Origin of the sequence: Marinobacter sp. F3R08, from assembly GCF_018860425.1 — a bacterium.
In the GTDB taxonomy this organism is placed as follows: domain Bacteria; phylum Pseudomonadota; class Gammaproteobacteria; order Pseudomonadales; family Oleiphilaceae; genus Marinobacter.
In genome coordinates this window covers 1-48664 of sequence record NZ_JAHKPI010000023.1, presented here as the reverse complement: position 1 = coordinate 48664, position 48664 = coordinate 1, and the positions used below count along the sequence as shown (strand labels likewise).

The 48664-nt window shown below is 54.9% G+C and carries 45 protein-coding genes and 1 tRNA gene; 29 read left to right on the top strand and 17 right to left on the bottom strand.

Translation table 11 applies throughout. The features are described from left to right. Positions 1 to 95 precede the first annotated feature (95 nt). The 4 genes from purT to KO499_RS14920 are packed head-to-tail and all read right to left on the bottom strand — an operon-like array spanning position 96 to position 2612. The gene (purT, locus tag KO499_RS14935; protein ID WP_215984566.1) at positions 96 to 1286 is read right to left on the bottom strand and encodes a formate-dependent phosphoribosylglycinamide formyltransferase; all 1191 of its coding nucleotides are present in this window, start codon (positions 1284 to 1286) and stop codon (positions 96 to 98) included. 18 nt (positions 1287 to 1304) lie between these two features. Then, positions 1305 to 1493: a DUF1289 domain-containing protein gene (locus KO499_RS14930; RefSeq protein ID WP_215984570.1), complete on the bottom strand. Its 189-nt coding sequence runs from the start codon at positions 1491 to 1493 to the stop codon at positions 1305 to 1307. After that, positions 1490 to 2023, bottom strand: a complete 534-nt coding sequence (locus tag KO499_RS14925) for a gamma carbonic anhydrase family protein (protein WP_215984565.1) — start codon at positions 2021 to 2023, stop codon at positions 1490 to 1492. The genes KO499_RS14930 and KO499_RS14925 overlap by 4 nt, the downstream gene beginning before the upstream one ends. Position 2024: 1 nt before the next feature. Beyond that, complete coding sequence (locus tag KO499_RS14920; protein WP_215984564.1) at positions 2025 to 2612, bottom strand: NUDIX hydrolase; 588 nt, start codon at positions 2610 to 2612, stop codon at positions 2025 to 2027. Positions 2613 to 2709: 97 nt separating this feature from the next. Between KO499_RS14920 and KO499_RS14915 the strand changes: the two genes are divergently transcribed. Beyond that, the gene (locus tag KO499_RS14915) at positions 2710 to 3261 is read left to right on the top strand and encodes an NUDIX hydrolase (protein ID WP_215984563.1); all 552 of its coding nucleotides are present in this window, start codon (positions 2710 to 2712) and stop codon (positions 3259 to 3261) included. 9 nt (positions 3262 to 3270) lie between these two features. Here the strand turns inward: KO499_RS14915 and KO499_RS14910 are convergent, their stop codons facing one another. Together KO499_RS14910 and purL are read right to left on the bottom strand one after the other, a co-directional pair. After that, complete coding sequence (locus KO499_RS14910; RefSeq protein WP_215984562.1) at positions 3271 to 3582, bottom strand: NGG1p interacting factor NIF3; 312 nt, start codon at positions 3580 to 3582, stop codon at positions 3271 to 3273. Positions 3583 to 3998: 416 nt separating this feature from the next. Then, complete coding sequence (gene purL / locus KO499_RS14905; RefSeq protein ID WP_215984561.1) at positions 3999 to 7904, bottom strand: phosphoribosylformylglycinamidine synthase; 3906 nt, start codon at positions 7902 to 7904, stop codon at positions 3999 to 4001. Positions 7905 to 8186: 282 nt separating this feature from the next. On the opposite strand from purL, the gene mltF reads away from it, so the two are divergent. Next, entirely contained in the window at positions 8187 to 9701 is a 1515-nt protein-coding gene (mltF, locus tag KO499_RS14900) for a membrane-bound lytic murein transglycosylase MltF (RefSeq protein ID WP_228340001.1), read from the top strand. Between the two features lie 20 nt (positions 9702 to 9721). On the opposite strand, the gene KO499_RS14895 is transcribed toward mltF, so the two are convergent. Then, positions 9722 to 10192 (bottom strand): regulatory protein RecX, encoded by a 471-nt coding sequence (locus tag KO499_RS14895; protein ID WP_215984560.1) that lies wholly within the window; start codon positions 10190 to 10192, stop codon positions 9722 to 9724. A gap of 179 nt (positions 10193 to 10371) precedes the next feature. Here KO499_RS14895 and KO499_RS14890 point away from each other — a divergent pair, with 179 nt between their 5' ends. Further along, positions 10372 to 12837 (top strand): DUF349 domain-containing protein, encoded by a 2466-nt coding sequence (locus tag KO499_RS14890; RefSeq protein ID WP_215984559.1) that lies wholly within the window; start codon positions 10372 to 10374, stop codon positions 12835 to 12837. A 13-nt stretch (positions 12838 to 12850) separates the two neighbouring features. Here KO499_RS14890 and KO499_RS14885 read toward each other — a convergent pair whose 3' ends face one another. Next, on the bottom strand, positions 12851 to 13114 hold the full coding sequence (locus tag KO499_RS14885) for a late competence development ComFB family protein (protein WP_215984558.1): 264 nt from the start codon (positions 13112 to 13114) through the stop codon (positions 12851 to 12853). A 188-nt stretch (positions 13115 to 13302) separates the two neighbouring features. Between KO499_RS14885 and KO499_RS14880 the strand changes: the two genes are divergently transcribed. The 4 genes from KO499_RS14880 to KO499_RS14865 all read left to right on the top strand — a co-directional run bounded on the left by KO499_RS14880 (position 13303) and on the right by KO499_RS14865 (position 19947). Beyond that, entirely contained in the window at positions 13303 to 14511 is a 1209-nt protein-coding gene (locus tag KO499_RS14880) for an acetyl-CoA C-acetyltransferase (protein WP_215984557.1), read from the top strand. Between the two features lie 29 nt (positions 14512 to 14540). Beyond that, a complete protein-coding gene (locus KO499_RS14875) occupies positions 14541 to 16691 on the top strand; it encodes a 3-hydroxyacyl-CoA dehydrogenase NAD-binding domain-containing protein (protein ID WP_215984556.1) in 2151 nt (716 codons plus the stop codon). A gap of 252 nt (positions 16692 to 16943) precedes the next feature. After that, positions 16944 to 19127 carry a carboxy terminal-processing peptidase gene (locus KO499_RS14870; protein ID WP_215984555.1) on the top strand — a complete coding sequence of 728 codons (2184 nt, stop codon included), beginning with the start codon at positions 16944 to 16946 and terminating at the stop codon, positions 19125 to 19127. Between the two features lie 19 nt (positions 19128 to 19146). Continuing rightward, on the top strand, positions 19147 to 19947 hold the full coding sequence (locus KO499_RS14865) for a helix-turn-helix domain-containing protein (protein WP_215984554.1): 801 nt from the start codon (positions 19147 to 19149) through the stop codon (positions 19945 to 19947). On the opposite strand, the gene mtnA is transcribed toward KO499_RS14865, so the two are convergent. Then, positions 19936 to 21000, bottom strand: coding sequence for an S-methyl-5-thioribose-1-phosphate isomerase (gene mtnA, locus KO499_RS14860; RefSeq protein WP_215984553.1), 1065 nt, complete (start codon positions 20998 to 21000; stop codon positions 19936 to 19938). The two genes, KO499_RS14865 and mtnA, sit on opposite strands and share 12 nt — an antisense overlap. Before the next feature lie 111 nt (positions 21001 to 21111). Between mtnA and KO499_RS14855 the strand changes: the two genes are divergently transcribed. The 8 genes from KO499_RS14855 to rdgC are packed head-to-tail and all read left to right on the top strand — an operon-like array spanning position 21112 to position 26879. Beyond that, positions 21112 to 22449, top strand: coding sequence for a TRZ/ATZ family hydrolase (locus tag KO499_RS14855; RefSeq protein ID WP_215984552.1), 1338 nt, complete (start codon positions 21112 to 21114; stop codon positions 22447 to 22449). Between the two features lie 35 nt (positions 22450 to 22484). Next, positions 22485 to 23201: a bifunctional 2-polyprenyl-6-hydroxyphenol methylase/3-demethylubiquinol 3-O-methyltransferase UbiG gene (ubiG, locus tag KO499_RS14850; RefSeq protein ID WP_215984551.1), complete on the top strand. Its 717-nt coding sequence runs from the start codon at positions 22485 to 22487 to the stop codon at positions 23199 to 23201. Further along, the gene (locus tag KO499_RS14845; protein WP_323133353.1) at positions 23191 to 23862 is read left to right on the top strand and encodes an HAD family hydrolase; all 672 of its coding nucleotides are present in this window, start codon (positions 23191 to 23193) and stop codon (positions 23860 to 23862) included. Before ubiG ends, KO499_RS14845 begins: the two co-directional genes overlap by 11 nt. A 57-nt stretch (positions 23863 to 23919) precedes the next feature. Next, positions 23920 to 24669: a YciK family oxidoreductase gene (locus tag KO499_RS14840; protein ID WP_215984549.1), complete on the top strand. Its 750-nt coding sequence runs from the start codon at positions 23920 to 23922 to the stop codon at positions 24667 to 24669. Then, the gene (locus tag KO499_RS14835) at positions 24669 to 24902 is read left to right on the top strand and encodes a glutaredoxin family protein (protein ID WP_215984548.1); all 234 of its coding nucleotides are present in this window, start codon (positions 24669 to 24671) and stop codon (positions 24900 to 24902) included. Before KO499_RS14840 ends, KO499_RS14835 begins: the two co-directional genes overlap by 1 nt. Positions 24903 to 24914: 12 nt before the next feature. Further along, complete coding sequence (gene yaaA / locus KO499_RS14830; protein WP_215984547.1) at positions 24915 to 25685, top strand: peroxide stress protein YaaA; 771 nt, start codon at positions 24915 to 24917, stop codon at positions 25683 to 25685. A gap of 47 nt (positions 25686 to 25732) precedes the next feature. Beyond that, positions 25733 to 25933, top strand: coding sequence for a DUF2788 domain-containing protein (locus KO499_RS14825; RefSeq protein ID WP_215984546.1), 201 nt, complete (start codon positions 25733 to 25735; stop codon positions 25931 to 25933). Positions 25934 to 25952: 19 nt separating this feature from the next. Beyond that, complete coding sequence (gene rdgC, locus KO499_RS14820) at positions 25953 to 26879, top strand: recombination-associated protein RdgC (protein WP_215984545.1); 927 nt, start codon at positions 25953 to 25955, stop codon at positions 26877 to 26879. Between the two features lie 51 nt (positions 26880 to 26930). Here rdgC and KO499_RS14815 read toward each other — a convergent pair whose 3' ends face one another. Next, positions 26931 to 29675 carry a GNAT family N-acetyltransferase gene (locus KO499_RS14815; RefSeq protein WP_215984544.1) on the bottom strand — a complete coding sequence of 915 codons (2745 nt, stop codon included), beginning with the start codon at positions 29673 to 29675 and terminating at the stop codon, positions 26931 to 26933. A gap of 209 nt (positions 29676 to 29884) precedes the next feature. Between KO499_RS14815 and KO499_RS14810 the strand changes: the two genes are divergently transcribed. Continuing rightward, entirely contained in the window at positions 29885 to 30811 is a 927-nt protein-coding gene (locus KO499_RS14810) for a histone deacetylase family protein (RefSeq protein WP_215984543.1), read from the top strand. Between the two features lie 5 nt (positions 30812 to 30816). On the opposite strand, the gene KO499_RS14805 is transcribed toward KO499_RS14810, so the two are convergent. Continuing rightward, on the bottom strand, positions 30817 to 31734 hold the full coding sequence (locus KO499_RS14805) for a flagellar protein MotY (RefSeq protein WP_215984568.1): 918 nt from the start codon (positions 31732 to 31734) through the stop codon (positions 30817 to 30819). A gap of 188 nt (positions 31735 to 31922) precedes the next feature. Between KO499_RS14805 and pyrC the strand changes: the two genes are divergently transcribed. Then, a complete protein-coding gene (gene pyrC, locus KO499_RS14800; protein ID WP_215984542.1) occupies positions 31923 to 32954 on the top strand; it encodes a dihydroorotase in 1032 nt (343 codons plus the stop codon). Between the two features lie 44 nt (positions 32955 to 32998). Further along, positions 32999 to 33655, top strand: a complete 657-nt coding sequence (gene rnt, locus KO499_RS14795) for a ribonuclease T (RefSeq protein WP_215984541.1) — start codon at positions 32999 to 33001, stop codon at positions 33653 to 33655. A 47-nt stretch (positions 33656 to 33702) separates the two neighbouring features. Here rnt and KO499_RS14790 read toward each other — a convergent pair whose 3' ends face one another. Then, positions 33703 to 35688, bottom strand: coding sequence for an SDR family oxidoreductase (locus KO499_RS14790; RefSeq protein ID WP_215984540.1), 1986 nt, complete (start codon positions 35686 to 35688; stop codon positions 33703 to 33705). A gap of 384 nt (positions 35689 to 36072) precedes the next feature. On the opposite strand from KO499_RS14790, the gene KO499_RS14785 reads away from it, so the two are divergent. Together KO499_RS14785 and KO499_RS14780 are read left to right on the top strand one after the other, a co-directional pair. Further along, positions 36073 to 36372 (top strand): hypothetical protein, encoded by a 300-nt coding sequence (locus KO499_RS14785; RefSeq protein WP_215984539.1) that lies wholly within the window; start codon positions 36073 to 36075, stop codon positions 36370 to 36372. A gap of 64 nt (positions 36373 to 36436) precedes the next feature. Then, the gene (locus KO499_RS14780; protein WP_215984567.1) at positions 36437 to 39259 is read left to right on the top strand and encodes an insulinase family protein; all 2823 of its coding nucleotides are present in this window, start codon (positions 36437 to 36439) and stop codon (positions 39257 to 39259) included. Between the two features lie 5 nt (positions 39260 to 39264). Here the strand turns inward: KO499_RS14780 and KO499_RS14775 are convergent, their stop codons facing one another. Together KO499_RS14775 and KO499_RS14770 are read right to left on the bottom strand one after the other, a co-directional pair. After that, positions 39265 to 39897 (bottom strand): TIGR04282 family arsenosugar biosynthesis glycosyltransferase, encoded by a 633-nt coding sequence (locus KO499_RS14775; protein WP_215984538.1) that lies wholly within the window; start codon positions 39895 to 39897, stop codon positions 39265 to 39267. Continuing rightward, positions 39884 to 40591, bottom strand: a complete 708-nt coding sequence (locus KO499_RS14770; RefSeq protein WP_215984537.1) for a TIGR04283 family arsenosugar biosynthesis glycosyltransferase — start codon at positions 40589 to 40591, stop codon at positions 39884 to 39886. The genes KO499_RS14775 and KO499_RS14770 overlap by 14 nt, the downstream gene beginning before the upstream one ends. An 87-nt stretch (positions 40592 to 40678) precedes the next feature. On the opposite strand from KO499_RS14770, the gene KO499_RS14765 reads away from it, so the two are divergent. The 9 genes from KO499_RS14765 to KO499_RS14725 all read left to right on the top strand — a co-directional run bounded on the left by KO499_RS14765 (position 40679) and on the right by KO499_RS14725 (position 46188). Further along, positions 40679 to 40755, top strand: a tRNA-Arg gene (locus KO499_RS14765). Positions 40756 to 40941: 186 nt separating this feature from the next. After that, the gene (locus tag KO499_RS14760; protein ID WP_215984536.1) at positions 40942 to 42201 is read left to right on the top strand and encodes a tyrosine-type recombinase/integrase; all 1260 of its coding nucleotides are present in this window, start codon (positions 40942 to 40944) and stop codon (positions 42199 to 42201) included. A 514-nt stretch (positions 42202 to 42715) separates the two neighbouring features. Next, entirely contained in the window at positions 42716 to 42925 is a 210-nt protein-coding gene (locus KO499_RS14755) for a helix-turn-helix transcriptional regulator (RefSeq protein WP_215984535.1), read from the top strand. A gap of 80 nt (positions 42926 to 43005) precedes the next feature. After that, positions 43006 to 43224, top strand: coding sequence for a hypothetical protein (locus KO499_RS14750; protein ID WP_215984534.1), 219 nt, complete (start codon positions 43006 to 43008; stop codon positions 43222 to 43224). Beyond that, positions 43221 to 43610, top strand: a complete 390-nt coding sequence (locus KO499_RS14745) for a hypothetical protein (RefSeq protein WP_215984533.1) — start codon at positions 43221 to 43223, stop codon at positions 43608 to 43610. The genes KO499_RS14750 and KO499_RS14745 overlap by 4 nt, the downstream gene beginning before the upstream one ends. Further along, a complete protein-coding gene (locus tag KO499_RS14740; protein ID WP_215984532.1) occupies positions 43610 to 43855 on the top strand; it encodes a hypothetical protein in 246 nt (81 codons plus the stop codon). Before KO499_RS14745 ends, KO499_RS14740 begins: the two co-directional genes overlap by 1 nt. Beyond that, positions 43842 to 44264: a hypothetical protein gene (locus KO499_RS14735; RefSeq protein ID WP_215984531.1), complete on the top strand. Its 423-nt coding sequence runs from the start codon at positions 43842 to 43844 to the stop codon at positions 44262 to 44264. Before KO499_RS14740 ends, KO499_RS14735 begins: the two co-directional genes overlap by 14 nt. A 1334-nt stretch (positions 44265 to 45598) precedes the next feature. After that, the gene (locus KO499_RS19980) at positions 45599 to 45931 is read left to right on the top strand and encodes a KTSC domain-containing protein (RefSeq protein WP_215984530.1); all 333 of its coding nucleotides are present in this window, start codon (positions 45599 to 45601) and stop codon (positions 45929 to 45931) included. A 68-nt stretch (positions 45932 to 45999) separates the two neighbouring features. Beyond that, a complete protein-coding gene (locus KO499_RS14725) occupies positions 46000 to 46188 on the top strand; it encodes a hypothetical protein (protein WP_215984529.1) in 189 nt (62 codons plus the stop codon). 330 nt (positions 46189 to 46518) lie between these two features. Here KO499_RS14725 and KO499_RS14720 read toward each other — a convergent pair whose 3' ends face one another. The 3 genes from KO499_RS14720 to rnk form a co-directional block, all read right to left on the bottom strand. Beyond that, positions 46519 to 46998 (bottom strand): hypothetical protein, encoded by a 480-nt coding sequence (locus tag KO499_RS14720; protein WP_215984528.1) that lies wholly within the window; start codon positions 46996 to 46998, stop codon positions 46519 to 46521. A gap of 281 nt (positions 46999 to 47279) precedes the next feature. Continuing rightward, positions 47280 to 48182: a DMT family transporter gene (locus tag KO499_RS14715; RefSeq protein ID WP_215984527.1), complete on the bottom strand. Its 903-nt coding sequence runs from the start codon at positions 48180 to 48182 to the stop codon at positions 47280 to 47282. Positions 48183 to 48208: 26 nt separating this feature from the next. Then, positions 48209 to 48586, bottom strand: a complete 378-nt coding sequence (gene rnk / locus KO499_RS14710) for a nucleoside diphosphate kinase regulator (RefSeq protein WP_215984526.1) — start codon at positions 48584 to 48586, stop codon at positions 48209 to 48211. Positions 48587 to 48664: the final 78 nt, after the last annotated feature.

Genomic DNA, 48664 nt, shown 5'->3' with positions numbered 1-48664 from the left:
CCTGCTCAGAGGTGTCAACGGTTGGCTTTAATTTTTTTCAAATACCATCATTCCCGAGCATATATTCTCTTGCAGCGGCAATCCCGGGAGGGTGTTTACATTTGAACCGTTATCGAGGCAGCTGCTCGACGGGCCTTTTCCCTGGCATCCTCTATGGAATTTCCTTTTGCCAATGCAACGCCCATTCGACGACGCCCTTTTAGTTCGGGCTTTCCGAACAGACGCAACTGGGTGTCTGGCTCCGAAAGCGCTACTTCAAGACCGGAATACGCAACTTCTTTCGATTCGCCTTCCGGGAGAACTACCGCTGAGGCAGATGGCCCATTCTGTCGAATAGTCGGGACCGGTAGCCCCAATACCGCCCTTGCATGGAGCGCAAATTCGGATAAGTCCTGCGAAACGAGAGTCACGAGCCCAGTGTCGTGGGGCCGTGGCGAAACTTCAGAGAACCAGACATTATCTCCCTTAACGAACAGTTCCACGCCATAAACGCCATAGCCACCAAGGTTTTCGACTACCGCCCGGGCCACCTGCGCAGAACGCTCGAAAGCAAGAGCAGCCATAGGTTGAGGCTGCCAGGACTCCCGGTAATCTCCATCTTCCTGCCTGTGGCCAATAGGCTCACAGAAAGATACACCCCCCCGGTGCCTAACGGTAAGCAGGGTAATCTCGTAATCGAAGTCAACGAACCCTTCAACAATCACTCTTCCTTTACCAGCTCTTCCTCCGGACTGAGCATATTCCCAAGCCGCCTCAATATCTTTTTCGCTGGTGACGGTACTCTGCCCCTTCCCCGAGGAACTCATAACGGGCTTTACTACGAGAGGCAGCCCTATTTCTTTCACAGCGTCGAGATAGTCTTCCCGTGTACCCGCGAACCTGTAGGGCGAAGTTGGCAGCCCCAACTCTTCAGCAGCAAGGCGACGAATCCCTTCACGGTTCATCGTAAGATTCACCGCTCTGGCGGTAGGGATAACTCGATACCCCTCGTCTTCCAGTCGAACGAGCTCGGGCGTTGCGATCGCCTCAATCTCAGGTACGATGAGGTCCGGCTTTTCCTGCTCAATGAGTTGCCGCAAACTGGGGCCATCGAGCATATCGACTACATGACTCCGATGCGCCACCTGCATGGCGGGCGCATCGGCATAGCGATCCACTGCAATCACCTCTACGCCATAGCGTTGCAACTCAATAACCACTTCTTTTCCGAGCTCACCGGATCCACAGAAGAGCACCTTGAAGGCATTACTTTTCAGGGGAGTACCAATTTTAACCGTGTCAGTCATGATCGGGCAGCACCTTTGTCAGCCGTGAATCAGGAATTTCTTTTCGCGCTCCGCAACTCTTCTGAGCACATCGCGCCGCTCTGCATTATCCATTCGGGTCCAACGGGTGATCTCATCGCCACTCCGATGGCAACCAGTACAGACATCATCCTCATTGAGTGCACAAATGCTCACGCAAGGTGAACGCACTTTGTCAGCCACACTCACTTCTTTGGTTCGCACGGCTTGAGTTCAGCGGTGTAACGACCCGCATTCTGTACATAATGCTGTGCGCTCATCTCCAACATTTTCTTTTGCCCGTCATTGAGTTCCCGCTTGATCTTGCCCGGCGAGCCCAAAACCATAGAGCCATCAGGAACCTCCATGCCTTCAGGAATGAGCGTGTTGGCGCCAATAAGGCAATGCTTGCCGATCTTTGCGCCATTCAGGACCACCGCGTTAATGCCGATCAGCGAATAGTCACCAATCTCACAACCATGCAACATTACCTTGTGGCCCACAGTCACTCCCGTTCCAAGAGTAAGAGGATGCCCCGGGTCGGTATGCAACACAGAACCATCCTGAATATTGCTGTCCGGGCCTATAGAGATCAGCTCATTGTCGCCACGGATAACCGCGTTGAACCAGACACTGGCATTTTCCATCAGGCGGACCCGGCCAATCACCGACGCATTGTCTGCAACAAAATGCCCTTCCCCCACCAGCTCAGGCCTTCGGTCATTCAATTCATAGTACATGTCAGCCTCCTTCAGGCGGTTCAAGCAGGTCAATTCCAGCACCGTACGCTGCGTTCAGGAAATCAACCAGAACCACTGCGGACAGCCCCCAAATCTGATAGCGCTCCCACCGGTAGCAGGGCACATAAAAGGTATGGTTGAGAAAATCCAAAGCGTCAGTCCGTTCACGTTTGTCTTCAAGTAAAAAAGACAGCGGTACCCTGAATACGCTTTCAATCTCATGGGGGTTGGGCGACAGTGGATAATCTCCAGGAACCACACCAACGTAAGGGGTAACCAGAATACCGTAACGGGACATCACCTGACTCAGAGGCGCAACAATTTGTACCTGATCGGGCGGCAGACCGACTTCTTCGTGGGTTTCCCGCAACGCAGTCTCAGCAAGGGACCGATCTCCGGGATCTCGTTTGCCACCGGGGTATGCCACCTGTCCACGATGAGTACTCAGGTTTTCCGACCTGAGCGTAAAGATCATTTCCGGGTTTCGATGATCATCGGTTATCGGAACCAGTATTCCCGCTTCGGGATAATCAAGGGCCAGCTGCCGGGGCGCATAGCCGGCCAAGCGCTCGGTGAGTAAATCACGCAAAGTTCATCTCCACTGTACATCCTTAGGTTGGATGAGACAGAGGCAGCCAGGATCGTTAAACTGGCTACCACACCAATTTCAGTATACGGGGAAAATCATGAAGTACTGCAGCACATGCGGCCATCAGGTTGAACAACGCATCCCCGAGGGCGATAACCGGCACCGCTATGTCTGTGTCAGCTGCAATACCATACATTACCAGAACCCGCGTATCGTCGCCGGCACAGTTCCTGTATGGGAAGACAGGATACTTCTGTGCAGGAGAGCGATCGAACCCCGCTACGGCTACTGGACACTACCTGCCGGGTTTATGGAGAACGCCGAAACTACCGTTGAGGCCGCTGAGCGGGAAACTCTTGAAGAAGCCCTGGCGGAAGTAATCATTGAGGGTCTCTATTCTATTATCGATGTCCCACACATAGATCAGGTTCACATGTTTTATCGGGCCACACTGAAAGACGGGCAATTTGGCGCCGGAGAAGAGTCTCTGGAATCCAGACTGTTCGGACTGGATGAGATTCCCTGGGATGAAATTTCCTTCCCAACCGTGAAACGCACTCTCGAACTATTCCTCACGGATTTCAAAAACGAATCTTTCGGTGTTCACGTGAGCGATATCCGCCACCCTATGGAAAAGAATCGGGAATAACGCTCTTCACTACAGATCCTCGATACGATAGACCTCATACGCCGGCTCCTCATAAGGGTGTGCTCGCTTGAGTGCTGCGAGAGCAGCCCTTATCAGTTCGTCCGCACAAACCAGCTCAACTTTGTACTCATCGACCGCTTCAACCTCACCGACCGTACCAAGAAATGGATCACTTCCATCCAAAGGGCGAAACTGCCCCTTTCCACGGCACTGCCAGGCGCAACTGTCATAATCACCAATGCGCCCGGCTCCGACCTCAAACAATGCCTGTTTAGTCTGCTCGACATGAGTTGCAGGAACGAAATAACACATCTTGTACATCGAAAACCCTCCCTTGGGCCGGATATTTTTTGTACAGATTAAGAGCTTAGGCACTTACCCACAGATTCTGTGGATAACTCTGGGGAAAGTTTTTGGGAACACGCCCCCAAACCCTATAATCACTGCACTTCCCTCAAATTGGCGACAAAATCACCTGATTGATTTATTGTATATTTTTCAGGTACTTATGATATCTGTGCAAAAGTTAAACCGATCCTCCTGTCTTTGTTCACAGAACAAACAACATGGCACCAGAAATGTGCATAAAAATACTGAGTCAAGGGAATTTTTGCTATTTCCTGAGGTTTTTTCCCTTGAAAAATGCTCAGAAACAGGGCGCCCAATAAAAAAGCCGGCTTTGGAATACGCCCTCGTGTCGAGAGTATCCAAAACCGGCTCTTTCCTGGCGCGGAAGTTTAACCGAACCAGCGTCTCGCGTTTCGGAACATCCGGATCCAGGAGCCGTCCTCCTGCCACTCATCTGGATACCAGGAGTGCTGCACAGCCCGGAACACACGTTCTGGATGCGGCATCATGATCGTTACCCTTCCGTCGCGACTGGTAACACCCGTGATTCCGGCTTCTGACCCGTTCGGATTATAAGGATAGCGGCTGGTCGCCTGGCCCCGGTTATCAACGTAGCGCAGAGCAACAAGCTCGTTCTCGGAGATTGCACTCGCCGAGGAACCACCGGCGAACTCAACCCTGCCTTCACCGTGCGCAACGGCAATCGGCATTCGGGAACCGGCCATGCCATCCATGAATGCGGACGGCGATGGCATCACCTCTACCATAACCAGGCGGGCTTCGAACTGCTCCGACTGGTTACGAACAAACCGTGGCCAACCTTCGCTACCGGGAATCAGTTCGTGCAAATTCGAAAGCATCTGACAACCGTTGCAAACACCCAGCGCCAAGGTGTCTTGGCGATTAAAGAATGCTGCAAACTGATCCCTGACACGATCACTAAACAGAATAGACTTAGCCCAACCCTCACCGGCACCCAATACATCGCCGTAAGAGAACCCACCACAGGCAACAAGGCTATTAAAGCCGTCCAGCGTAACCCGGCCCGAAAGCAGATCACTCATGTGCACGTCTACCGAATCGAATCCGGCGCGATCAAAGGCAGCTGCCATTTCGACCTGGCCATTTACGCCCTGCTCCCGCAAGACGGCAACTTTCGGACGTGCGCCTTTGTTCACGTAAGGAGCGGCCACATTCTCATTGAGATCGTAGGAGAGGGTCACGCTCAGGCCCGGATCCTCCGCATCAAGCAGATTATCAAATTCTTCACGAGCGCAATCGGCATTATCCCGGAGGGACTGGATACGGTAACTGGTTTCAGCCCAAAGCCTCTGAAGCTCCACACGAGACTCATCCACAACAGCGCTGCCCTCAAAAGTGAGGCGGAGGCTGTCACTATCATTCGGACTACCAATGACACTGATGTGATCACCAAGGCCTGCGGCCGAGAACTGCTGTAAAACAAAGCCAGTATCTTCCCGACGCACCTGAATGACGGCACCGAGTTCTTCGTTAAAGAGTTCCCGAGCAAACTGACTGCGATCTTCAGCCAATCCATCAAGCTTGATATCGATACCGCAGCGGCCGGCAAAGCACATTTCAGCCAGAGTGATGAACAGGCCTCCGTCTGAACGGTCATGGTACGCCAACAGTTTACTGTCAGAATTAAGCCCCTGAATGACAGCAAAGAATGCCTTAATGTCCTCGGGATCATCGAGATCTGGCGCCACAGCACCAACCTGACCGTATACCTGAGCCAGGGCAGAGCCACCGAGGCGGTTCTGGCCAGCGGCGAGATCCACCAGAATCAGGTCGGTCTCGCCAGCGTCCCGCACCAACTGTGGAGTCAAGGTTCTGGCAACATCAGTCACCGGCGCAAAGCCACTAACGATCAGTGAAAGCGGAGCGGTAACACTTTTCTGTTCACCGTTGTCCTCTTCCCACATGGTCTTCATAGACATGGAATCCTTGCCTACCGGGATAGTAATACCCAGCTCCGGGCACAGTTCCATCCCTACCGCGCGAACGGTTTCGTAAAGATTTTCATCTTCACCCGGGTGCCCGGCTGCTGCCATCCAGTTTGCGGATAACCGGATATCCGACAATTTATCAATTGGCGCGGCAGCGATGTTGGTAATAACTTCACCCACTGCCATGCGCCCGGACGCCGGGGCATCAATTGTTGCAACCGGAGTGCGCTCGCCCAGGGCCATTGCCTCACCGGCGCGGACATCGAAGGAGCTGGCTGTAACCGCCACATCGGCGACCGGAACCTGCCATGGCCCCACCATCTGATCCCGGGCAACCAGACCGGTAATGGTCCGGTCACCAATCGTAATCAAAAAGCTCTTGGAACCAACCGATGGCAAACGTAAAACACGGCGAATCGCATCGTCCAGGTCAATTTTCGTAGAGTCAAAAATAGGCTTGGTAAAGGAAGAACGACTGATACTCCGATGCATTCGCGGCGGTTTGCCGAACAGCACGTCCATCGGCAGGTCAACCGGCTTGTCATCAAAATAGGAATCAGCCAGCTCCAGGTGATGAGTCTCCGTCGCCTCGCCAATCACCGCATAAGGACAACGCTCCCGGCGGCAAAGGGCATCAAACCGCTCCAGATTTTCCGGAGCTACTGCCATCACATAGCGTTCCTGGGATTCATTGCACCAGATTTCCAGCGGTGACATACCCGGCTCATCACTCGGAATGTCTCGAAGTTCGAATTTGCCACCACGGCCACCGTCCTTCACCAGTTCCGGCATGGCATTGGACAGGCCACCGGCCCCCACGTCATGAATAAAGGCAATAGGATTCGTGTCACCCATCTGCCAGCAACGGTCGATCACTTCCTGGCACCGACGCTCCATCTCCGGGTTATCTCGCTGTACTGAGGCAAAATCGAGGTTTTCGTTGCTCGAGCCCGAGTCCATGGACGATGCAGCACCACCACCAAGACCGATCAGCATGGAAGGCCCGCCCAACACAATCAGTTTGGCGCCCACCGGGATATTGCCTTTCTCTACGTGATCTTCGCGAATATTGCCAAGACCACCGGCGATCATAATCGGCTTGTGGTAACCGCGGACTTCTTCACCTGCCGCACCCGGAACTTTCTCTTCAAAGGTACGGAAATAGCCGGCAAGATTGGGACGGCCAAACTCGTTGTTGAACGCTGCTCCGCCGATAGGGCCTTCAATCATAATGTCCAGGGCCGAAGCGATCCGCTCTGGTTTGCCGTAATTGATTTCCCATGCCTGTGGGTCGTCCGGCAAGTTCAGATTCGACACCGTGAACCCCGTCAGCCCGGCCTTGGGCTTGGATCCCCGACCGGTTGCACCCTCGTCACGGATTTCGCCCCCGGAGCCTGTTGCCGCACCGGCCGCAGGTGCAATCGCCGTCGGGTGGTTGTGTGTCTCCACCTTCATCAGGATGTGAATATCTTCTTCGTTGTAACCGTAGACTCCGGTTTCCGGATCCGGAAAGAAGCGGCCACCCCGACTGCCACGAATAACAGATGCGTTATCCTTGTAGGCTGAAAGCACCCCTTCACTGTTCATCTCGAATGTGTTGCGGATCATGGCAAACAGGGATTTCTCCTGGCCTTCACCGTCAATATCCCAGGATGCATTGAATATCTTGTGGCGGCAGTGCTCCGAGTTCGCCTGAGCAAACATCATGAGCTCCACGTCGGTTGGATCCCTCTCCAGGTCCGTGAAGGACTTCACCAGGTAATCGATCTCATCTTCAGCAAGCGCCAGACCCAGGCGCAAATTCGCATCCACCAGAGCATCGCGACCACCCGCAAGAACCGGAACCCTTCCGAGCAGGCGCGGCTCTTCATGACTGAACAGCAATTCCGCCCCACCCATTTCATGAAACACTTTCTGGGTCATGCGATCATGAAGCAGAGCTGCGATTTTCTCCCGCTGCTCCAGACCAAGCTTGCGGCCAGAGCGGATATAGTAGGCCGTGCCCCTCTCAATCCGTTGAATCTGACGAAGACCACAGTTGCGGGCGATGTCCGTTGCCTTGCTGGACCAGGGCGAGAGAGTCCCGGGCCGCGGCACAACCAGAAACAAGACACCATCCGGATCTTCCAGTGGTACCGTGGGGCCGTATGTCAGCAACCGGTCGAGGATAGCCTGCTCTGCGTCAGAGAGGTCCGCCTGCAGATCGACAAAGTGCATGAACTCTGCATATATGTGCTCGACTTCAGGTACGATATCCTGAATTCGGGAATGCAATTTACGTGAGCGGAATGGCGAGAGCGCGGGTGCGCCGCGAAGTTCAAGCATGATATCAACCTGTATCGCGCGAAACGGGGAAGTCTGGGTGCAATTTGAAAGGCCGACATGATACTCGAAAGCGGTGCCAGGATACAGCTCTTGAAGCGTTAATCCCGGGTTGTACAATTGACAATGTTTTGCCTGTTATTTAACCAGGTGCATTGACCAGACATCCGACACAAAGGATCATTGAGACTCTGGAACAGGGTTGCATCCTCAAGATATAACGGATTGCAGCGCCCAGCGACGCTAAAACCAGCAGATGTTCCAGTCGTGACGGAGATCAGGAATTTGCCCAGAGTATTTTCTGCATTAAAAGAAGCATCCGCTGGCAAGCTACTTTGCCTTGGCATCGCTTTTGTTTTGACTGGATGCTCTCAGCCCAGCACGCTGCAGGAAATCCGGGACGAAGGTGTGCTGCATGTTATCACCCGCACGGCCCCCTCTATTTACGTGGATAACGACGACACCCCCACCGGCTACGACTATGAACTGGCAAAGCTGTTTGCCGACTCGCTGGGCGTTAAACTCCGAATTCGCGTCGCAGATAACAATACCGAGATCCTGTCGGTCCTGAATCAAAACTATGCTCACCTCGGCATGCTGGGACTTTCTAGCCAGCCTGATACTTCAGACCAATACCATATCGTAGCCAATGGCATAACCGCACAATCGATCCTCGTTTATAATCGCAATGTGGAAAGCCCGGAGTCATTGAACGATCTGACCGGAAAAACCGTACACGTGGTCGCCGACAGCGACCACGTGAAACGCCTTGCTTCCGCTCGCAAGGATAACGATACGCTTCAATGGCAGGTCCATCCGGGGCTCGACGCTGCCGGCATCCTTGCCCGGGTTGAAAGCGGTGAATTTCCTTATGCAATCGTTTCCTCCAACGAGCTCGATCTGAACCACGTATTTTATCCGATGGTGAAAGAAGCTTTTAGCGTTGGAGAGCCAGGCAAACTGGCCTGGTTTTTCCCTTCAGCACAGGATGAGTCTCTGGCGGAAGCAGCCCGCCAGTTTCTGGAAACCCTGGAGAACAGCGGCACTCTGGCCCAGATTTCAGAGCGGTTCTATGGCCACCTGGATCAGCTCAATTACGTCGGTGCCCGCACCTTCATGCATCATGTCGAAAACCGCTTGCCCAAATACGAGCCTCTGTTTCGCGACTATGCCAGCAACTACAACATGGACTGGCGCCTACTCGCAGCTATCGGTTACCAGGAGTCCCATTGGCGCCCCAATGCGGTATCCCCAACCGGCGTGCGCGGCCTGATGATGCTGACCCGTAATACTGCCAGTCAAATTGGTATCAACAACCGACTCGATGCAGAAGAAAGCATTCAGGGCGGTGCCAAGTATTTCCAGATCGTGCACGAGAAAATCCCGGAACGAATTCCCGAGCCGGATCGCACCTGGTTTGCACTCGCCTCTTACAATGTCGGGTACGGACATCTTGAAGACGCCCGCCGACTGACCGAAGGTGCCGGAAAAGATCCCGACCGGTGGATGGATGTTAAGGAATTCTTACCATTACTGGCCCAAAAGGAATGGTATACCCAAACCCGCTTTGGCTACGCACGAGGGCATGAACCGGTGCTCTACGTTCAGAACATCCGGCGTTACTATGATGTTCTGGCCCGGCTCAACGAACCAGGCATCCCAGCGCCGGTGCAAGAAGCTCCTATCGTACAGATGGAGGAAAACCAGAATCCAGGGCTGGTGACAGATGATCTGCAGCCAGACGAATCACTCCGTGCAGGTCTGCCTGCCGAGCTCAGCACAATTCCACCAACCCTCTGACCTATCTGACGTGCACAGAGTTAACCTTCACAAGCTTCAAGGGCCCTTTCCACCTGCTGGGCAGAATATCCCCGACGATTAAGAAAACGGGCCTGACGAACCTTTTCGTCCCAGTCTTTACTGAGATCCACCAAACCAAACCGTTTATCCCGGATTCCGATCGCCTTCTGGCACCAATCTTCGTCGCTCATTTCCTCAACGCACTCTGGAACCTTGGATACCCCACGCTGCTGAAGCTCGCCCAGAATGCGGAGCGGTCCGTATCCGAGATCCATTCTCTGGCGAGCATAAACGTCTGCAAACCGTTCATCATCAAGCCAGCCCTCTGCTTCGTACTCATCGAGAACGGCGTCAATAATGTCACCCGACACCTTTCGCTGACGAAGTTTCAGGCTCAACTCAAGGCGGCTATGTTCCCTTCTGGCCAGCAATCTGAGCGCCGTTGCCCGGGCCCTGTGCTCCTGATCGTCCTGATTTTCCTGTTTTGCCATATAGACCCTTTCCGCATACGTACTCAAAACGCTAGACTAGCCGCGAATTCTTCCCGCTGGTCAGCCGATAACTCTGTCCAGTAAAACTACCCGGTCTCTTGAACCTGAGGCCGACGGCCGGTGGCGGCAAAAACTCTGCCCGATACCGTGAACTGGTTTCAACACCCAAGGATACTCTTATGGCTGCGTTCATTCAGAAACTGTTCAGATCCCGCAAAACACCCGAGGTAACTCAAAAACCCCAGAAAGCCGCTCTGGCCGAACCTGTTGAGCAGGAGGATACCCGGGCCAGCCTGAGAGAGGAACAACTCGGAACATTGGAGGGCTCGCCGTCACAGAGTGTCCTGGCCGAACTTGCCATCGCAGGCGTTACCGCGGAAATTCGACAGACCGCCGCCGGCAGGCTGACTGACGAAAGCACCTTGCTCGATGTACAGAAACTGGCCAAAAGCCGGGATAAAGGTGTTTATCAAACAGTCAAATCGGCGCTCCGCAAACGCCGTGAAGAACAGGCCCGACTGGACAGTATCAGTCAGACCATTGCGACCCTGATCCGTTCCGCTCAGGATCAGGCTAAAAGCGACGATACCAAGCTTTACGAGGCTCGACTCGAAACTCTGTTGCGACAATGGGCAGACGTTGAAGGTCACGCCACACCTGAGCAGACCCAGGCGTTCCTCGAATCAGTACACCGGTGCAAAGAGCGCCTCGCGGCCCTGCAGTCCGCTGCAGAAAATGAAAAGCGCGAACGTGAGCAACAACTGCAACGCCGAGAAACCCTGGATCTGCTGGCTCGCACACTGAGAGATCTCAAGGCACAACCCCCCGAGACAATGCCCTCACTCGCTTCTCTTGATGCGCTGCAGAAGACTCAGGAGAACCGCTGGCTGGAAGCGACGCGGGACACCTCGGTAGACAAACAGGAACAGAAATCCTACGAGACGGCGATGCTCGATTTGCGCAGCTATCTCAGTGCTGTGCGTCGAATTACCCAGAACCGGGATACCATCATCGAGCTCGGCACCCAGGCTGAAGGTGAAAACGACGTTCCGGTCGAACAGCTTGCGCAGGCCAAAGCCCTGCTGGCCGAGGTCAACTGGCCGGAAAGCTATCCCACTCCAGTCCTTCTGGAGCCACTGAGAAAGCTGATCGGCAGGCCCAAAACTACAACCGCGGCGCGAGGCGATGAGAATCGCCAAAAAGACCTGGTGGCTCGGCTTGAAGCCGATCTGAAACAGCTAGAGGAAGCTCTCGAGGCCAAACAACTTAAAGAGTCCAGGCAACTGTTCAAAACCGCCCAGCAGCATTTCCGCGACCTGGATCAACACCACGCCAAACCCTATCAGGCCCGGGTACAACTGCTGACCGGACAACTACGGGAGCTCTCAGACTGGCAGGGCTTCGCTACCGAACCCAAGCAGATCGCGCTTTGCGAACAAATGGAATACCTGGCAGACCAGCCAATGGACCCGGAAGCCAAGGCAGAACGGATCAAAGACCTGCAGAACGAGTGGCGGGAACTTGGCGGTTCTTCCGACCGCAGCCTCTGGTCTCGCTTCAAAGCCGCTTCCGACAAAGCCTATGAGCCATGCAAGGCCTATTTTTCGGCGAAGTCCGGCCTCAAGCAGGCCAACCTTGAGAAGCGATCCGCCATCTGTGAACAACTCCAAAGCTTCCTTGAGAATACCGACTGGTCATCAATCGACTGGAAGGCCGCCGAACGCATCCATCAGACTGCGCGTCAGGAGTGGAAGGAAGCCTGGCCAGTAGAATTCCGGGATAATCGTGCTGTTCAGAAACGCTTCGATGAGCTCCTCAAAAAGCTTGAGGCACCGCTGGATGAAGAGCGCAAAAAGAATGAAGGCTTCAAACAGGCAATCGTCGAAAAAGCCGAAGCCCTGATTGACCATGAATCACTTCAGGAAGCCATGAATCAGGCCAAGGCGCTACAAGGGGATTGGCGAGCCATCGGAATTACTCGTCATCGCGAAGACCGGAAACTCTGGCAGGCTTTCCGTAAAGCCTGTGACCAGATCTTTGCCCGCCGCGATGCTGAGCGCACAGAACAACAGCAGGCATCGCGAGCCGCCGACACGTTCGCACAAACGAGCCTTCAGAAGACTTCTGCAATATCTGCAGACAATGATGAACAGGACATATCGGCTGCGCTGTCGACGCTACAAACGATCGATTCATCTGCTTTGTCGAAGGGCGTGCGAGAGTCGGTTCAGCATGAAAAGCAAAGGCTGAACCAGATCCTGTCAAGCCTGGGGCTTCAGGCAAAATTAGCGTCGTGGCAGGCTCTCGTTACCACCGCAACGAGCGCCGAAATCGAAAATGACTCAGTGCCGCAACACTGGCCTGCTCTGGCGGAAACCTCGGCCCTCCGCGATCCATTGGAGCTGGTGATCCGGGCCGAAATACTGTGCGGTGTGCCGTCTCCCGAGACAGACCAGCAACGTCGCATGGAAATTCAGGTCCGGCGATTGGCAGATGGTATGGGTTCAACGGATAACAGCAACGATCTGATGCAGGATTTGGAAACGCTCGTCGCAAACTGGTGCCTTGGTGGGGTCGGTAAAGACGCAAACAGCGAACTCGCCGAACGCCTGAACAAGGCCCTTGCCAAACTGAATCCGGCCTGATGCCGGCAGCGGTTTACTCCCGCTGATGCTCCTTCACAAAATCCCTGGCTTCTTTCACAGCGGCCAGGGATTTTTGTTTCATGGCTTTGAGCTCTTCATCCGCCAGATAGAACATCATATCGATTGAGTGACGATAATACCGTGTGGGCAGGCGGTTGAGCGCCACGCACACAACGTCGGTGAGAAAGTCCGGTGTGTCGGATTCCACTCGCGTTGCTTCTACGGCATCCACCACCAGTCGCTCGTAGAAATTGTCGATCGCATCTCGCAGAGACATGGCTTGCGCCTCCTGAATTTGCCTGCAGTTTCTATCACCATAGAAGCCACGCCTCCGCTTGTCATGGTTGATGAGCAATTTCGCCAATGCGATTGGCAGCCCGCGTCATTACAACCCGCAGTCCCGACCGGCTATGGTTAAGGCATCGGTATATTCATCGTGAAAATAATACGAACAGAGGACAAGCAATGACCACCGAGGCCTATATCTTCGATGCAGTCCGCACCCCGAGGGGGCGTGGCAAAAAAGACGGATCCCTTCACAGCGTCAAACCCATCACTCTCTTAACCACGGTACTCCATGCACTGCAGGACAGAAACAGCCTGGATACGGCTCAGGTGGATGACATTGTGATGGGCTGCGTCACGCCGGTGGGCGATCAGGGTGCCGATATTGCCAAAACCGCAGCTCTGGCGGCCGACTGGGATGAAAAAGTAGCAGGCGTTACCCTGAACCGCTTCTGCGCATCCGGGCTTGAAGCAGTCAATCTGGCCGCCATGAAAATACGCTCAGGCTGGGAAGACATGGTAGTTGCCGGTGGTGTGGAGGCCATGTCCCGTGTACCAATGGGCTCCGATGGTGGGGCCTGGGCCACGGACCCCGGTACCAACCTGCACACCGGCTTCATGCCTCAGGGTATCGGAGCAGACCTGATTGCCACGCTTGAGGGCTTCAGTCGTGAAGACGTGGATGGTTTTGCCGTGAAATCCCAACAGAAAGCGGCCAATGCCTGGCAAAACGGCCACTTCCGCAAATCCATCATTCCGGTCACCGATCAGAACGGCGTGATTATTCTGGATCGTGATGAACATGTACGCGCTGATACTACTCTGGAAAGCCTTGCCGGACTGAAACCCTCCTTCCAGATGATGGGAGACATGGGCTTCGACGGTGTCGCCCGGGAAAAGTACCACTACGTCGAGAAGATCAACCACGTGCACCACGCCGGTAACTCCTCCGGCATTGTCGATGGTGCCACCGCCATGCTGATTGGCAGCAAAGCCAAGGGCAAAGCCATGGGATTGACACCGCGCGCGCGCGTCGTCGCTACAGCCGTTACCAGTACCGACCCGACCATCATGCTGACCGGCCCGGCACCGGCCGCACGCAAAGCGCTGGAGAAGGCAGGCATGAGCGCGAATCAGATCGACCTGTTCGAAGTAAACGAGGCCTTCGCCTCGGTCGTCATGCGCTTCCAGCGGGAACTCTCGATTCCTGACGAGAAAGTGAATGTGAACGGCGGCGCCATTGCCATGGGCCACCCGCTGGGGGCCACCGGAGCCATGATCCTTGGCACCCTGCTTGATGAACTGGAACGCCGCGAACTGCGCTACGGTCTGGCCACCCTCTGCGTGGGTGGCGGCATGGGTATTGCCACTATCATTGAGCGCGTCTGACCCCATCCACTTTCTCAGGAGAACCGATCATGAATGCTATCCAATATGAGCTCGGGGCAGACCAGATCCTGACCCTTACCATCGACATGCCCGGCCAGTCTGCCAACACAATGAATGCAGTCTTCCGGGAGGCTCTCTCGGATGCCATCGCGAAGGTCCAGAGCGACCTGGACAATATCCGGGGTGTCATCATTACGTCGGCCAAGAATACATTTTTTGCGGGCGGCGACCTGAAAGAGCTGCACAGGGTCACCCGGGAAGACGCCAAGACTTTTGAGGATATGGTCAACGGCCTCAAAGCCGACATGCGCTTTCTTGAGACCTGCGGTAAACCCGTCGTTGCTGCGATCAACGGCAGCGCACTCGGAGGAGGTCTCGAAATTGCCCTCGCCTGTCATCACCGGGTTGTCATGAACCAGGACAGCATCCAGCTGGGCCTTCCTGAGGTGACTCTCGGGTTGCTGCCCGGTGGCGGTGGCACCCAACGGCTTCCTCGAACGATTGGCCTTGAGGCAGCCTTTCTGTTCTTGATGGAAGGCAAAAAGGTGAACCCGAAGGCCGCTCTGAAAGCCGGCATTGTTGACGAACTGGCAGACTCTACAGAGGACATGATCAACAAGGCCCGGGCGTTCATTGACGCCAACCCGGAATACCGGCAACCCTGGGATCAGAGAGGATTCAAATTCCCCGGCGGAGCCCCGCACCATCCGGCGATGGCCCAGAAGCTGGCCATCGCCCCGGCCATGCTGAAGCAGAAAACCAAAGGCTGTTATCCGGCCCCGGAACGTATCCTCTCCGCCGCCGTAGAAGGCGCCCAGGTGGACTTCGACAACGGCAGTCTGATCGAAACCCGGTATTTTGCCGAACTGGTGATTGGGCAGATCGCCAAGAACATGACCGGCACCTTCTGGTTTCAGTTGAACGCAATCAAGGCTGGCGGCAGCCGTCCTGCCGGGGTTGAGAAAAACACCTTCCGCAAGGTGGGCGTGCTCGGTGCCGGCATGATGGGCGCAGGCATTGCCTATTCCACGGCCACCCGAGGTATCGAGGTTGTGCTGAAAGACGTCTCTGTGGAAAAGGCAGAAAAAGGCAAAAGCTACTCAGAAAAGCTTCTGGACAAGAAGGTCAGCCGTGGCCGGATGACCGAAGAACAGAAATCGGACATCCTCGGTCGAATCAAGGCCACGGCATCCGCGGACGATCTGGAAGACTGTGATCTGATTATCGAGGCTGTGTTCGAAGACAGCGGGCTGAAAGCTAGCGTCACTCAGGAGGCCGAACCCAAGCTCATCGAAAACGGGATTTTCGCCTCCAACACGTCCACTATTCCCATCACCCAGCTCGCCGGCGCTTCGGCAACGCCCGAGAACTTCATCGGCCTGCACTTCTTCTCTCCCGTGGACAAGATGCAACTGGTGGAAATCATTGTTGGCGAACAAACCTCCGACGAAACCCTGGCACGTTCGTTCGATTACGTGCAGCAGATCGGCAAAATCCCGGTGGTAGTGAATGACAGCCGCGGCTTTTTCACATCACGGGTCTTTGGAACCTTTGTTAACGAAGGCATTTGCATGCTGGGGGAAGGCATACACCCCGCCAGTATTGAAAACGCCGGCCTGCTCGCAGGCATGCCTGTCGGGCCTCTGGCCATTTCCGACGAAGTCAGCATGACCCTGATGCAACACATCCGTGACCAGAGCAAAAAGGATACCGAAGCCTCTGGCGGTTCCTGGAATGCCCACCCGGCCGAATCGGTGATCGATGCAATGGTTAACGAACATGGGCGCAAGGGCAAAGCCACCGGCGCCGGCTTCTATGATTACCCGGCCAACGGCAGGAAACGCCTGTGGCCGGAGCTGGAACACCTGTTCGTAGATGCAGACAATGCCAGAGCCGCCCGGCTGGAGGAACTGAAGGACCGGATCCTCTTCATCCAGGCCATCGAGACGGTCCGTTGCCTGGAGGAAGGTGTGCTGCGCACGGTGGCAGATGCCAATATCGGCAGCATCTTCGGCATTGGCTATGCGCCGTGGACAGGCGGCGCCATTCAGTTCATTAACCAGTATGGTGTGAGAGCTTTCACAGCGCGGGCAACCGAGCTCGCCAACGCCTATGGCGAGCGCTTTGCTCCACCCAAGTTGTTGCAGGAAAAGGCAGAGATGAACATCCCGTTTTCCTGATTCAACACCCCACTGGCAAACTCCCGGGAGGGACAACCTTTCCTCCCGGTGACGCTTCCCGCAGGTAACAGTGCCGCCCGCCCGAGCTCTATCCGGTTACCAACCTGGCGCCTTCATGGACAGATTGTCACGAACCGATACGCCCTGCCTATGGCATCGGGTGTAGTGCTTGCCTACAATAAATTTAATCGCTCACGGGTAGATCCACTCAGGTATCACTGGTTTCTCCCCCACACCGTCAGGTATGCATCTATGACCATCTCGGAAAGAATTATGGCTCGTCGTTCTCCGGCAGGATCTGGTCGGTTCGGGGTGTGCAAGGCAATAACCGTTGCACTACTGCTGTCGACACCACTGGGCTTGCAGGCCAAAGTTGATTCTCCAGCTGTCTACCAGCCGGTTGCACCGACGATAGACCAGGCTCGGGCCAATATCCTGATCGCCCGCCAGCTCCAGTTCACGCATTTCCGTGACCTGGGTATCAGCGATGAATTATCCGGAGACGTCTTCGACGCTTACCTGAACTACCTTGACGGTCAGCGCATATATCTGTCCCAGGAAGACATCGGCAAGTTCGACAAGATCCGGACCCAGCTGGGTTCAGCCCTGAAAACCGGCCAGCTACAGCCAGGTTTCGATATCTACAATCTCGTCCAGCAACGCATCATTGAACGCCTGCAGTTCGCCCTCGAAACCATCGACAAGGGCCTGGACACTCTGGATTTCTCGACAAACGAGAGCATTCTGGTTGACCGATCCGAGGTGGACTGGGAATCCGACGCCAATGCGCTGGATGCCCTCTGGCTCAAGCGCATCAAGAACGCGGTCCTGGCCCAGCGACTGAACGGTTCGGATGATGAAGCTATCGTTGAGGCTCTTCGCCGCCGTTATGAGGGTCAGCTCAAGCGTGCTTATCAGGCTCGCAGCGAAGACGCCTTCCAGGCCTACATGAACGCTTTCACTGGCATGTGGGACCCGCATACGTCCTACTTCTCGCCGCGCACCTCTGAAAACTTCAACATCAACATGAGCCTTTCCCTGGAAGGCATTGGTGCCGTCCTCCAGTCAGACAACGAATACACCAAGGTAGTTCGGCTGGTCCCCGGCGGCCCGGCCTCCAACCAGGGCCAGCTTCAACCCGCTGATCGGATTGTCTCTGTTGCCCAGGAAGACGAAAAACCTGTAAACGTCATTGGTTGGCGCCTTGACGAGGTTGTGGATCTGATTCGTGGACCGCGGAATTCAACGGTGACGCTCGAAGTCATCCCGGCCAATGCCTCCGATGAAACCATTACGGAAGCTATTGCCATCAAGCGGGATGAAGTGAAACTGGAAGAACAGAGTGCCAGCAAGGACATCATTCGTCTGGAGCGCAGTGGCAAGGAATACGCGATTGGTGTCATTACCATTCCAACCTTCTATGCCGATTTCCAGGCCATGCAGGCCGGTGATCCCAATTACAAGAGCACAACCAGGGACGTCCGCAAGCTCATCGAAGAACTGGAAGCCGAAGGTGTGGAAGGACTGGTTATAGACCTTCGTAATAATGGTGGTGGCGCACTGCACGAGGCCAACGACCTGGTTGGCCTGTTTATCGATAAAGGCCCCACCGTGCAAATCCGAAATGCGAGCAACGATGTGCAGGTACTGAACGATGGCGATCCTTCGGTAGCCTACGATGGTCCGCTGGTGGTCCTCACAAACCGCATGAGCGCTTCCGCATCCGAGATCTTCGCCGGCGCCATTCAGGACTACGGTCGTGGGCTTGTCGTGGGGTCACAGACCTTTGGCAAGGGCACTGTGCAGGCTGTACGTCCGCTGAATCATGGCCAGTTGAAGATTACCCAGTCAAAGTTTTACCGGGTGTCGGGCGGTTCCACCCAACACAAGGGCGTGATACCGGACATTGAGATTCCGTCCCGTATCGACAAAACCAGGATTGGCGAGGACGCTCTTGATCACGCCCTGCCCTGGGACCAGATCGAAGCGGTGCCCCATACCCGTTACTTCGACTTCAGCGGCATCATCGACGAGCTTCGCAGGCGTCATGAAGAACGCTTTTCAACTAACCCGGAGTTCAGCCTGCTGCAACAGGAGATCAACTTCCTGGCCGAACAGCGCGCGACAGACAGTGTCAGCCTCAACTTCGAAGAACGTCGCGCCCAGCACGAGCAAATTGAACGCACTCGCCTGGCGATCGCGAACGCCAGACGGGAGCTGAAAGGACAACCTTCGTTCGATTCTCTTGAGGACCTTGAAGACTGGCAGGACCAGCAGGCGGCAGATCTGAATTCCTCAGACGAAGAGCTGGATTTCGTCATCCGGGAAGGCGGCCATATTATGGCGGACATGCTGGACTTGGATAACCGCATGGCCTCCATCCTGAATCCGCAGCAGCTGGCGGCACAGGCGGCAACCGCGGCTACTAGTCGATAAACGGACGCCAGCGGGTCCAATGACCAGCAAAGACGCCAGCGGGCAGGATGGCCCGCAGAAAGCGAGAATACTTCAGGACATGCTTCTGGATGCGCTTCACGCCATGCGCTCACTGGAAGAGGTGGAGGGACTGGAGAAACCGGTCACTCAGGAACGAACGCCAGATGGATTCATCGACCGTCTGGCAAGCCTCACCGGATCGGCACTCAGGTTCGGGGTCAAAGCGACCGATACATCACTACGGGTTGGGCGGGCACTGATCAATTCTCAGGACCAGCTGCGCGCGATGCTTACTGCAGGCCAGTCTCTCAAAGACATCCGGGAAGTGGCCGGCCTGACCTTGTCAGAAATGAGCGAGGCTCTGAACCTTCGGGACAAATCGGTCCTGGAAGCCATCGAGAATGGTACCGCAACCCTGTCGTTCGAACTTATTCTCCGGCTGGCAGCTCTCATTGCCCGGAACGACCCCATTCCTTTCATCATGCGCACCACCCGCAATTACAATCCCGAAGTCTGGCAGATTCTGAACGACTGGGGTGTGGGTAGACTGCCCCTGCAGTTTGAGCGGGAGCGGGAATTCATCAACATCTTCCGCCGGCACGACGACGCGCGCACGCTCTCGGATGAAGGTTTCCAGAAAGTGCTGGAGTTCACCCGCCACAGTTTTGAGATGTCTCTGCACTTTATTGAGGAACAGGAACAGCAGGTGGCCGAACTACGGGGCGCCTACGAAGACAAAGATCCGGACGCAAACACCCCGCCAGTCAAACCAAAGGTCAGAAAAAAAGGGCCGGAGGGTACCCCACCGTCAACCAAATAGCGCCCGCATACCGGTAATATTCGGGTTATGCACCACACCTTTTTCGGTGACAATGGCGTCAATCAGACTGGCCGGCGTAACATCGAAGACCGGGTTGAATACGTTAACCCCTGCTGGCGCCAGCGGGATACCCCGGATCTCCCGAACTTCCATGCCGTCACGCTCCTCAATGGGCACATCTGCCCCTGACGCCATGGCCATATCCACGGTGCTTGAGGGCGCAACCACCATAAAACCCACGTTGTGGTGACGAGCCAGAACCGCAAGGCTGTATGTACCGATTTTGTTAACGACATCGCCATTGGCTGTGATTCGGTCCGCGCCGACAATCACCCAGCGCACGTCGTTGCGGGCCATAATTGAGGCGGCAGCACCATCGGCGTTCAGCGTGACGGGAATGCCATCCCGGGACAATTCCCAGGCCGTCAGGCGGCTGCCCTGAAGCCAGGGCCGAGTCTCATCGGCATAGACTTTTTTCAGGCGTTTGGTCTCATTCAGCCTGCGAACCACGCCCAGGGCTGTGCCATAGCCGCCGGTCGCAAGTGCACCTGTATTGCAGTGCGTCAGCACCGAGATCGGTTTCTCCGTTCCGATAAACTCCAGTGCGTGATCTGCCATGGCAAAATTGGCAGCAAGGTCTTCTTCGTGGATCGCTTCGGCCTCCCGGGCCAGTCGCTTCACGGCTTCATCCAGCGAGTGGCAGGCGTGAAACACCCGCTCCATGCGCTGCAGTGCCCAGAACAGATTCACCGCCGTAGGACGCGAAGCTGCCAGCTCGCGAATGGACTGCTTTATCTCTGCCTTCCAGTCGCCACCACCAGCGTGTCTCGATGCCAGAGCTACGCCGTAGGCGGCACTGATACCAATCGCCGGGGCACCCCGAACCACCATGTCCCGAATACTCTGAGCCACACCGGATGCTCCCTCGAGCGTAATCCAGTGCTCCTCTCCCGGCAGCAGGCGTTGATCCAGCAACTCGAGGCTGCTGCCATGCCAGCGCAATGCGACAGTGCCAATGCTGCGGTCAGAGGAAGATTTCGGGGTTGTTACCATAAAAGCTGCTCCGGTTTTCCATCGCTGAAAACTGCCAGTATAACGGTTATACTTCCGGCCTACATTTCCAAGGCGCGGCCGCTCCGCGTCAAGCGCTGTAAGGCAGGGTTAATGACCGCAGACACCATCACCGCAGCCGATATCCGCATCAACGCACGCTGGCTGATTCCAATCGAACCGGCAAATACGGTGCTCGAAAACCAGGCCATCATCATCCGGGGCAACCGTCTTGCCGCAATCATCCCGCAAACGGAGGCAGACCGGTCATTCCGAACCCGTGAAACCGTCGATCTGCTGCATCATGTGGTGATGCCGGGCCTGATCAATATGCATGGCCATGCAGCCATGGCGCTGTTTCGCGGCATGGCAGATGACCTCCCACTGATGACCTGGCTGAACGACCATATCTGGCCGGCTGAAGGTCGTTTTGTCAGTGAACAGTTCATTGCCGATGGTACCCAACTCGCCATGGCCGAAATGTTGCGTACGGGCACCACCACCTTTTCCGACATGTATTTCTTTCCAGAAATCGCCGCACAGATCGCCCACGATGCCGGCATGCGTGCCCAGATCTGCTTTCCCCTGCTCGATTTTCCCACGCCCTGGGGTTCAGGTCCGGACGAATACCTGAGCAAAGGCGCGGACTTCATTGATACCTGGAAAGCCGATGGATACATCATGCCTGCCATTGGCCCCCATGCGCCCTACACGGTTTCAGACGGCCCCATGGTCGAAGCCGCCCGGCTTTCAGAGTCATCGGGCGCGCCGATCCAGATTCACCTTCATGAAACCGCGTTCGAGGTTGCCGAGGCCAGCGAAAAGCTGGGCAAGCGGCCTACCACCCGGCTGGCGGACCTTGGCGTACTCCGTCCTGAAACTCAATGCGTGCATATGACGCAGATCGATGACGGGGACATAGGCCTTCTGAAGCAGTCCGGAGCCCAGGTTATCCACTGTCCGGAGTCGAATCTGAAACTGGCCAGTGGCTTTTGTCCAACCCAGAAACTTCTCGATCACGGAATAAATGTCGCCATTGGCACCGATGGTGCGGCCAGCAACAACGATCTGGATCTGTTCGGGGAACTGCGCACAGCCGCCATGATTGCCAAGGTGGTCGCCGCAGACGCCTCTGCGTTATCGGCACACAAAGCACTGGAGATGGCGACGATCAATGGTGCCCGGGCCCTGGGACGAGCGCATGAATTGGGTTCGCTGGTCGAGGGCAAGCTGGCGGACATTATTGCTATTGACCTGAGTGACCCTTTTTTACAACCGGTCTATGATCCCGCATCCCATCTGGTCTACAGCAATCACGGCCGCTCAGTAAGCCATAGCTGGATTAATGGCGTACCTCAACTACAGGACGGCCGCCTGACCCGCATTGATGTTGCCGACCTCATGCTTCGGGTTGAGGACTGGGCCGGGCGCATCCGGACACAGGCTGAATAACCGATTTTCTATTGATTCACCAGGCAGAACAGACGATGACAAACCAGAACGTAGACCGGAACGAGATCGCCAAATTTGAGGCACTGGCAAGCCGCTGGTGGGACCCCACGAGTGAATTCAAACCCCTGCACGACATCAACCCGCTGCGCCTGAACTTCATTGATGAGCGGGTGTCTCTGGCCGGCAAGCGGACTCTCGACGTAGGCTGCGGTGGCGGCCTTCTCTCCGAGGGGATGGCCCAGCGCGGCGCCCATGTCACCGGCATAGATATGGGAGAAGCGCCCCTGGCCGTTGCCAGGCTGCATGGTCTGGAAAGTGGCGTAGACGTCGATTATCGTCAGATTACGGTGGAGGAGCTGGCTCAGGATAGTGACCATGCTGGACAGTATGACGTCGTTACCTGCCTGGAAATGCTCGAACATGTGCCTGATCCGGCGTCAGTGATCAATGCCTGTGCCGCCATGCTGAAGCCCGGCGGTCACCTGTTCGTGTCAACGATCAACCGGAATCCAAAGTCGTTTCTGTTCGCAATCGTTGGTGCCGAATACGTACTCAGACTGCTTCCGAAGGGCACCCATGAGTGGAAGAAATTTATCCGACCTTCGGAAATGTCCGATCACCTGCGCCATGCAGGCCTGGATGTCACTGAACTCACCGGCATGACCTACAACCCTGTGACCAAAGTCTACAGACTGGGCCGGGATGTGGACGTAAACTATCTGATGCATGCCAGGGATATCCGTGAAGCCTGAAACCCATCATAAAATATCCGCTGTCCTGTTTGATCTCGATGGCACACTGATCGACACGGCACCGGATTTTATCCGCTGCCTGAACCAGTTACGGGCACAGCATGGTCTGGCCGCCCTTCCCCCGGAACACATTCGCCGATCCGTTTCCAACGGCGCAAAAGCGATGATCCGGATCGGTTTTGGCCTGGAACCTGAACACCCGGAATATCTGGAAAAGCACACCGCATTTCTCGATCTTTACGAAGCCGGTGTAGCGGTAGAAACCAGGCTGTTCGAGGGCATTGATGAACTCCTTAAAGCCCTGGAGGACCGGAACATTCCATGGGGCATTGTGACCAACAAACCAGCCCGTTTCGCGATTCCTCTGATCGCGGCACTGGATCTTGCCGACCGCTGTTCTGCGCTGGTCTGCCCCGACCATGTCAGTGAGCGCAAGCCTCATCCGGAGGCACTCCTGCTGGCCTGCCGGCAAATGGCGACAAAGCCGGATTCCGGAATCTATGTGGGCGACCACGAGCGGGACATTGAAGCCGGCCGGAATGCCGGGATGAAGACTATCGCTGTCCGCTACGGGTATATCGAGCAGCCGGAGACCATTGATCTCTGGCAAGCAGATGTCATTGCAGACACCGTCACAGACCTGGCAAAGCTGTTACAATGAGCCGCCATTTTTAGGATCCGGTTTCCAACCGGTGAGAGCCTGACACGGAGACAGGTTATGCATGATTATCAAGCACCCGCTGATCTTCTCAAAGACCGCATCGTTATGGTTACGGGTGCCGGAAGCGGCATTGGCCGGGTAGCGGCGAAAACCTATGCGGCTCACGGTGCAACCGTCGTACTGGTGGGTCGCACTGTCAGCAAGCTGGAAACGGTCTACGACGAGATTGAGGCCGCCGGCCATCCGAAGCCTGCCATCGTGCCCATGAACTTTGAAGGGGCTGCGGTGAAAGACTATGAGGAATTGGCCATGACTCTCGAAGAGAATTTCGGTCAACTGGACGGACTGCTGCACAATGCGGGCATCCTGGGCGACCGCAGTCCGGTGGAGCTGTACAACCCGGAAACCTGGAACAAGGTCATGCAGGTAAACGCGACGGCACCCTTCCTGCTCAGTCGCGCCATGATTCCGCTGCTTCGCAAATCGGACGACGCCTCGGTGATTTTCACCTCCTCCGGTGTCGGCCGGAAGGCGAAAGCCTACTGGGGCGCCTACGCCGTCTCCAAGTTCGCCGTCGAGGGCCTGAGCCAATTACTGTCTGAAGAGCTGGATGATGAACGCCACAACGTCCGGGTCAACAGCCTGAACCCCGGTGCTACCCGCACCAACATGAGGGCCCACGCCTACCCGGCGGAGAATCCGCAGCAGAATCCGGCACCGGAAGACCTGATGCCGATATACCTGTATCTGATGGGCAAGGACAGCCATGGCGTGAACGGTCAGAAACTGGACGCACAACCAAAATAATGGAACTGCTTTTCTATACAACGTCCCAGTGCCATTTGTGCGAACTTGCTGAATCCCTGCTTATAAATACGCCTCTGCCACAACCCATTCCGGTCGATGTGGTAGACATTGCCCAGTCCGAAGAACTGGTGGAACGTTACGGCACCCGGATACCGGTGCTGCGACGTAACGACACCAGTGCGGAACTGGACTGGCCTTTTACCAGGGATGAATTACTCACATTCCTGCAATGAGGATTGCCTGACATGCTGATGGTTATTTCCCCCGCCAAAACACTGGACTATGAAAGTCCGCTGGCCACCAAAAGCTATACCCAGCCGGAATTTCTTGACGCCGCATGCGAGCTGGTCGATCAGCTCAAGGAGCTGGAGCCCCATCAGATCAGCAATCTGATGAGCATCAGCGAAAAGCTGGGCCAACTGAACGCTGAACGCTTCGGCAACTGGCATACGCCGTTTACACTTGAGAACGCGCGCCAGGCGGTGCTTGCATTCAAGGGCGATGTGTACACCGGATTGGCTGCCGAAAGCTTCAGCGAGCAGGATTTCGAGTTTGCCCAACAGCACTTGCGTATGCTTTCTGGCCTGTACGGGGTTCTGAAGCCACTGGACCTGATGCAACCTTATCGATTGGAAATGGGGACCCGGTTCGAGAACAAGCGCGGCAAAGACCTCTACGCATTCTGGGGCCATAGCATCACCGATGAAATTAACCGACTCCTGGCCGACGGTGACGGGGTACTGGTGAACCTTGCCTCAAACGAGTATTTCAAAAGCGTAAAGAAGAAAGACCTTGAAGGACGGTTGGTCACCCCTCAATTCAAGGACTGGAAGAACGGTCAGTATAAAATGATCAGCTTCTACGCCAAGAAAGCCCGTGGCCTGATGTGTCGGTTTGCCATTCAGAACCGCATTACTCAGGCCGACGACCTCAAAGGATTCAACCTCGACGGCTATTACTTCAGTGAAGACCAATCCGATAAAAACAACTGGGTTTTCCTGCGGGATGCACAATAGGGGCTCATTCTGAGATCCCCTGATCCACGTTGATATCGGAGAAAGCAATGAACGAAGCAGTGTTTTCCCAGATCGCCATGCTGGTGTTTCTGACCGGCCTTATTGTCTGGATGGGGTTCATCGTCTGGGACCTGGCCAAAAAATCACAGGCCGGCAGGTTCGGCACCATCGCCCTGTTTACTGTCCTGGGGGCTGGCGTTGTGGGCTTTATTATTAAAACCGTACTCGTAGAGATCATGCAATTATGAACGACAAGGATCAGCCCTGATGTGGTTTCGTAACGCCCGCGTATTCCGTTTTACCAAACCGTTTGATATCTCCGCCGAAGATCTGGAAGAAAAACTTCAGGCCGACGCTTTCAAGCCCTGTGGGCCTCAGGAAACCAGCCGTCAGGGCTGGGTGCCGCCATTAGGGAAGCGGGGGGAGCAGCTTGTACACAGTGCAAACGGCTATCACCTGGTCGCGCTGCGCACTGAAGAGAAAATCCTTCCCGGCCCGGTTGTTAAGGAAGCGGTTGAAGAAAAAGCCGAAGCCATCGAATTCGAGCAGGGCCGCAAGGTACGGCGCAAGGAAAAAGACGAAATCAAAGAACAGGTGATGCTGGAGATGCTGCCGCAAGCCTTTTCCAAGAATCGTCGTTCTTTCGCTTACCTGGCGCTCCAGGACGGTGTTCTGGTAATGGATGCCGGCTCTGCCAAACAGGCCGAAGACCTGGCTTCAACCCTGCGCAAGAGCCTGGGCTCATTACCCGTGCGTCCCCCGGCCGTGGAACAGGCTCCGGCCTTTACCTTCACAGGGTGGCTGAATGAGTCCATCGATCTGCCCGGCAAGGTGGTTCTGGGCAATGAGTGTGAGCTGAAGGATCCGTCCGAGGATGGCGGTGTCGTGCGTTGTAAGGGGCTCGATCTGAAGGCAGACGAGATCCGCAACCATCTGGATGCGGGCATGCAGGTGACCAAGCTGTCCCTGACCTGGGATGACAATGTCTCGTTCGTGCTAGATGAGGAACTCGGTATTCGCCGCCTGAAATTCGGCGAAACACTGCAGGAACAGCTGGACGATGTTGACGTGGACGACGCTGTTGCCAAATTTGACGCCGCTTTCACACTGATGACCCTGGAGCTGTCCCGACTGATTCCCGGTCTTCTGGAAGCGCTCGGCGGTGAAGACCGCTCGGCCATTGTTGAAGAATAGAGCCACTCTCCCCTGAAGCCAGATGAACCTCTCATCTGGCTTCAGGGGTTCTCAATGAGCGCTTTTCCCCAATCGCTCTCTCTGCCAGTCTTTCTCCGGTTCATTAAGAACCAGTCGCAGATCCATCACCTCTTCTTCGGTGTTGAATTTGATTTCAAAGCCCATATGCTCCGCCAACTGCAGCATCGGGCGATTATCCGGCAGCACATTGCCGACCATTTCCATGGTGCCCCGGGCCCGGCAGTAATCGATCATTTTCTGCATCAGGGCAACACCAAGGCCTTCTCCCTTCATCTTATCGTGCACCATCACCGCAAACTCACACTGCAGATTGTCTGCGTCCGTCCAGGTACGCACGGTTCCCAGAGTTTCCTCGCCCTCGCCATCTTCCCTGGGGGCATTGGCGATAAAGACCATTTCCCGGTCATAATCAATCTGCACCATCTGGGCCACATCTTCTCTGGAAAAATGCTTGCGGTACTGGAAGAACCGGTAGCGAATGGATTCCGGTGACTGCAGCTCGTGAAAGACCCGATGTGCAGGCTCATCCTCAGCCAACACAGGGCGGATGATGACCCTGCGCCCGGATGCCGGCAGTACAATCCATTCCTCCAGTTCCCGTGGATACGGCTGAATGATCGGCCGGCCCGGCTTGTCGGCCAGATTGATCGCGATATTGACGGCCACAGCCCCCTGTTCGTTGAACAGCAAGGGCGCGATTTCCAGCCCCTGAATTTCAGGAATATCGATTACGATCTGGGAAAGCGTAACAAGGGTTTCAGACACCGCCCGAATATCCTCCTCCGGCTTCAGACTGTGTTCTTTCAACAATTTATACATGTAGGTACGACGAAGAAGCTCCCGAGCCAGCACCATGTTCAGGGGAGGCAGAGCAATCTGTCGGTCGGTCATAACATTAATCTGGGCGCCGGCAGCGCCACACACCACCAGAGGACCAAATAATGGGTCACGGGTAATTCCTACGCTGAACTCAATACCTCCCACGTGCTGGTATGAACGCTGAACCGCAAACCCGAGAAATCCGCTGCCCGGAAAGTGGTTCTGGTATTCATCCATAAGGTAGCGACAGGAATCCATGATTGCCGCCTCGCTGTTGAGCTTCTGCACAGTACCTTTGTATCGACGCTGGGTAGGACTCAAGTTCAGAAAAGGATGGCAGGCTTTTTCGTGGATGATGGTGATGTCGATGGGGCGTCTTTCCACCGCGAAGACTTCCAACACTTCCTCGAGGTCGTCACAGTACATGGTATCAATCGTGTTAATACCGTAATCCTGAAGCAACTCACGCGCTTCGCGATTGGATAAATGATAACGCCCTGAGCGCAATGACTTCATGACCACCCGGCGAGTGTGCGTGCGGTCGGCAAAGTGATCTGTAAAGGATTCCGGCGTTTCCGTCAGCAATCGCTGCACTCTTTGATGACGAACATGCTGCATGAACGCCATCACCGCCTTTTCCGGATTGAAAAACGATGGCAATCCGGCGCGGTAGAATTCTTCCCGGGCATCCATGACCGTACTCTGACCAAGCCAGCAGGTGAACACATTCAGGCGAGTCCCCTTAGAAGCCTGTACCACGGCGTCTGCAATCTGCAGACTGTCCTCTGTCAGACTCGGCGCATACATCACCAGCACATTGGCTACTTCAGGATCCCTGGCCAGAATCTTGATGGCCTTACCGTACAACTCCGGAGACGCATCATAGTTAAGATCAATCGGGTTCCTGCGAGTCCAGTAAGGCGGCAGAAGCTCGGCCAGAGCCTCGATACTGGAATCCGACAACTCCGCCAACTCTCCGCCCAGGTCCGCAAGGCGATCCACCGCCAGTACCCCCGGGCCAACGCCGTTCGCCATGATCGCCAGACTTTCACGGCGCAAAGGACGCATTCGGGTCAACGTCTCCAGCGCATCAAACATCTGGCCAAGACCGTCTACCCGGAGCACACCGGCCCGCTGCAGCATGGCATCATATATTGGATCACTACGGTTCAGACCGTCGGGCAGGTCGTGGAGAAACCATTCTGATTCCGGGACCCGACCGGATTTAACGGCAATCACCGGTTTGGTGCGAGACGCCACCCGGACGGCCGACATGAAACGTCGGGCATTGGGAATATTCTCGATATGGAGGAGAATCGCACGGGTCTGGCTGTCCTGCGCCAGGTAGTCGATCAGGTCATCGTGATCGATATCCATACCATCACCCAGGGTCAGAAAGTAGGAGAACCCCACTCCCCTGGCGAACGCCCAGTCAATGACCGAACTGGCGATAGTGCCGGACTGACCAACAAAGGCAACCCGGCCCGGGATCGCGCCCATATGCGCGTAGGTAGCATTCAGACTGCGAGCCGGAACCATCAGACCAATCGTGTTGGGGCCGAGCACCCGGATGCCCGTTTCCCGCGCCGCCTCACGCACGGAGTACATCAGAGGCTGACCGGTTTTACTGTGGGTACGGGACATACCCCCTGTCATAACGATGGCTGTGCGTACCCCGGCTTCCCCCAGCCGCTTGATCGTCTTGGCCACCGTATCGGGTGGCGTACAGATAATGGCAAGATCCGGGGAAAACTCCATTTTTGAGACTTTCTTGACGCAGGGAACTCCGTGCACGTTGTCATAATCGTTCTGGTTGACGACCAGCAACCGTCCCGGATAACCACCCCCCATCAGGTTCCGCAATACCATACCGCCAAGGTTGTCTGCCCGCTCCGACGCACCGATCACCGCAATGGATGCGGGATTGAAAAGGCTCTCCAGATACCGGGTGCTCAAGCTGACTCTCCTTTGTGTCTGGCCGGCAGGCCATTGGGAAAATAAATGCAATAAAACAGGTTAGTTATGAATGCAACTCCTATCTTAGGCGTTGATCCGCCGATGTGAAACGACTAACGGCCCTATAAGACCAAAGAAACACGGCATCGTGCAGTTTTCCCTGATAAGCTTGACGAAAATATAAGCATAAGGAAGGCAGTCAGAGACGTATGACTACGGCATTCTTTTCCCACGATGATTTCATGAAACACAACATGGGGCCGGAGCATCCAGAAAGTCCCGAGCGACTGGCAGCCATCAAAAGCTACCTGGCTGATACCGGACTGGATCAGAAACTCGACTGGGTTCGGCCGGAGGAAATCACCCGCGATCAGCTACTGTTAGTGCACCCTGAAACCTATCTGCATCAACTCGACCTGATGCAGCCTACCCGGGGTCGCGTGTTCACCGACCCGGACACAGCCATGATGCCAGATACCCTGAGGGCTGCACGCCTGGCCGCCGGCGCCAATGTGCAGGCGGTGGATATGGTTATGAGCAGCCAGGTTACCAATGCATTTGTTTGCGCCCGGCCGCCCGGTCATCATGCCGAGCGAGCGAAATCCATGGGGTTCTGCTTTTACAACAACATTGCCCTGGCGGCGATGCGCGCCCTGAGCTTTCATCACCTGGAACGGGTGGCGATTGTCGATTTCGACGTGCATCAGGGAAACGGTACGGTCGACATTGTCGGTGGTGACGAGCGCATCCTGATGTGCTCCAGCTTTCAGCATCCCTTCTATCCACATTCCCACGTTCACCGACAGGCCGACAATATCGTGAACATTCCAATTGAGGCCAACTGCTCCGCTGAAGAGTATCGGCAACAGGTGAAGGAAGGCTGGCTTCAGCGGCTTAACGATTTCAAACCACAATTGATCCTGATTTCTGCCGGTTTCGACGCTCACAGGCTGGATCCAATGGCGGAACTGAACCTTGATACCGAGGATTACCGCTGGCTGACTGAAATGATCGTGGACGTCGCACACGAGCACAGCAATGATCGCATCATTTCAACGCTGGAAGGTGGTTACCATCTGAAGGCCCTGGCAGAAAGCGTCAATGCCCACCTCGAAGTACTGAACTCGGTTTACTGACGAAATCAGCCCCGAGAGTCGCCCCCGTAACCGTTAGCTTGCTGAAGTTCCGGACGATCACCGGCCCTTTGCAGCCGGATATTGGTTCGACGGTTATCTGCAGGTCTATTGGATACCGGGTACTGATCACCGTGGGCCCGAACCGTAATCATGTCTTCATCGACCCCGAGCGCCTTCAGGTAGTCCGCCACCACATTGGCACGGTCTTCCGACAGCGCCCGGTTATCGATTCGACTGCCAATGCTGTCGCTGTGACCATCCACGAAAATCCTCTCAACCGTGGAATCTGCGTTCAAATAAGCCACGATATTTTCCAGCAACTGACGATCGGCGTCTGACAGTTGCGTGCTGCCACTCGCAAACGGCACCCGCGAGCGCTGGATCTGATCAAAGTTGACCGGTAGAAGGTTCGAAGTGCAACGCTGATAACGCTGATACTCGGGTGCAAAATTAATATTCGAGACCTGTACCCGCACCGGTCGGCCATCAAACCAGGATTCCCTGGTGACCGTCGGGCGCATACCATCCAGCAATCCGTGGGCAACAACAATCGCCTGACGTGTATCAAGAAAGACCTGGCGGCGATCATCTGAAACGTTGACCGTACCCATGGATTTTGGCGCAACACCCGGACGCCAGGTGGGCGCTTCCACAACGAGATATCCCCGTCCAGGTCGCATCGGTGCAGACTCGGACTCCAGGAAAAAACTGAGGCTTTCACCTGCGCGATGATTGAACACCGCCCGCCCGTAGCCGGGAACCTCGTGCACCAGACGGCACTCGAAGACTGACTCAGCAAGATACCATTGGCTGTTTTCGATTCCGGCGCCATAGCTGGCTGGCTGTGCGACTGCCGGCAAAAGCACGACAAGAAGACTGGCAGCCAGAACTGTTTTCAGGAGTTTTCCAGGGTGCAATCCCATAGTGCTTGCCATTGGTATCCGGTAATTAACAGGTTCTCACCGCTTAACGGCCCTGGTCCGTGTTTCTTTAGCCAGCAAGCGGAAACAATTAACGGCACCTTCTGGTATAATTCGCCGAAATTTTCGGGGCGCGACCCTCTAGTTATCCAAAGCTCGCCTCGCCATAGGTATTGCGGACAACTGCTCATATGACAGAAAAACTGACTCTTACCCGCCCCGACGACTGGCACCTTCATGTACGGGATGGTGACATACTCTCGGACGTGGTCCCGGCCACGGCAGCCTGCTTTGGTCGCGCCATCATCATGCCCAACCTGGTACCACCGGTGACAACGGCGTCTGATGCAGAGGCTTATCGGGAACGAATTCTCACGGCTGCCAACGGCACCGCTTTCGAGCCATTAATGACCCTGTACCTGACCGAAAGCATGACACCGGAAACTATCCGGGAAGCGAAATCCGCCGGGGTTGTGGCTGCCAAGCTATACCCGGCAGGTGCAACGACCAACTCCGACTCCGGCGTAAAAGATCTCCGCAATATCTATCCGGTTCTGGAGGCCATGGCGGATTGCGACATGCTGCTGTTGGTCCACGGTGAAGTAACGGATGCCGACATCGACATTTTCGATCGGGAAAAGGTGTTCCTTGAGCGGGTCCTGGCCCCCACCCTTGAGGCCTTCCCGAATCTCAAAGTTGTACTGGAACATATCACCACAGCCGATTCTGCAGAGTTTGTGCGCCAACACACCGGAGGCAATCTGGGGGCAACACTGACCCCCCAGCACCTGATGTATAATCGCAACCATATGCTGGTCGGTGGCATTCGCCCACACCTTTATTGCCTGCCTATCCTGAAGCGTAACCGTCATCAACAGGCATTAAGGGATGCGGTAGTCAGCGGCGACAAACGTTTTTTCCTGGGCACCGATTCTGCCCCGCACGCAAAGGATCGCAAAGAAGCCTCCTGTGGTTGTGCCGGCTGTTATTCGGCCTATGGCGCCATCGGCCTCTATGCGGACGTCTTCGAAGAGCTGGGCATTCTGGACAAGCTCGAAGCATTCGCAAGTTTCAACGGATCAGATTTCTATGGCCGGCCACGGAATACCGATACCATCACCCTGGTTCGGGAGCCCTGGACCATGCCGGCGGAGCTACCGTTGGCTGACGGAACCATCGTGCCCCTCAAGGCTGGTGAAACCGTTAACTGGCGTTTAGCGTAAACCTGACTGATTCTTTCTCACATACGGCCAAGACCGGAGCTTGAGTGACTGACGAAAACAAACCACCGCATCCCATGTCCCGCCGCTTCCGTGGCTTTCTACCTGTCGTTGTCGACGTGGAAACCGCTGGATTCAACCCCGAACGGGACGCCCTTCTGGAAGTGGCAGCCGTCATCCTGACCATGGACGATGATGGCTGGTTGCGGCGAACAGAAACCCACGTGCAACAGATTGATCCCTTCGAAGGCGCCAATCTCGAGCAATCCGCCCTGGATTTCACCGGCATTGACCCATGGAATCCGGAAAGGGAGGCGGTACCCGAGCGAGAAGGTCTGAGCGAGATTTTCAGTCCAATCCGCAAGGCTGTAAAAACCCACGACTGCAAACGCGCCGTTCTGGTTGGCCATAACGCCACCTTCGACCACAACTTTATCTTCGCAGCCGCACTAAGGGCGGATATCCGGCGCAATCCCTTTCACCCTTTCTCCACCTTCGATACCGCCACGCTTGCCGGTCTGGCCTATGGCCACACCGTACTGGCCCAGGCCTGCAAACTTGCCGGTATTCCCTTCAGCAACAAGGAAGCTCACTCGGCAGCCTATGATGCGGAGAAAACTGCAGATCTGTTCTGCGGCATTGTGAATAGGTGGAAGGAACTGGGCGGATTTCCGCCACCAATCATTCCCGAAGACACCGAATAAACAAAAAAACCCGCCAAGGCGGGTTTTTTTGCTTCAGTTCTCAGTGTTTACCAGTAGATACCTCGCATAATCGCGGCAAATGCCACCTGTTCGGTGGAGACTTTCGGTTTCTCACCAGACCGGCTGCCGGCGGCTGCCGGAGAGTCCGGGAACATCCGGTAGCCGGTATTCATAACAATCTCACCCATCTTCGGCGCGAGAGCATGCAGCACCTGGGCAAAGATACCAAGCCGGGTCGCAATACGCTTTGGACGATAAACAATAGCATCAGCAACCATTCCAGCCGCCTCATCCGGCGTCAGCGTGGGCACCGAATCGTAAATCTTGGTCGGCGCGATCATCGGAGTTTTCACCAACGGCATGTTAATCGTGGTAAAGGTTACGTTCCTATCTGACCATTCCGCAGCGGCACAGCGGCTGAAGGCATCCAGTGCAGATTTGGATGCGACATAGGCGGAGAATCTGGGCGCATTGGTCAACACCCCAATGGAAGAAATGTTCACCACGTGGCCCCGACGATTCTCCAGCATCTTCGGCGCAAAGCCCATGATCAGTCGCACAGAGCCAAAATAGTTCAACTGCATGGTGCGTTCGAAGTCGTGGAAGCGATCGAAAGACAGATCCAGCGACCGCCGGATGGAGCGGCCGGCGTTGTTGACCAGCACATCCACCTGGCCGTGGTTATCCAGAACCGTTTTCACGAATTCATCGCAGGCATCCATATCCGAGAAATCGCAGGGGTATGCATGCACTCTGGCGCCCCGGGACTCCAGCTCTCTCGTAACCTCTTTCAAGCGTTCCAGCTTACGGGCACCGATTACCAGAATGGCGCCGGCGTCAGCCAGCTTCTGTGCCGTCGCAAGACCAATACCCGACGTGGCACCGGTAACAACACAGACCCGACCTTCGACCGTACCTCTGAGTGTGCGATCCTTGAACAGATCGGGATCCAGATTTCGCTCCCAGTAGTCCCAGATCACCGGTGCGTAATCCGGCAGGCGAGGCACCTCGATGCCGGTATCTTTCAGGACACGCTCAGTTTCGCGGGCATCGAACCGGGTCGGATAGTTGATGAACGACATCACGGAAGGCGGAATGCCCATGTCATCCAGAATGGCCGAGGTCAGCCGCTTCACCGGCGGAAGGTTCTTCAGGCTTTGACGGATGAACGGCGGAATAAATCCGAACATACGGGAATCAATCCGCATGCCCATCAGAGGAGCGTGGCCCGCCTCGCTGAAAATATTGAGAATTTCGCCTACCTTGTAGGGTTCCGAATCCACCAGGTGGAAACACTTGCCATCTTCACCCTCAAGATGAGCGATATGATCCATGGCGTTGACCACGAAATCCACCGGCACAATATTCAGGCGCCCGCCCTCAACACCAATGGTCGGCACCCACTGGGGCAGCGCATTACGAATCTTCTGGATCATCTTGAAGAAATAGTAAGGGCCATCCACCTTATCCATCTCACCGGTGGCGGAATGGCCAATCACCATACCCGGTCGATAAATACGGAAGGGAACGCTGCATTCCTCGCGCACCACCTTTTCGGACTCGTGCTTGGTGCGCAGATAGGGATGATCCAGCTTCTCAGCTTCCTCAAACATGTCTTCTCGGAAAATGCCCTTGAACAGGCCCGCAGCCGCAATGGAAGAAACATGATGGAAGTGTTTGGCGCCCATGGCCTCAGCGGCATTTAACGCGGCCCGCGTTCCTTCAATGTTGGTCACCTGCTGAGCGTCTTCATCGGCGCCCATGTCATACACAGCAGCCAGGTGGAAGAAGTGGTCGACTTTTCCCTTCAGCGATTTCATTGTTTTGGCATCGATACCCAGGTTCTTGCTTGTCAGGTCGCCTATGACGGCCTTCACCTGGGTGTCATCCGCACCCCAGCGCTCTCGCAGCTCATCCAGCTTGCCCCGGGATTGTTCGCGCACCAGCACGTGCACGGTACCACCGCGCGCGAGAAGCTTTTCTACGAGGAAACGGCCAATAAATCCGGTGCCACCGGTCAGGAAATAATTCATCGATCTTCCACCCTGCTTGTTGCTCTGTTGTTGTCTATCCATGTCGGCATCTATACGACTAAAGTCTTAGATTTTTCGGAAACGCCGGCATTGTACTTAATTGCAACCTTCATGTATCGAACTTTTTTAGAGCTTTCACTCTCTAAGCTTTTGTTTTATATAGAGCTATTACTCTAAACATGCGATCCCACGGACTTAACACGCTTGCCCGCTTCGCCGACACAATGCTTTTGAGACTAGCACAGGAATTGCCTCGTGCCTGCCCAATTCCCGCATTACCACAAAGCAATGAAAGCGGTTGTCAGCAATGACATAATCGGGAACTAATCGTGCCTTTTGGCATCTCTACTTTTCACAGGAAAACCGACCTCCGGAATCCCGACTATGCAAAAAGACAATCCCAACGCAGAACGCTACATTTCCATCGCCCGAGCCTGCCTGAAAGCCATCAATGATACTGCCGAGAATGCCGGGTCGCGGGAACAGAAGATTCAGGCGGTTTACGAGGCCATTGATCAGGCTTTCCAGGCCGAGTTCGCGGACTATCGCCAATCTGTTGCTATCATGGCCACCGTTCTGGAACGCATTGCCTCTGGACAACTGGATAGTGAGAAAGCCGCTGATCTGGCTCGTAAAACCTTGGACCAGCAGCCAGAAAGTACACGCAACGCGCCAATCCACTGAGTCAAAACCCTCTTTTCCGGATTACAGAGAGTCCATGAACACACGTACCGCCAGGAAGAACGTCATGCAGAACCCGATACCACGCCTGCTTTCCCTGCTTACACTTGTATTGTTCAGCACCTTTGCTTTTGCCGCCCAGATTCCGGAGAAGAGCCCGAATGACGACAATCAATACCGGTTTATCGAACTGAACAACGGCCTGAAGGTCATTCTGGTTTCTGATCAGGATGCGGACAAGGCGGCAGCCTCGATGAACGTAGCTGTTGGCAGCGGAGATGATCCGGTGGAGCGGGAGGGGCTCGCCCACTTCCTGGAACACATGCTGTTTCTTGGGACCGAGAAATACCCGGAAGCAGGCGAATATCAGCAGTTCATCAAGAGTCATGGTGGCCAACACAATGCGTTCACTGCATTTCAGGACACCAACTACTTCTTCGATGTGCAGGCCAGGTTTCTGGAACCCGCACTTGACCGGTTTGCCCAGCAATTCTCTGCCCCTCTGTTTACTGCCGAACTCGTGGACCGTGAACGCAACGCGGTGCATTCGGAGTTCAGTGCCAAGCAGAAGGAAGACGGGCGCCGGTTCTATTCTGTGAAAAAGGCAATCAGCAATCCGGCCCACGCCTTCAGCCAGTTTGCCGTGGGCAACCTTACAACCCTGGAGAACACAGAAGAAAACCCGCTCAGGCCAGACCTGATAGAGTTCTGGAAACAACATTACTCTGCAAATATCATGAGCCTGGCCGTGTACGGGCCGCAAACCCTGGACGAACTGGAATCCATGGTGCGAAGCCGATTCGATACCATCGAAAATCGCAACTTTCAGATCAAGCGTCACGCGGCGAATCTGTACCGCCCGGATGATCTGCCCGCCAAGGTCACGGTGGAAGCCCTCAAGGATGTTCGAAGCCTGACGCTTACCTTCCCTATCCCTTCACAGCAGGATAACTACCGTACCAAGCCCGCCAGCTATGTGGCTAACCTGCTCGGTCATGAAGGCCCCGGCAGCCTGTTCGATGTGCTTAAACGGGCAGGTCTCGCCGAAAGCCTGTCCGCTGGTCTGGGAATGGACACCGGTGAAAATGCCACTCTGGAAATCAGCATCGCACTGACACCAGAAGGACTCTCACGCCACGAGGATATTCTGCCTCTGGTGTTTGACTACATCGAAAAGGTTCGCCAGGCAGGCATCAAAGAACAGCGTTTCCTGGAAATGCAGAACCTGGCACGCATTGATTTTCGATTCCGCGAACAAGGTAATCCTTTGCACGAGGCCATGCGCCTTTCACGCTCCCTCAAGGACTACCCTCCCGAAGACCTGCTGCGCGCACCCTGGCTGGTTGAACGCTTTGCACCAGAGCAGTATCGCGACATCCTGGACAAGCTGACGCCGGAGAATCTGCTTGTCTTCGTGCTGGCACCGGAACCCGGTCTGGAGAATCCGAACCAGACCCCTTGGTATGAAACCGCCTGGGCCCGGGAGGCTCTCGATCCAAAGGCGCTTGCTTCCCAGCGCCTGCCCCAGCTTTCAGCACAACTGCGCCTGCCCGCTGAAAACCCCTTCGTTCCGGAAAATCTGTCAATGGTCAGTGGCGCGACGATGGAAAAGCCGGCACTGATGGGCAGTCTTAACGGAATGGATGTCTGGTTTGCCCGGGATACCAGGTTCGATACGCCCAAAGCCAACGTCTTTGTCAGCCTTCGAACGCCGGCAGCCCGTGTCTCTGCCCGCAGTCATGTCCTCACCCGACTCCTGGTCGATGCCATTAACACCAATCTCAACGCCTGGGCCTACTCCGCCAGTCTGGCCGGGCTGGACTACAGCGTTTATCCGCACCTGCGGGGCATTACCGTCCGTGTAGGCGGCTACAATGACAAACTTCACACACTGATGAACAGAATCCTGCTCCAGCTGGCCTCACCGGAACTGACCGAGCAGCGATTCGAGATTGCCCGGCAAAAGCTGATCGACAGCCTTCAGAACAAGGCCAAGGATCGTCCGGTGGCCCAGACTTCCGACTTCGTTCAGACCGCCCTCATCCAGGGCGCCTGGCCCACCGACGACACACTCAGAGCCGCCCGGGACATCACCTTCGACGAACTGGTTTCATTCTCACAGGCCCTGCTCTCCGAGGTTGACCCGGTTATGCTCGCTCATGGCAACCTCACGGAAGCTTCAGCACTGAACCTGGCAAGGCAGATCGACGCCATCGTCCTCGGTGACAGTGAAATAACCCGGGTAGAACGCAGCAAGGTGCGCCAACTGCCGGATGAAGAAACCCGGGTGTCCATTGAGGTAGATCACCCTGACACCGCCTACACGCTTTACATGCAGGGTGAGAACACCAGCTTTGAAGAACGGGCCCGGTTCCGCCTGCTGGCCCAGATCATCAGCAGCCCTTTCTATGAAGAGATCCGTACCAATCGCCAGCTGGGCTATATCGTTTACGCAACACCCTTTGAAATGCTGGAGACGCCAGCGCTGGGCTTTATCGTTCAGTCTCCGTCGGCCTCCAGAGCAGAGATCGACCAGGCGGTACAGGAGTTCTCAGGCAGCTTTGAAGCAACGCTGGCCGCACTGACACCAGAGCGCCTGGACCGCGAAAAGCAGGCCGTCATCAGCAAACTTCTGGAGAAAGACCGGCAGCTCGGAGAGATTTCCAGCCGCTACTGGCGAGAGATTGACCGCGGCATGGACAGCTTCGATTCGCCGCAGCAACTGGCCAATGCGGTAGATCGGGTCAGCCAGCAGGAACTTCTGGACACATTCAGAAAAGCAGTTCTCGAGCGGCACCGGACTCTTCAGGTCGTTACCGGCGACGGTGAACGGAAGGCGATCCAGGCGCTGGGTAAGCTGACCGAACTACCGCCAGTGCCCGCCAGCTGAGGGGCTCAACAGGTCCGTAAAAAGCGAGCCCAGTCCTCGGGCTCGTCCACATCCCACCGGGGTTCAAGCAAATAATAGCTGAGCCCCGCGGCCTCAAGTCGTTCACAGGTTTGAGCAAGAACAGCCGGCGTGCCCCAGGCGATATCATCGAGCATACCCTCAACCACTCTTGACGCACCGATAAGAACGTAGCCACCGTCATCAGACGGGCCCAGCACGACGTCATGCTTATCCAGACAGGCAACCGCTTTACGGGCGTAGTCCGGATCCACTGACGGACAGTCACTGCCAACCACCAGCGCCCGGTCAAAATGACGAAGAGACTGTTCGAGCGAACGATGCATTCGTTCGCCAAGCGAATTGCCCTCCTGGACTTTCTGATCGAGCCCGGCACCTTCAAGTTCTTCGATAATGGATGCGGCTTCCCCTGGCCGGTCATCAGCCGGTCGATCCCACCAGAATTCCACCGGGTAACCGGTAGCACACAGATTATCCAGAACTGCCAGGGTGAGTCTGATATGAGCGTCAAGAGCGCCCGCGGGCCCCAGTTCAGGCATCAAGCGGGTTTTGACCCGGCCAGCCTCCGGCCATTTGGCAAACTGCAGGAAGACCGCGGAGGGAAGGCTATTTTGGGGCATGACGAACATCCGATCGGTAGAGTTGGGCCAGAGATTCCGGCGATTCACCACGCCAGTATCGCCAGCGCAGCTGCCACATCAGAAAAATTGTTCTCCAGGTGCCGTGCTTTTGCCAGCGACGACTGTCTGTCACCACAGGCATTTTTATGCAAAACGGACGGGATACCAGGCAAAGCCGGCGTGACAATTCGACGTCTTCCATCAGTGGCATGGGATGAAACCCGCCCAACGCCTCGAACGTATCCCGACGAACGAACATTGCCTGGTCGCCGGTGCAGATACCCGTCAGACGGGAGCGCTGATTCATGAACCAGGCGATGATCCGGAACAGCAGTCGCTCTCCACTCAGCCGCACATCAAATCGCCCCCACGCCCGGGTCGAATCCATGAAAGCTGCAAGGTGGTCCAGGGCATGTTCGGGCAGGCGGGTATCGGCGTGCAGAAACAGCAGGAGATCACCCTTTGCCATCGCCGCACCGGCATTCATCTGAACCGCCCGGCCCCTCTGTGACACAACAACCCGGTCGCAAAGCGGCCGCGCGAGCTCAACCGTCCGATCATTGCTGCCGGCATCCACCACGATGACTTCATGGCCGCGGGCCCGAACGGGTTCGAGCGCCTGCAGGGTGTCGACAACTCCGGCCGCCTCCATCCAGACAGGAACAATCACGCTTATCGAGAAAGAATCTGGCAAAACACACTCCGAGAAGACCACCGAAACCGGGTCGTACCTTGAGCCTGAAGACTTAGCCCGCTATCATAGCGCCCTTCTCGCCATAATGCCTCCGTAGCTCATCTGGATAGAGCGTCCCCCTCCTAAGGGGAAGGTAGCAGGTTCGAGTCCTGCCGGGGGTACCAAGACAGCATCCACCCGCATCCACAAACCTCTCCGAAAGCCCCGCGCCGCAAGACTTCACGAACAATACTAGCACACCTTGGACACATAAGGACAAGTGTGGAAGTACCCACACTTTACGGGTACTCTTGAGGGTACTGGCCAAATACTGGCCAGCCGGTACCCGCAAATCAGTGGAGGTGGCGCGTATGGCGAGAGAAATCAATAAGCTGACCGACAGCATGGTTAAGGCTGCCAAATCCGAAGGCCAGAAAAGGCGCAAGCTGGCGGACGGTGGAGGCCTGACACTGGTTATTAAACCCGAATCAAAAGTCTGGTGGTTTCGTTATCGGTTTGGCGGAAAGGAAAGGACTTATAGCCTGGGCAGTTATCCAGAGGTCTCACTCAAAGACGCCCGCGAGGGACGAGACGCAGCCCGCAAGCTGCTCAAGCAGAAGAAAGACCCCGTAATGCATCGCCGCTCAGAGGGCGCCAAGAACCTTTCAGCCGCTTCCAATACCTTCAAGGCCGTTGCCGAGGACTGGCTGAAACTCCAGAAGGGCCAGCTTCAGGACAGCACCATAGAAGTTACCCGCAACCGCCTGACCAAGTGGATCTATCCGCACCTTGGCACTATGCCCGTAACTGAGATTGAGCCGCCTCTTGTTCTGCAGGTATTGCGCAAGATCGAAACGAAGGGCAAGCACGAAACCGCGCACCGGATGCGCCAAAGAATCAGCCAGATATACCGCTTCGCCATATCCGAAGGCAGAGCCAGCCGAGACCCTGCCGCCGATTTGCGGGGACTTCTGAAAGCGGTACCCGCACAGAACAGGGCCGCCATCACAAAGCCTGACGAGCTGGGCGGCCTGCTCAGAGCCATTGAGGCCTATTCAGGACAGCCGGCAACGTGTGCCGCCCTCCAGCTGGCCCCGATGCTGTTCTTGCGCCCTGGGGAGCTGAGAAAGGCCGTTTGGGATGAGATCGATCTTAAGGCTGGTATATGGATTGTTCCCGGCGACCGGATGAAAGGAACGCTGAAGGCGAAACGGGCTGGCCAAGTGCCAGACCACAAAATCCCCCTTCCCCGCCAGGCTATCGAGATCCTGAAACCTCTGAAGCATCTGACCGGAAAAAGGCCGTTTGTTTTTGAGTCGATCAAGCCAGGCCGCCCCCTGTCTGAAAACACTATCAATACCGCCCTGAGAAGCATGGGCTATGACAGCGAAATGATGGTCGGGCATGGATTCAGAGCGACCGCCTCAACCCTGCTGCATGAGATGGGCTGGCCCCCGGAAGTTATCGAGCTCCAACTGGCACACCGCCAGCGGAATCAGGTAGCGGCCGCGTACAACCGATCTGCCCGAGTGGAGGAACGAACAGCCATGATGCAGCAATGGGCCGATTACCTGGACAGTCTGAAGAAAGGCGGGGAAATTGTCCCAATCAGGTCTAAAAAGACGCTTTGATGGTATTTTATTTTTCAATATTAATTGAAGAATCTATAGCCTTACGCAATCGCAAAAATGACGATTTAGTGTTATATGGTGTTATATGGTGTGATTCTGAACCCCGCCAATAGGGGGCTTTAAGGTGGACCGCCAGCAATTTGATGAAGCGTGACTTGCGGACTTTATCGGGACTTAATACATTGGGAAGCGTCAGGACGTCACAGGGTTCAGATGATGCCAGCGAGACTGGCACGAGGTGTGCAGGAAGTGGTGATTGTGCACTCGGATGGTCTGAAATAACCTTGGAAACGTTCGGATGAAGTGAGCGGGATACGGAAGCGTAGCGGCAACCGTACCCCACCCGAACCCAGAGCCGTTGAAAGGATGGGCGCTATTTAGAAGTGAGACCCCTAATAGCCCTATAACGATAACAGCAAGGCTGATATAGCACAATTCTGCTAACCCGCCAGCCTGTTACGTTTTGCATCCCTTCCCGATTCGGCATAACTGATACCAGATCCGTGAGGTAGTTATGTCCACATCCAATTACTCGATCCTGAGACTTTCCGAAACTCTCCGCCGCACAGGACTCAGCAGGAGCAAACTCTACTCGCTGCAAAGTGCTGGCGAGTTCCCCCAATCAATCAAACTCTCACGCAATGGCTCTGCCGTTGGTTGGATTGAATCAGAGGTCCATCAGTGGATTCAGGCCCGCATTGCCGAGCGCGACCGCGCCGCATAAGCCAGGCCAAAGCTCTGATTTAGCCTTATGCCCTTCACTGGGTATGGGCTCGCACAATCTGAATCCGGTAGAGGTGACTTATGAGAGTTCAACCCCCCGTAAAGCATGGCTTTTTCTGGCAAGCTGGCCAGCAATACCTGGCCCTGTCCGAAGTACCCCGCACACTCAATTTCACCCCCTCAGAGGTAGCGGACGCCGTTGCCCTGGGTGAGCTTCAAATCGAGAGAGTTTCTGACTGCAAAGTGGTTTCGATGGCCGCTCTATTCGACTGGATTGAAAAGAGGGAGGGCGCAAAATGACATACGAAAAAAAAGCCCCAACCGGCTGCAATCCGGTAGAGGGCTCATCAGAAGCACTAAAGTCACAGCGTCAGTATAACCGCAATCAAAAAGGCCTGTTAACCCTCGCCGCCCTCCTGAGCTGCCGGCATGTTCGGCTAATCAATCGCCTGTTGGCCGGCCCTCTGCCCCGCCTTGAAGCCGATCGAGTCATCGGCACAACCAACGGGCCACAGTACGTGAAAGAACTGCGCGACAGCTTCCGGCTGCAGATCCGCACGGATCGGGTGGAAGTGATCGACCGTGATGGCTTAAAGACACGCCCTGGCGTTTACCACCTTGAGCCTGAAGGCAGAGACAGAGCTCAGGCCCTGCTTGAAGCCTACGAAGCACGGAGGGCTGCCTAATGCGTGTCGTATTCGCAATCGATGCCACGGACAAGGTGGCGCACATAAGCAACCTCCCCGGCTGCATTAGATGGGCGCAGCAGCGCACAAAGGCCACAGGAAGGCCTATCAAGATAGTCTGCTGCAGGGGTGGCGAGAAGAACGGTAGAACCATTGCAGAGGTCACAGACGAGGGTGTGAGGCTCATCAAGGCCGGCACGCTCTGGAGCCATGGCAAGCTGAGGTATCTGCATGTCGAAAGATAAGCCATTCAGAGTTAAACGAAAGCCGCCCTACTTTGAGGTGTACGGCGAATGGTTTGACTCTCCGGCCTATCGAGATCTGTCCTTGCCCGCTCGCTGTTTGCTTCTTGAGTTTCAGCACATCTACAGGCCAGGCCGAAATGGCCGCCTGTCCATCTCAGTACAGCGGGCCATGGAGAGGCTCGGGTGTGCAAAGCAAACCGCTCAGGATGCATTCAGGGAGCTGACAGAGCATGGATTCATCAAGCTCAATCACGGCGAGCTATGGCAGGAGAGAAAGGCCAGAGAGTGGATTCTGACCTTTGAACCGATCAACAACAAAGAGCCCTCAGACAAGTGGCAGGAGTGGAAACCGGGAGAGCCTGTTTTCAAATTGCCAAGGAAACAGACGCAGCCAAGGAAGGCTGCATAAAAATCACCGGGGTCAAAATGTGCCCCAGAGCTGGGTAACGAATTAGGACAGACTGTCCTAAAAATGCCCCCAGAGCCAAAAATGAGCCGTTTTTTCAAAATCGCAACTTGAGAAAAAACAGATGGTTACGAATTCAGGAAAACCGTTCTCTGTCCTAAACCAGTACCCCCATACAGTATGCCATGGGAAGGGTGTTATCTCTGGACCTGTTGACCAACGGGAAAACACACGCGAGCCCAAAACGCGCCATCAAGTCGGTGGTGCGCAATGAGGCTTATTACTGCTAAAGCAGCTCTGTAATTAATCGACCACCTGGATTGGGAAAGGATTCTCTTAGCCGCAACCTCAAACAACACCAAACGGACAAGCGGTTTTCTATTTGGTCTACTGTAGAAAATCTATCAGGCCACCAGCACCACAGGGAGGGGGTGAGCGCCAGTCAGGACCAATGCAAAAGACCACCGCTCGCCCAAAGTTCGAATATCGCTAACTCACGCGGAAAAGAATCTAGCAGCCAGAAAAGTGAACGACTTAAAACATAAAAACAGCAGTACATCGTATGGTCTGTCGTCGCTATGCAGTCACAGAAAAAAGGTACTCCCGAAAGGGCTTCCATGACGGGTGCGTAGAGGCCTACTCCTACACTACATGCGAAATTTTTTTAAGATGGTGGTTCCGGTTCCTGTATCACCAACCCATTGAATTTGATCTTAAACTGAAAACGAAAACCACAACCTTTATGCTTATTGTCGGGCAATCCCGCAGTAAACCGCAGCCCTAGCGATCCTGCACTTGACCGGAATCACCCCGCCTCATTGACCGGCATTAGCTGGCCTCTTCAACAATTGGTGAGTTTTTTGACGGAATCCGAGCTGAACACTGTATTTATTTACAGTATATTGCGCCAATGGAATTTCGCAGATGGCACAATATGGTTTATTCCACCCTCGATGAGCGAGCGACTTTCGCCCCTGTAGGCATAGTTACGCGCCAAGGAATTGAGCAAAGCCATTGGCTGGGCACGGTTGATAGGCGCTTGATTCGCCTCTTGCCGGAAGCAAAGGGCGTTCTCTTAGACATAGAATCTTGGCGTTGCATGATCCTGGACCGTTACAACCGGCTAGGCCCTGGCGTTTACATGGTAGGTGCCTTGATTGCTGACCTTGGAGTTGTGGGCGTTATGGATGGAACAAATCCCTTGTTGAAGATTGTTGAGCCTGAGGCCGATCGATTAAATAGAAACCGAGGTGGTTTCTCTAGTTAGATTCTGCTTACCTGAATCGAGCAGGACTTACTCAACGTTGAAGTAAATTAGGCGAAAGGGACTGAGTTCTATGAAATTGACTACTGCTGTATTCCTGTTTGTTGTCACTCTGATGGCTAGCGCGACAATAAGAGCCGAAAGTGTTTATGTTAAATATTTCGGCAATGTCTCCCTCGATCCCTTCATTTGCTCATATCCGAATAGTTCATTCGTTAATCGCATCTGCTACCGATCCGAAAAAAGCTACCTCGTCGTGCTCTTGAATAACACAAACTATCACTACTGCAGGCTACCACCAGAAATTCTCGAAAATTGGCTTTCCGCGCAGTCCGCCGGTAGATTCTATAACACGTTCATTAAAGGCAACTTTGATTGTCGCCTGGGCGGCATACCCTCGGACTAATTCATAGATATAGCCGAGGCGATCAAACACCGCTCATTCATTTTCATTGATGTTCGACTGGAGAGTTTATGACTGAGATTCTGCTGATTTTGATGTTTTTGATTTTCATTGCTCTAGTCGTAATTGCTGTCAGGTTAAAAAAATTGATCGAAATGACAGCAAGAGCGCACTGGGCGCTGGCCGGTGGCTTAGACAGAGTAGAAGAGAGACTGCTTTCTTCTAATCGATTGCTAGCTGACATACACGACAAAACATAACCACTAATAACTGCAAGCCAGGTGTGTCGGGATAAAAGGCACCTTGTATGACAATCAAGTAGTAAATCGTAAGCTTACAGCAGGCCGCTGAGGAGACTATGAAAAGCGGGCACCGATAAAGAGGCCAGTCGCTGGCGTTTAAACGGTGGGTGCTTTGATTGCAGATGATGGCGTAGTGAGCGTCATAGATGGCCGTCAGCCATTGCTGAAAGTAATTAACCCTTAACAGCACCGATTAAAGAGAAAAAGCGCGAATCTCTCTTGGCAGCCTCATGGTTGAATAGGTGTGAGCTTACCTGGAATCCATGCCATAGCCGGCATTTCCAAAAGCTACTCAAGGAAGTTAACCGTCACATAATCCGTCACAGCCTCTTCAACAAATTGTTTTACGCTGTCTTTGAAAAAGTTGTCCTCTCCACCCCACGTACCGATACTGCCGTAGCTTATAAAGTAGTCCACTACCGGGAGTGGTTGGAACCGAGAAAAAGCTACTCTGATGTCGAAAGCAGCACCTAAGTCAACGCCATTAGAACTTAATCCGGCACAGCGTATCTTTGCGATAAGTACAAGAGGGTTACTCAAGTCCGTTGACGGTTTTATCCGTGACCTAATCAACACGCCTTCAATCAATGATTCGATCTCAGACTTTTGAGTCCTACACTGATCCAATCCACCAACAACGGCATAACTCAAGGTGTTGGGGCTCTCTTGCTTCAAGACTGTTTTGTACCACTCGGGCAAATCATTTGCATTCGCAAGCGACGGCACCATCAGAGCTATTAGATACAGGAAAATAAGACTGCGGATCATGCACCCCTCCTTGGTCAGTTTCACCCCGACTGTTTTAGGCTTTCTTTTTTAGCGGGTCAAATAAATCGCGGAACTTTGACAATCTTCGGACTAACTAGTCTTCTAAGCACCATCATTAGAGTGCTTTTCGTGGGATACATCTCCGTGGTGTCCGGGAAAGGCAGCGGGGGATTTTGCGGGTACTTTTGCGGGTACTTAGACACTCAGACAAAAACCAACCAACGCAAATTCAAAACGTTACTCCAATCCTTAGGCTCCTGCCGGGGGTACCATTCCCAAAATCAGGGGCTGACAGTCGCCTCCTGGACGCCTGCTTGCCGGTTCAGCAACACAGCCTGGGCGATACCTGACAGGATGATCAAAGCGCACCCGGATAGCTGCAGACTACTCAGACTCTGGTCAAACAGAACCCAGGCAATGGCCACAACGGTAATGGGCTCCAGATAGGCCAGGGTTCCGAAGGTGGCTGCCGGCAAGGCTTTCAAAGCGATGACGGCGAGCATGATGGCCAAAAATCCCGGCACGACCCCGGCGGCAACCAGCCAGCCCCATTGCGTCCCGGTGATGGTCGTATCCTGGAGCAGCATCAGCGGCAGCATGCACAATGCCCCCGCCAGCATTTGATAACCGCTACGGCTCAGCACATGAATGCGGTCGTCAATCGTACGGTTGGTCAACATAAAGGCGGCATAACAAAGCATCGCACACAGGGCAAAGGCCAGACCGACGGCTTCTTCTGCTCGCCCGCTGAGGTTGAAGTTGAATTCCATCATCATCGCAAACCCCAATAGGGCAAAGCCGATCAACCCGATACTCGCAGACGTGAGGCGCTCCCCAAGTAAGAAATGAGCAGCCACAGAAGCCGTCACTGGCGCCAGATACATCACCATAACGGCATTCGCCATACTCGTGTAATCCAGCGCCATGATGTAAAACATCACGAAACCAGCCAGAAATGCGCCTGTTAAAAGAACTTTTGCACCTGGCCAGACAAAGACTTTCTTGTGCTGCCCGCTAGCGAGCAGATAAACGGCCATCAATAGCGCTCCGATGAAGAGACGGTAGAACGTGACCGTCTCCGCCCCGACACCTGCATACAATGAAATGGCCCCGATGGTGCCCATAAAAATGGCAGAGAACGCCGCAGACAACACAAAAACACCTGACCCGGACACTGGACTCATACTCCCTCTCGATAAATAGACCGTTTTTAGGTCACATCAATAATTTTCAGTTTAAGCACCTGATTGCCACTCGCGGGCCAATCAATCCGGTCTCCGACTCGCAATCCGAGCAATGCCGCGCCAGCCGGGGCCAGAATCGATACACATTCTTCTTCCCCACCCCGTTGAGTCGGATACACAAGTTTCAACGTGTACTCCGCGTTGTTGGACTCATTTTTAAAATGGACAAGCGAATTCATGGTCACGGTGCCGGAGGGCAGATTCTCTGAATCAACGAGGCTCGCGCGATCAAGCTCATATGCAAGCTCTTCTACCGTCGAATTACTGGACGATTGCTTTTCGACGATGGCTGACAGGCGATCAAAGTCTTGTTCTAGAACATAAATAGCTGGACGCTCGGACATACCGACTCCTAGTAGGCTTCGAAACAATTCTTGGCAAAAGGAAGAAGTTCAGGAGGTTTCGCCGAATTCGGCGAGTCA

Bases quoted from the DNA above. Each gene is read 5' to 3' on its own strand.
- purT (WP_215984566.1), bottom strand. From the start codon at position 1,286: ATGACTGACACGGTTAAAATTGGTACTCCCCTGAAAAGTAATGCCTTC.
- KO499_RS14925 (WP_215984565.1), bottom strand. From the start codon at position 2,023: ATGTACTATGAATTGAATGACCGAAGGCCTGAGCTGGTGGGGGAAGGG.
- KO499_RS14915 (WP_215984563.1), top strand. From the start codon at position 2,710: ATGAAGTACTGCAGCACATGCGGCCATCAGGTTGAACAACGCATCCCC.
- KO499_RS14910 (WP_215984562.1), bottom strand. From the start codon at position 3,582: ATGTACAAGATGTGTTATTTCGTTCCTGCAACTCATGTCGAGCAGACT.
- purL (WP_215984561.1), bottom strand. From the start codon at position 7,904: ATGCTTGAACTTCGCGGCGCACCCGCGCTCTCGCCATTCCGCTCACGT.
- KO499_RS14895 (WP_215984560.1), bottom strand. From the start codon at position 10,192: ATGGCAAAACAGGAAAATCAGGACGATCAGGAGCACAGGGCCCGGGCA.
- KO499_RS14890 (WP_215984559.1), top strand. From the start codon at position 10,372: ATGGCTGCGTTCATTCAGAAACTGTTCAGATCCCGCAAAACACCCGAG.
- KO499_RS14885 (WP_215984558.1), bottom strand. From the start codon at position 13,114: ATGTCTCTGCGAGATGCGATCGACAATTTCTACGAGCGACTGGTGGTG.
- KO499_RS14880 (WP_215984557.1), top strand. From the start codon at position 13,303: ATGACCACCGAGGCCTATATCTTCGATGCAGTCCGCACCCCGAGGGGG.
- KO499_RS14875 (WP_215984556.1), top strand. From the start codon at position 14,541: ATGAATGCTATCCAATATGAGCTCGGGGCAGACCAGATCCTGACCCTT.
- KO499_RS14870 (WP_215984555.1), top strand. From the start codon at position 16,944: ATGACCATCTCGGAAAGAATTATGGCTCGTCGTTCTCCGGCAGGATCT.
- KO499_RS14865 (WP_215984554.1), top strand. From the start codon at position 19,147: ATGACCAGCAAAGACGCCAGCGGGCAGGATGGCCCGCAGAAAGCGAGA.
- mtnA (WP_215984553.1), bottom strand. From the start codon at position 21,000: ATGGTAACAACCCCGAAATCTTCCTCTGACCGCAGCATTGGCACTGTC.
- KO499_RS14855 (WP_215984552.1), top strand. From the start codon at position 21,112: ATGACCGCAGACACCATCACCGCAGCCGATATCCGCATCAACGCACGC.
- ubiG (WP_215984551.1), top strand. From the start codon at position 22,485: ATGACAAACCAGAACGTAGACCGGAACGAGATCGCCAAATTTGAGGCA.
- KO499_RS14840 (WP_215984549.1), top strand. From the start codon at position 23,920: ATGCATGATTATCAAGCACCCGCTGATCTTCTCAAAGACCGCATCGTT.
- KO499_RS14835 (WP_215984548.1), top strand. From the start codon at position 24,669: ATGGAACTGCTTTTCTATACAACGTCCCAGTGCCATTTGTGCGAACTT.
- yaaA (WP_215984547.1), top strand. From the start codon at position 24,915: ATGCTGATGGTTATTTCCCCCGCCAAAACACTGGACTATGAAAGTCCG.
- KO499_RS14825 (WP_215984546.1), top strand. From the start codon at position 25,733: ATGAACGAAGCAGTGTTTTCCCAGATCGCCATGCTGGTGTTTCTGACC.
- rdgC (WP_215984545.1), top strand. From the start codon at position 25,953: ATGTGGTTTCGTAACGCCCGCGTATTCCGTTTTACCAAACCGTTTGAT.
- KO499_RS14810 (WP_215984543.1), top strand. From the start codon at position 29,885: ATGACTACGGCATTCTTTTCCCACGATGATTTCATGAAACACAACATG.
- KO499_RS14805 (WP_215984568.1), bottom strand. From the start codon at position 31,734: ATGGGATTGCACCCTGGAAAACTCCTGAAAACAGTTCTGGCTGCCAGT.
- pyrC (WP_215984542.1), top strand. From the start codon at position 31,923: ATGACAGAAAAACTGACTCTTACCCGCCCCGACGACTGGCACCTTCAT.
- KO499_RS14790 (WP_215984540.1), bottom strand. From the start codon at position 35,688: ATGAATTATTTCCTGACCGGTGGCACCGGATTTATTGGCCGTTTCCTC.
- KO499_RS14785 (WP_215984539.1), top strand. From the start codon at position 36,073: ATGCAAAAAGACAATCCCAACGCAGAACGCTACATTTCCATCGCCCGA.
- KO499_RS14780 (WP_215984567.1), top strand. From the start codon at position 36,437: ATGCAGAACCCGATACCACGCCTGCTTTCCCTGCTTACACTTGTATTG.
- KO499_RS14775 (WP_215984538.1), bottom strand. From the start codon at position 39,897: ATGCCCCAAAATAGCCTTCCCTCCGCGGTCTTCCTGCAGTTTGCCAAA.
- KO499_RS14760 (WP_215984536.1), top strand. From the start codon at position 40,942: ATGGCGAGAGAAATCAATAAGCTGACCGACAGCATGGTTAAGGCTGCC.
- KO499_RS14755 (WP_215984535.1), top strand. From the start codon at position 42,716: ATGTCCACATCCAATTACTCGATCCTGAGACTTTCCGAAACTCTCCGC.
- KO499_RS14750 (WP_215984534.1), top strand. From the start codon at position 43,006: ATGAGAGTTCAACCCCCCGTAAAGCATGGCTTTTTCTGGCAAGCTGGC.
- KO499_RS14745 (WP_215984533.1), top strand. From the start codon at position 43,221: ATGACATACGAAAAAAAAGCCCCAACCGGCTGCAATCCGGTAGAGGGC.
- KO499_RS14740 (WP_215984532.1), top strand. From the start codon at position 43,610: ATGCGTGTCGTATTCGCAATCGATGCCACGGACAAGGTGGCGCACATA.
- KO499_RS14735 (WP_215984531.1), top strand. From the start codon at position 43,842: ATGTCGAAAGATAAGCCATTCAGAGTTAAACGAAAGCCGCCCTACTTT.
- KO499_RS19980 (WP_215984530.1), top strand. From the start codon at position 45,599: ATGAAATTGACTACTGCTGTATTCCTGTTTGTTGTCACTCTGATGGCT.
- KO499_RS14725 (WP_215984529.1), top strand. From the start codon at position 46,000: ATGACTGAGATTCTGCTGATTTTGATGTTTTTGATTTTCATTGCTCTA.
- KO499_RS14720 (WP_215984528.1), bottom strand. From the start codon at position 46,998: ATGATCCGCAGTCTTATTTTCCTGTATCTAATAGCTCTGATGGTGCCG.
- KO499_RS14715 (WP_215984527.1), bottom strand. From the start codon at position 48,182: ATGAGTCCAGTGTCCGGGTCAGGTGTTTTTGTGTTGTCTGCGGCGTTC.
- rnk (WP_215984526.1), bottom strand. From the start codon at position 48,586: ATGTCCGAGCGTCCAGCTATTTATGTTCTAGAACAAGACTTTGATCGC.